54 protein-coding genes and 2 tRNA genes (1 of these 56 only partly in view) are annotated in these 55,947 nt (G+C 62.9%); 27 read left to right on the top strand and 29 right to left on the bottom strand.

Translation table 11 applies throughout. The features are described 5' to 3' along the window. Nucleotides 1–18: 18 nt before the first annotated feature. Nucleotides 19–1,212 carry an IS91 family transposase gene (locus FJ490_RS31500; RefSeq protein WP_140729633.1) on the top strand — a complete coding sequence of 398 codons (1,194 nt, stop codon included), beginning with the start codon at nucleotides 19–21 and terminating at the stop codon, nucleotides 1,210–1,212. Between the two features lie 593 nt (nucleotides 1,213–1,805). On the opposite strand, the gene FJ490_RS31510 is transcribed toward FJ490_RS31500, so the two are convergent. The 5 genes from FJ490_RS31510 to FJ490_RS31530 all read right to left on the bottom strand — a co-directional run bounded on the left by FJ490_RS31510 (nucleotide 1,806) and on the right by FJ490_RS31530 (nucleotide 4,963). After that, nucleotides 1,806–2,963 (bottom strand): IS110 family transposase, encoded by a 1,158-nt coding sequence (locus FJ490_RS31510; protein ID WP_140729629.1) that lies wholly within the window; start codon nucleotides 2,961–2,963, stop codon nucleotides 1,806–1,808. Between the two features lie 220 nt (nucleotides 2,964–3,183). Beyond that, nucleotides 3,184–3,690 (bottom strand): hypothetical protein, encoded by a 507-nt coding sequence (locus FJ490_RS31515; RefSeq protein ID WP_140729628.1) that lies wholly within the window; start codon nucleotides 3,688–3,690, stop codon nucleotides 3,184–3,186. Further along, a complete protein-coding gene (locus FJ490_RS31520; protein ID WP_140729627.1) occupies nucleotides 3,687–4,181 on the bottom strand; it encodes a TspO/MBR family protein in 495 nt (164 codons plus the stop codon). The genes FJ490_RS31515 and FJ490_RS31520 overlap by 4 nt, the downstream gene beginning before the upstream one ends. Before the next feature lie 50 nt (nucleotides 4,182–4,231). Next, entirely contained in the window at nucleotides 4,232–4,456 is a 225-nt protein-coding gene (locus tag FJ490_RS31525) for a DUF378 domain-containing protein (RefSeq protein WP_140729626.1), read from the bottom strand. A gap of 27 nt (nucleotides 4,457–4,483) precedes the next feature. Continuing rightward, nucleotides 4,484–4,963, bottom strand: coding sequence for a fasciclin domain-containing protein (locus FJ490_RS31530; protein WP_140729625.1), 480 nt, complete (start codon nucleotides 4,961–4,963; stop codon nucleotides 4,484–4,486). Nucleotides 4,964–5,130: 167 nt separating this feature from the next. Here FJ490_RS31530 and FJ490_RS31535 point away from each other — a divergent pair, with 167 nt between their 5' ends. Further along, nucleotides 5,131–5,757, top strand: a complete 627-nt coding sequence (locus FJ490_RS31535) for an XRE family transcriptional regulator (RefSeq protein WP_140729624.1) — start codon at nucleotides 5,131–5,133, stop codon at nucleotides 5,755–5,757. Here the strand turns inward: FJ490_RS31535 and FJ490_RS31540 are convergent. From FJ490_RS31540 to FJ490_RS31555, 4 genes are all read right to left on the bottom strand, one after another. After that, nucleotides 5,732–6,811, bottom strand: coding sequence for a histidine kinase dimerization/phosphoacceptor domain -containing protein (locus FJ490_RS31540; protein WP_140729623.1), 1,080 nt, complete (start codon nucleotides 6,809–6,811; stop codon nucleotides 5,732–5,734). The genes FJ490_RS31535 and FJ490_RS31540 overlap by 26 nt on opposite strands. Before the next feature lie 95 nt (nucleotides 6,812–6,906). Continuing rightward, complete coding sequence (locus FJ490_RS31545) at nucleotides 6,907–7,950, bottom strand: sensor histidine kinase (RefSeq protein WP_140729622.1); 1,044 nt, start codon at nucleotides 7,948–7,950, stop codon at nucleotides 6,907–6,909. Further along, nucleotides 7,947–9,434 (bottom strand): ATPase domain-containing protein, encoded by a 1,488-nt coding sequence (locus tag FJ490_RS31550; RefSeq protein ID WP_140729621.1) that lies wholly within the window; start codon nucleotides 9,432–9,434, stop codon nucleotides 7,947–7,949. Before FJ490_RS31550 ends, FJ490_RS31545 begins: the two co-directional genes overlap by 4 nt. Nucleotides 9,435–9,798: 364 nt before the next feature. Further along, nucleotides 9,799–10,020, bottom strand: coding sequence for a helix-turn-helix transcriptional regulator (locus FJ490_RS31555; RefSeq protein ID WP_140729632.1), 222 nt, complete (start codon nucleotides 10,018–10,020; stop codon nucleotides 9,799–9,801). A 111-nt stretch (nucleotides 10,021–10,131) separates the two neighbouring features. Here FJ490_RS31555 and FJ490_RS31560 point away from each other — a divergent pair, with 111 nt between their 5' ends. Then, a complete protein-coding gene (locus tag FJ490_RS31560) occupies nucleotides 10,132–10,671 on the top strand; it encodes a hypothetical protein (RefSeq protein ID WP_224680549.1) in 540 nt (179 codons plus the stop codon). 77 nt (nucleotides 10,672–10,748) lie between these two features. Here FJ490_RS31560 and FJ490_RS31565 read toward each other — a convergent pair whose 3' ends face one another. From FJ490_RS31565 to FJ490_RS31575, 3 genes are all read right to left on the bottom strand, one after another. Then, nucleotides 10,749–11,936, bottom strand: a complete 1,188-nt coding sequence (locus FJ490_RS31565; protein ID WP_140729620.1) for an integrase arm-type DNA-binding domain-containing protein — start codon at nucleotides 11,934–11,936, stop codon at nucleotides 10,749–10,751. 161 nt (nucleotides 11,937–12,097) lie between these two features. Then, nucleotides 12,098–12,173: transfer RNA gene (locus FJ490_RS31570), tRNA-Phe, on the bottom strand. Between the two features lie 172 nt (nucleotides 12,174–12,345). Then, the gene (locus tag FJ490_RS31575) at nucleotides 12,346–13,218 is read right to left on the bottom strand and encodes a helix-turn-helix domain-containing protein (RefSeq protein WP_140501013.1); all 873 of its coding nucleotides are present in this window, start codon (nucleotides 13,216–13,218) and stop codon (nucleotides 12,346–12,348) included. Between the two features lie 104 nt (nucleotides 13,219–13,322). Between FJ490_RS31575 and FJ490_RS31580 the strand changes: the two genes are divergently transcribed. From FJ490_RS31580 to FJ490_RS31600, 5 genes are all read left to right on the top strand, one after another. Continuing rightward, nucleotides 13,323–14,594, top strand: coding sequence for an extracellular solute-binding protein (locus FJ490_RS31580; RefSeq protein WP_140658424.1), 1,272 nt, complete (start codon nucleotides 13,323–13,325; stop codon nucleotides 14,592–14,594). Nucleotides 14,595–14,754: 160 nt separating this feature from the next. Continuing rightward, entirely contained in the window at nucleotides 14,755–15,615 is an 861-nt protein-coding gene (locus FJ490_RS31585; RefSeq protein ID WP_140525552.1) for a sugar ABC transporter permease, read from the top strand. Next, complete coding sequence (locus tag FJ490_RS31590) at nucleotides 15,612–16,448, top strand: carbohydrate ABC transporter permease (RefSeq protein WP_140513329.1); 837 nt, start codon at nucleotides 15,612–15,614, stop codon at nucleotides 16,446–16,448. The genes FJ490_RS31585 and FJ490_RS31590 overlap by 4 nt, the downstream gene beginning before the upstream one ends. Before the next feature lie 8 nt (nucleotides 16,449–16,456). Then, nucleotides 16,457–17,536 (top strand): sn-glycerol-3-phosphate ABC transporter ATP-binding protein UgpC, encoded by a 1,080-nt coding sequence (gene ugpC / locus FJ490_RS31595; RefSeq protein ID WP_140525553.1) that lies wholly within the window; start codon nucleotides 16,457–16,459, stop codon nucleotides 17,534–17,536. 36 nt (nucleotides 17,537–17,572) lie between these two features. After that, nucleotides 17,573–19,600: an aldo/keto reductase gene (locus FJ490_RS31600; RefSeq protein WP_140658426.1), complete on the top strand. Its 2,028-nt coding sequence runs from the start codon at nucleotides 17,573–17,575 to the stop codon at nucleotides 19,598–19,600. Between the two features lie 37 nt (nucleotides 19,601–19,637). Here the strand turns inward: FJ490_RS31600 and FJ490_RS31605 are convergent, their stop codons facing one another. Next, complete coding sequence (locus tag FJ490_RS31605; RefSeq protein ID WP_140525583.1) at nucleotides 19,638–20,513, bottom strand: AraC family transcriptional regulator; 876 nt, start codon at nucleotides 20,511–20,513, stop codon at nucleotides 19,638–19,640. 244 nt (nucleotides 20,514–20,757) lie between these two features. On the opposite strand from FJ490_RS31605, the gene FJ490_RS31610 reads away from it, so the two are divergent. From FJ490_RS31610 to FJ490_RS31635, 6 genes are all read left to right on the top strand, one after another. Then, nucleotides 20,758–22,224 (top strand): alpha-glucosidase/alpha-galactosidase, encoded by a 1,467-nt coding sequence (locus tag FJ490_RS31610; RefSeq protein ID WP_140728596.1) that lies wholly within the window; start codon nucleotides 20,758–20,760, stop codon nucleotides 22,222–22,224. A gap of 109 nt (nucleotides 22,225–22,333) precedes the next feature. Then, entirely contained in the window at nucleotides 22,334–24,415 is a 2,082-nt protein-coding gene (locus tag FJ490_RS31615) for an ABC transporter substrate-binding protein (protein WP_140728597.1), read from the top strand. A 111-nt stretch (nucleotides 24,416–24,526) separates the two neighbouring features. After that, nucleotides 24,527–25,534, top strand: coding sequence for an ABC transporter permease (locus FJ490_RS31620; protein WP_140513339.1), 1,008 nt, complete (start codon nucleotides 24,527–24,529; stop codon nucleotides 25,532–25,534). Then, nucleotides 25,535–26,671, top strand: a complete 1,137-nt coding sequence (locus FJ490_RS31625; RefSeq protein ID WP_140501031.1) for an ABC transporter permease — start codon at nucleotides 25,535–25,537, stop codon at nucleotides 26,669–26,671. Nucleotides 26,672–26,681: 10 nt separating this feature from the next. Continuing rightward, nucleotides 26,682–28,349, top strand: coding sequence for an ABC transporter ATP-binding protein (locus FJ490_RS31630; RefSeq protein WP_140728598.1), 1,668 nt, complete (start codon nucleotides 26,682–26,684; stop codon nucleotides 28,347–28,349). A 19-nt stretch (nucleotides 28,350–28,368) separates the two neighbouring features. Next, a complete protein-coding gene (locus tag FJ490_RS31635) occupies nucleotides 28,369–29,739 on the top strand; it encodes an alpha-glucosidase/alpha-galactosidase (protein WP_140728599.1) in 1,371 nt (456 codons plus the stop codon). Between the two features lie 18 nt (nucleotides 29,740–29,757). On the opposite strand, the gene yacG is transcribed toward FJ490_RS31635, so the two are convergent. From yacG to FJ490_RS31680, 9 genes are all read right to left on the bottom strand, one after another. Further along, entirely contained in the window at nucleotides 29,758–29,955 is a 198-nt protein-coding gene (gene yacG, locus FJ490_RS31640; protein WP_140562204.1) for a DNA gyrase inhibitor YacG, read from the bottom strand. Beyond that, nucleotides 29,952–30,578, bottom strand: coding sequence for a Maf-like protein (locus FJ490_RS31645; protein ID WP_140501039.1), 627 nt, complete (start codon nucleotides 30,576–30,578; stop codon nucleotides 29,952–29,954). Before FJ490_RS31645 ends, yacG begins: the two co-directional genes overlap by 4 nt. A gap of 22 nt (nucleotides 30,579–30,600) precedes the next feature. Next, nucleotides 30,601–30,819: a translation initiation factor IF-1 gene (gene infA / locus FJ490_RS31650; RefSeq protein WP_006200926.1), complete on the bottom strand. Its 219-nt coding sequence runs from the start codon at nucleotides 30,817–30,819 to the stop codon at nucleotides 30,601–30,603. Nucleotides 30,820–31,015: 196 nt separating this feature from the next. Beyond that, nucleotides 31,016–31,426 (bottom strand): low molecular weight phosphatase family protein, encoded by a 411-nt coding sequence (locus FJ490_RS31655; RefSeq protein ID WP_140728600.1) that lies wholly within the window; start codon nucleotides 31,424–31,426, stop codon nucleotides 31,016–31,018. 48 nt (nucleotides 31,427–31,474) lie between these two features. After that, nucleotides 31,475–31,960 (bottom strand): UPF0262 family protein, encoded by a 486-nt coding sequence (locus FJ490_RS31660; RefSeq protein WP_140501043.1) that lies wholly within the window; start codon nucleotides 31,958–31,960, stop codon nucleotides 31,475–31,477. Between the two features lie 5 nt (nucleotides 31,961–31,965). Continuing rightward, entirely contained in the window at nucleotides 31,966–33,258 is a 1,293-nt protein-coding gene (hisD, locus tag FJ490_RS31665; RefSeq protein ID WP_140525560.1) for a histidinol dehydrogenase, read from the bottom strand. Nucleotides 33,259–33,261: 3 nt separating this feature from the next. Further along, nucleotides 33,262–33,696, bottom strand: a complete 435-nt coding sequence (locus tag FJ490_RS31670) for a DUF2948 family protein (RefSeq protein WP_140633719.1) — start codon at nucleotides 33,694–33,696, stop codon at nucleotides 33,262–33,264. 149 nt (nucleotides 33,697–33,845) lie between these two features. Then, a complete protein-coding gene (gene murA / locus FJ490_RS31675; protein ID WP_140513353.1) occupies nucleotides 33,846–35,138 on the bottom strand; it encodes a UDP-N-acetylglucosamine 1-carboxyvinyltransferase in 1,293 nt (430 codons plus the stop codon). A gap of 127 nt (nucleotides 35,139–35,265) precedes the next feature. Further along, the gene (locus FJ490_RS31680) at nucleotides 35,266–35,466 is read right to left on the bottom strand and encodes a hypothetical protein (protein ID WP_140728601.1); all 201 of its coding nucleotides are present in this window, start codon (nucleotides 35,464–35,466) and stop codon (nucleotides 35,266–35,268) included. 161 nt (nucleotides 35,467–35,627) lie between these two features. Between FJ490_RS31680 and FJ490_RS31685 the strand changes: the two genes are divergently transcribed. Next, a tRNA-Thr gene (locus FJ490_RS31685) sits at nucleotides 35,628–35,702 on the top strand. Between the two features lie 459 nt (nucleotides 35,703–36,161). Next, on the top strand, nucleotides 36,162–37,550 hold the full coding sequence (locus FJ490_RS31690; protein WP_140633713.1) for a multicopper oxidase family protein: 1,389 nt from the start codon (nucleotides 36,162–36,164) through the stop codon (nucleotides 37,548–37,550). A 20-nt stretch (nucleotides 37,551–37,570) separates the two neighbouring features. On the opposite strand, the gene FJ490_RS31695 is transcribed toward FJ490_RS31690, so the two are convergent. The 3 genes from FJ490_RS31695 to FJ490_RS31705 all read right to left on the bottom strand — a co-directional run bounded on the left by FJ490_RS31695 (nucleotide 37,571) and on the right by FJ490_RS31705 (nucleotide 39,818). Further along, nucleotides 37,571–37,858 (bottom strand): PTS sugar transporter subunit IIB, encoded by a 288-nt coding sequence (locus FJ490_RS31695; protein WP_140501055.1) that lies wholly within the window; start codon nucleotides 37,856–37,858, stop codon nucleotides 37,571–37,573. 17 nt (nucleotides 37,859–37,875) lie between these two features. Next, nucleotides 37,876–38,337 carry a PTS sugar transporter subunit IIA gene (locus FJ490_RS31700; protein WP_140562200.1) on the bottom strand — a complete coding sequence of 154 codons (462 nt, stop codon included), beginning with the start codon at nucleotides 38,335–38,337 and terminating at the stop codon, nucleotides 37,876–37,878. 74 nt (nucleotides 38,338–38,411) lie between these two features. After that, nucleotides 38,412–39,818, bottom strand: coding sequence for a PTS transporter subunit IIC (locus tag FJ490_RS31705; protein WP_140562198.1), 1,407 nt, complete (start codon nucleotides 39,816–39,818; stop codon nucleotides 38,412–38,414). A 53-nt stretch (nucleotides 39,819–39,871) separates the two neighbouring features. Between FJ490_RS31705 and FJ490_RS31710 the strand changes: the two genes are divergently transcribed. The 4 genes from FJ490_RS31710 (at nucleotide 39,872) to FJ490_RS31725 (ending at nucleotide 42,419) form a co-directional block, all read left to right on the top strand. Then, nucleotides 39,872–40,084 (top strand): hypothetical protein, encoded by a 213-nt coding sequence (locus FJ490_RS31710; RefSeq protein WP_140728602.1) that lies wholly within the window; start codon nucleotides 39,872–39,874, stop codon nucleotides 40,082–40,084. A gap of 319 nt (nucleotides 40,085–40,403) precedes the next feature. Beyond that, the gene (locus FJ490_RS31715; RefSeq protein WP_140728603.1) at nucleotides 40,404–41,717 is read left to right on the top strand and encodes an NAD(P)H-dependent oxidoreductase; all 1,314 of its coding nucleotides are present in this window, start codon (nucleotides 40,404–40,406) and stop codon (nucleotides 41,715–41,717) included. 67 nt (nucleotides 41,718–41,784) lie between these two features. Further along, nucleotides 41,785–42,027, top strand: a complete 243-nt coding sequence (locus tag FJ490_RS31720; RefSeq protein WP_140501063.1) for a type II toxin-antitoxin system VapB family antitoxin — start codon at nucleotides 41,785–41,787, stop codon at nucleotides 42,025–42,027. Next, nucleotides 42,027–42,419, top strand: coding sequence for a type II toxin-antitoxin system VapC family toxin (locus FJ490_RS31725; RefSeq protein ID WP_140501065.1), 393 nt, complete (start codon nucleotides 42,027–42,029; stop codon nucleotides 42,417–42,419). Before FJ490_RS31720 ends, FJ490_RS31725 begins: the two co-directional genes overlap by 1 nt. Nucleotides 42,420–42,429: 10 nt before the next feature. Here the strand turns inward: FJ490_RS31725 and proC are convergent, their stop codons facing one another. From proC to FJ490_RS31740, 3 genes are read right to left on the bottom strand one after another with little or no spacing between them, the layout of a single operon-like run. Continuing rightward, entirely contained in the window at nucleotides 42,430–43,245 is an 816-nt protein-coding gene (gene proC, locus FJ490_RS31730) for a pyrroline-5-carboxylate reductase (RefSeq protein WP_140501067.1), read from the bottom strand. A 59-nt stretch (nucleotides 43,246–43,304) separates the two neighbouring features. Further along, a complete protein-coding gene (locus FJ490_RS31735; RefSeq protein ID WP_140625620.1) occupies nucleotides 43,305–44,651 on the bottom strand; it encodes an O-antigen ligase in 1,347 nt (448 codons plus the stop codon). Then, nucleotides 44,620–45,618, bottom strand: a complete 999-nt coding sequence (locus FJ490_RS31740; RefSeq protein ID WP_140625621.1) for a glycosyltransferase — start codon at nucleotides 45,616–45,618, stop codon at nucleotides 44,620–44,622. The genes FJ490_RS31735 and FJ490_RS31740 overlap by 32 nt, the downstream gene beginning before the upstream one ends. Before the next feature lie 171 nt (nucleotides 45,619–45,789). Here FJ490_RS31740 and FJ490_RS31745 point away from each other — a divergent pair, with 171 nt between their 5' ends. The 3 genes from FJ490_RS31745 to FJ490_RS31755 are packed head-to-tail and all read left to right on the top strand — an operon-like array spanning nucleotide 45,790 to nucleotide 48,679. After that, nucleotides 45,790–46,962, top strand: coding sequence for a glycosyltransferase family 4 protein (locus FJ490_RS31745; RefSeq protein WP_140728604.1), 1,173 nt, complete (start codon nucleotides 45,790–45,792; stop codon nucleotides 46,960–46,962). Further along, entirely contained in the window at nucleotides 46,959–47,753 is a 795-nt protein-coding gene (locus tag FJ490_RS31750) for a WecB/TagA/CpsF family glycosyltransferase (protein WP_140728605.1), read from the top strand. Before FJ490_RS31745 ends, FJ490_RS31750 begins: the two co-directional genes overlap by 4 nt. After that, complete coding sequence (locus FJ490_RS31755) at nucleotides 47,750–48,679, top strand: DUF6492 family protein (protein WP_140728606.1); 930 nt, start codon at nucleotides 47,750–47,752, stop codon at nucleotides 48,677–48,679. The genes FJ490_RS31750 and FJ490_RS31755 overlap by 4 nt, the downstream gene beginning before the upstream one ends. A 46-nt stretch (nucleotides 48,680–48,725) precedes the next feature. On the opposite strand, the gene FJ490_RS31760 is transcribed toward FJ490_RS31755, so the two are convergent. Next, on the bottom strand, nucleotides 48,726–50,021 hold the full coding sequence (locus FJ490_RS31760) for a lipopolysaccharide biosynthesis protein (RefSeq protein WP_140728607.1): 1,296 nt from the start codon (nucleotides 50,019–50,021) through the stop codon (nucleotides 48,726–48,728). 199 nt (nucleotides 50,022–50,220) lie between these two features. Here FJ490_RS31760 and FJ490_RS31765 point away from each other — a divergent pair, with 199 nt between their 5' ends. From FJ490_RS31765 to FJ490_RS31780, 4 genes are all read left to right on the top strand, one after another. Next, entirely contained in the window at nucleotides 50,221–52,815 is a 2,595-nt protein-coding gene (locus FJ490_RS31765; protein WP_140728608.1) for a GumC family protein, read from the top strand. 240 nt (nucleotides 52,816–53,055) lie between these two features. Beyond that, entirely contained in the window at nucleotides 53,056–53,955 is a 900-nt protein-coding gene (gene folD / locus FJ490_RS31770) for a bifunctional methylenetetrahydrofolate dehydrogenase/methenyltetrahydrofolate cyclohydrolase FolD (RefSeq protein ID WP_140728609.1), read from the top strand. Nucleotides 53,956–54,010: 55 nt separating this feature from the next. Then, entirely contained in the window at nucleotides 54,011–54,973 is a 963-nt protein-coding gene (locus FJ490_RS31775) for a GlxA family transcriptional regulator (protein ID WP_140501084.1), read from the top strand. Nucleotides 54,974–55,061: 88 nt separating this feature from the next. After that, nucleotides 55,062–55,947: the 5' portion of a VWA domain-containing protein gene (locus tag FJ490_RS31780; RefSeq protein WP_140728610.1), read on the top strand. Its footprint extends 794 nt past the window's final position; 886 of the gene's 1,680 nt are visible here — the first part of the coding sequence; the start codon lies at nucleotides 55,062–55,064; its stop codon lies beyond the right edge, outside the window.

Genomic DNA, 55,947 nt, shown 5'->3' on the forward strand with positions numbered 1-55,947 from the left:
CTCGCCCGACGGCTGAGCGTGCGCGCCTCGATTGAGGTTGCCGACATCTTCCGCACTGCCGGGCCCGCCTACCGGGCTGCCCATGCAGGTCACCTGAGCCTCGCCCAGCTCAAGGTCATGTCGGCGATCGAGTATTGCCGCACCGCGGCCCTTGGCGGTCACGTCGAGGCTTGCGAGGACTGCGGCCAATGGCGCGTCGCCTACAACTCCTGCCGCAACCGGCACTGTCCGAAGTGCCAGGGTGCCGCGGCGCGGACATGGTTGGCCGAGCGCGAGGCCGACCTGCTGCCGGTCGGCTACTTCCACGTTGTCTTCACCCTGCCCGCCGAGGTCGCCGACATCGCCTTCCAAAACAAGGCGGCGGTCTACGACCTGCTGTTCAAGGCGGCATCGGAGACGATGCTGACGATCGCGGCAGATCCGAAGCATCTCGGCGCGCGCATCGGCATCACCGCGGTGCTCCATACCTGGGGCTCGGCGATGACACACCATCCGCACGTGCACATGATCGTGCCGGGCGGTGGCATCTCGCCGGACGGAAGCCGGTGGATATCGTCGCGTCCGGCCTTCCTGCTGCCGGTGCGCGTGCTCGGCAAGCTGTTCCGCCGCCTGTTCCTCTCCCGGTTGGTCGCGCTGCACGACGCAGGACGGCTCGCCTTCTTCGGATCGATGGCGCACCTGTCCGTGCGGCAGGCATTCGTGCGGCACCTGTCGCCGGTCCGCAAGAAGCGCTGGGTCGTGTACGCCAAGGCGCCGTTCGCGGGACCGGAAGCGGTGCTCGCCTACCTGTCGCGCTACACGCACCGGGTCGCGATCTCGAACCGGCGCCTCATCCGTTTCGACGAGGACGGCGTCACCTTCCGCTACAAGGACTACCGCCGCGACGGCGCCGATCGGCAGCAGGTCATGACGCTCGCCACCGACGAGTTCATCCGCCGATTCCTGCTCCACATCCTGCCACGTGGCTTCCACCGCATCCGGCACTACGGCCTGCTCGCCGGCTCTGCTCGCAAAACCAGCCTCGCACGCGCCCGCGAACTGCTGAACGTCGCTGCGCCGTCGGAGGACGACAACTCAGTAGAACCGACTGACTTCCGTCCGCCATGCCGGTGCTGCGGCGGAAGCATGATCATCATCGAGACGTTCGAACGGTGGCGACAGCCGCGCGGACCGCCGGACACCACGGCGACGAACCGGGAGAACTCTCCATGACCAGGCATGGCATGCTCCAGCCTTCAGCCGCAGGCACTCAGCCTCCGGCAACGGACCCACGCGTGTCCATGGTGATCAACGACCCCGACAGGGCCGCACCCAACCGCGTGCCGGGTCGGCAATACCGCGCGGAAGCGCAACGAAGCGGGCCGTTCGCATCAAACCCGGCGCTTCCCCGCGGCGATTGCGCCATCGCCGACATCCGCCGCAAATCGAAATCTCCATAGCAGTCACCTGTGGCTCGCGGGTTCCTTCTTCGGAGACTTTCGTACGCCTGCCGGCGCCCGAAACTCTTATATGGGGATGGTCAACTACAAACGGCATCACGTCGACATTGTTGTACCTCCGGGGCAATCCGTAGATCCATTCGATGAGTCCGTTTGCGTGACGCGGTTCGCGAACGAACCCAGTCCACCTTATATTCGGTCAGGGCGCATGCACCTGTTCCATAATCCCGCTTGCGGCGGATTCGGACCCAAGAGACGAAACCATTCTTCAGCGGCGGCTGTTTGAGGCCATGAGTTTCGTCGGTTCGTCTACCGAGGATCTGCCAGGCCTGATCGGTCCTGGAGATTGTTATGGTCGATTGGCGTCTACGCTGATGGTTTCGTCAGGAGAGCTCCTTCTATGACGACGCCGGCGTTCACGTATTTCCACAGCGCAACAAGCAGTTTCCGAGCGAGGGCGATGATCGCCGTCTTCTTGTACCGGCCACCATTTTGGGTGACTCGCGCCCTGAACCACTGACTGAGCGCGGAATTGGGTTGATGGCGCACCCACAGCCACGCAACCTGGACAAGTGTCGACCGGAGCCTGGGATTGCCGGACTTCGAGACTCCCTGCTCGCAATTAATCTGCCCACTTTGCCAGGGCGTTGGCACCAAACCAGCGTAGGCGGCAACCTGTCGTCGATTGTCGAACTTGCGCGATAATCCCTCGGACCACAGGACGGCCGCGAACTCAGGACCAATTCCTTTGAGGCTGAGCAGCAAGGCCGGTGTTGGCACATCTGCCGCGACGAGCATGGCGTCGCGGGCCTCTTCAACATCCTTGATCTGCTGGATCAGCAACTCAATGCGATCAAGTTCGCGGCTGATCTGCGCCTTGAGTGCTGGCGGCAGTGGACGCCCATCTCCGGTAATGAGCGCGTCGAGGCGTTTGCGTCGATCTTCTTTCAGTGGTTCGTATCCGGATACACCTTGGCTGAACAAAAGGCCCTTTATCCTGTTGACGTGCCTGATCCGCTCGTTCGTCAGCGCCTTCCGCTCCCGCACCAACCGGCGACGGTCTTCCTCCTCCGGCGTTGGCACTCGCAACATCGCGCAAACCCGAGGCTCGCCGCGGTTGTAGGCCAACAACGCTCGAACCAGTGCTTCCCCGTCAATCCTGTCGGTCTTGGCCCGCCGGCGGCGACGCGATGTGGCAATGGATGCCGGGTCCACGACATAACTCTCGATGCCTTCGCGTTCGAGGACACGATGTATCCAGAATCCATCCAGACCAGCTTCCTGGATTGATATGACCCGGAAGCTCTGCCCAGTCCGCACTTCCGCCTTTCGTTGCAGCTCTGCGACGTGATCGAGCAAACCCGGAATGTCGCCCCCAGACACGAGGTGTCTCGACATTCTCTCGCCCCCACCTGGCGAAAGCGAAGTCACGAGCCATTTTGAACGAGACAGTTCTAACGAGACAAATATTGCGGCAAGATCGACGCGGATAGCGGCCGGGGCTTTGGTGGTGTTGGCTTGCATGCTGACCTCCAGGTGATGTTTGGCAACTTCACTCTGGCAGAGCGCGGGTCGCCTTCCATCCCGATAGGATCTTCACGTAAGCCGTCGGTCGGCTTCCGGTGCAGAGTATCAAGATAGCGGATGTGTATCTGACCTCTTCTCCGGCGGCGCACCAGCAGGTTTGGCGCTAAACACGGGCTCGCGTTGAGTTAACGCACACCATCGATGTCGCCACGACCTTTTACATCAGTCGACTGTCGTACGCCCAGTGCAACAAGGCCTGGCGCTGGCGCGGGCGGCACCAGACATCGCCGGGCTCGCACGCGCGGCGAAGCTGGGCGATGTGGCGGCGAAGGGCCTTCCAGCGGCCGATCTGCCGCTCGTCCTCGCCCGGCATCCGCCGGCCCGCATAGTAGCGGCAGTACCACTGGAACCAGCCGCGCGGATCGTCTGGATGTATCCAGCCCTTGGCCCGCCAGACGCTGAGCGGCTGGCTGGCGTCGACGCCGAAGTAGTTGAGCGACGGATCCTTGCGTTCCGACAGGCGGGCCTCGGCGAACCAGCTTGCGGGAAATTCACCGCAGCAGTCGGTCATGTATTTACCGCCAAAGACGCCGAGCGCCAGCATTTCGGGCGGCGTCAGGTCGGGCCTGAAATCGGGATGGAAGTCGCGCCCGGCCGGCGCGGCCATAGCGTAGCGGTAGCCCTGCTGCATGCGGTCGTTGACCTCGATCCAGCGGGGCTTCATCGAACCTCCTGCGCGGCGGAGGTCGCGCGGTTGCGCCGCCAGATGGAGAAGGTGAGAGCCGACGCGAAGCTCACCCAGGCAAGGTAGGGAACCAGCAGCCAGGCCGCGGCAGCGCTGACGGGATGAAACAGCACGATCGTGGCGACGATCGAGCCCCACAGCATCGCGATCTCCACCAGCGCCAGGTCCGGCCGCCGCAGTCCGAAGAAGAGCGGCGTCCAGGCCGCGTTGAGCAGGAGCTGCAATGCAAAAACGGCGAGCGGCAGGGCTGCGCCTTCGATGCCGGCCGCTCGCCAGACCAGCCAGCCCGACACGGCAATCGACGCGTAGAGCATCGTCCAGACCGGCGCGAACAGCCAGTCAGGCGGCCGCCATCGCGGCTTGTCGAGCTGTTTATACCAGACGCCCGGCCGAAAGATCGCGCCAGTCGCTGCCGCGCCGAAGCTCGCGGCGCCGAAGGCGATCATCATGAGCATGGAGGATGCGTCCATATGGAAAAGGTGGAGGGAGCCGCCTGCCTGTCAAGCGGCCCCTCCACAGGCTAGTGGTTCCGCTCCGCTGCGAGTTCACCCGAACCGATAACGGCAAACAGCGGCACGATCTGCCAGGCCGCCGAGAGCCCGGCCAGGATGTAGACGACCCTTGAGGGCATCGAGCCCGCGCCGAAGATCGCGGCCACGAGGTCGAAGTCGAACAGTCCGACCAGGCCCCAGTTCAGCCCGCCCACGATGACCAGGACGGGCGTCAGTATGTTGATGAACTTCATGGTCTTCCCCAGAGTTGGAGGTGAACCTCAGCCTGCAGGCGGCAGGAGCACCGTGTCGATGATATGGATGACACCGTTCGATGCCGCGACGTCGGCTGTGGTGACGGTGGCGCCGTTCACCTTGACTGATCCGCCGGCGGCTTCGACGTCGATCATCTTGCCGTTTACGGACTTGGCTTCATCGAGGCCCGCCACATCCGCGGCCATCACCTTTCCGGCGACCACGTGGTAGGTCAGGATGTCTTTGAGCTGCTGCTTGTTCTCCGGCTTCAGCAAATTCTCCACCGTGCCGGCGGGCAGCTTGGCGAAGGCTTCGTCGGTGGGAGCGAAGACGGTGAACGGACCGGCTCCCTTCAGCGTGTCGACGAGCCCTGCGGCTGTCAGCGCGGCCGCGAGCGTTTTGAACTGGCCAGCCTCAACGGCGGTGTCCACGATGTCCTTGCCCGAGGCGAGCGCGCTGACGCTGGTGGCCAGCGCGAACGCCGCGGCCAATATCGAAATCTTCATAATCATAACCTTGCTCCTGTTTTGTGACCGTGCCGATGCGAATGCACCTCTTTCTTTTGGGGAGAAATCATTTTCTCACCAGTAAAATCTTCGTTACAGTAGATTATATTATCTTGTGAAGAAAATCCGGCTGGAATAGTTTCGCAGGACGAAAAGGAGTTTGCGGATTGCTGTCCGATACCATCACCAACGAGCTCCAGCGATACGGCGTCGGCCCGCGCATCAGGGCGTTGCGGCTGCGGAAAAAACTCGGGCTGGTGCAGCTTGCCGCCCATACCGGGCTCTCCACAGCCATGCTGTCGAAGATCGAGCGCGGGCAGATGTTTCCGACGCTGCCGACGCTGGTCCGGATCGCCATGGTTTTCGGCGTCGGGCTCGATCACTTCTTCACCGCCGACAAGGAGAAGCCGCTGGTCGCTGTGGTGCGCAAGAAGGAGCGTCTCAGGCTTCCCAGCCCGCCCGACGAGGAGACGCCCGCCTATTTTTTCGAGAGCCTGGACTATCCTGTGGCCGACCGCCGCATGGAGGCGTTTTATGCCGAGTTTCCCGCCGGCGCGCCGCCCTCGCCGACGCACAGCCACGGCAACGCGGAGTTCATCTACCTGCTGTCCGGCCGCCTGGCGGTCGATGTCGACGGCGAGGTGACGTTGCTCGACGCCGGCGACGCCATGTATTTCGATTCGAGCGTTCCCCACAGCTACCGGCGCGAGGGCGAGGGCGCCTGCACCGGCCTGGTGGTGACAACACCCGGAGCACCAGAAAGCAGTGTCAGCTTGCGGCAGCCGACCTTTTAAAAGTTATGGTGACCTTCATTCCCTCTCTTGGACTTGAGCGGACGTCGAACTGCGCCTTTGCATTCTCAGTCAGAGAGCGTGCAATCAGTGCCCCGAGCTTGCCCGGCTTGGGCCACGTTTCCCCCTCCGGAAGGCCCACCCCATCATCGGCGATAACGACACGACATCCGTCGCCGTTGACGATGCTGTGCAGCGTTATGGTCCCACCGTCGCGTCCTACGAACGCATGTTTGAGCGAGTTGGTTAAAAGCTCATTCACGACGAGCCCAGTTGGCATGGCAACGTCAATGGAAACCGGATAGGTGTCGACCTTCATATTCAAGCGAATACCCTCGACAGCATGAGAGGCCATAACCGCGGAGGCGATCTGGCTTAGATACACGCCGAGATCGACTTCGTCCCTCTGCTCTTCAGCTGCAAGCGCCTGGTACAGGATTGCCAGCGCATCCACTCGGCCCGCTAGCCTTTCGAAACGTTTTTGATCCGAGACCGTCGCGTTGCGGGTCTCCATGCGGATCAAGGCGGTTATCATCTGAAGATTGTTTTTGACACGGTGCTGGAGTTCACGCAGCAGAGTATCCTTTTGGTGGACGCGCACTTCTGCCAATCCGTCGTCAGCTTCTCCGTGGGCTGTTACATCGACCAGCGCCACCAAGCGAAAGCAGATCTTGCCGTTGTCGTCCTCAATGAGGTTTGAGTAGACGTCTACAAGCGGTGGCTTCTCGGAGGCCCGCTCCAGCCGGAAAGTGCCGACAAAATCGGTTCCTTCAACAACTGCGTGCGCCAGCGATCGATCCTTCTGGTGGCGAAGGCCCGTCCCCACAAGTGCCCCCCAGTTCTCTCGCGTGAGAGAAGCCGCTTCGAGGCCTGACAGCTTCTCGAACTCCGGGTTGGCGTAGACGACGCGCTCGCTGACCGTCAGATCCGAGACGGCGATGGCAATCGGCACCTGGTCGAGAAACTTCTTGAACTGTTCGCTTTCCAAGGCAGTGGCGAGATCAGGTGTCTCAAGCAATTTTTCGACTGCTTCGGCATCTTCTGAATCTGAAGTCATGCGGGAGACCTTGCGCTGGTGGCAGGGTTCTCAATATCAGCGATGGGCCAAGCCCGCTACCACCAATGCCATCTGCCTACTTCCCTTACGTTTGGTCAGGAGTACGAAGGAACCAGCCTCGTGTCTCTCAACGGCAGAGCCATCGTGAAAACCAAGCCTGCGGGGCGATAGTCTAATTTGACTTTGGCATCACATTGAACAGTGAGAACCTTTTCGATCAACGTGGTGCCAAAACCTCGTCGCTTGGGCGGTTGGACTGTCGGCCCGTCGTGTTCATGCCAGCCAAGGTTGACGACGCGCGTGTCGGCCGATCTTGCAACCGACCAATGCACATCGAGGCGCCCGTTGGGTCGCGAGAGCGCACCAAATTTCGCGGAGTTGGAGGCAAGTTCATGAAAAGCCATGCCGACCGGAATGGCTATATCAGCCACTAGAAACACGTTAGGCCCTGCGACCATGATGCGAGGTTTGTTCTGGTTCTCGTAGTGTCGAAGTTCCCCTTCCAGCATCTGCTGCAGCGATGCCGTTTGCCAATAGTCGTCGGTGAGCAGGGAATGAGTGTCGGCCAACGACACAATTCTGGCCGAAAAGTCGCTGACGAACTCCTCGACTGTACCGCTCGACTTGGCTGTAGCTCCCATCATCGCGCGGACATTTGACAGAGTGTTTTTAACCCGGTGGTGTAGTTCCCGAATAAGCAGATTCTGCCGGGCTGCGACCTCCTCTTTCTCCTCGATATATTTCTTGACCTCCAGCTGGCGCGATCGGGCTCGCAGTGCCGAACGGACGGAATTGGCAAGGCTCGATGCCAGGAAGGGTCTCTCCAATACGATCAGATACCGGTCGAGAAAGGACAGCCTCTTGTCGAACTCCGTTCCGCGCATTGTCAACAAAACGACAGGAAAATCCGACCATCCAGGCTGATTTTCCAACCACGCGGCGAACTCGTTCCGATCAGAGTTGATAAGAGCCTCTTCGGCAACGACAAGGCAATGAGAGTGCTCGAGGAGCGGAAGTGCTTCGGCCAAGGTAGGACAAATGTGCGAATGGATTTGGTGCCGCGACAGGATGGAGACAGCGATTTGTGCGTCCCGTCCCACGGGCGCGAGAACAAGCACTTGATACGTAGAGGGCACTATGATGACTTGTCGTTAAGGAGGTCGCCTTGCTTGCCCTCAAAGACTGGCGCGCCCGTCAAAATACCTCTGAAATCTGCCAGCGGCTCTCCGACCGTTACGCCTGCCCCACCAATTCTGAACTCTCGAATGGTATCCTCGTGAGGTCCAACACGCTTCTTTACCACTGAGATGGCGCGCCTTAGGCGACCGCCGCTTTCGAAAAACCTCAGCAGCATGACCGAATCGCAGAGGTACGTCATATCGATAGGTGCGGACATTTGGCCAATCAGACCATGATTGGCCAGAAGCAAGATGGTGACCACCGCCTTCTGATTAAGATAGGTCAGGATCTCATGCATCTGCAGCACGAGGTGCTGCTCCTCAGACATGGCATTGAGGTAGCCAGTCAGACTGTCGATAACGACGATCCGGACATCTGACCGTTCCACGGCCGACCGAATCCGTGACGACAATTCACCGGGCGAAAGCTCCGCTGGGTCGACTTGCTCGAGCAAAAGCATCCCACCGTCTGCGAAGGCCTCGAAATCCATGCCGAGGCCGGCAGCCCTAGCCAGGAAGATATGCTTTGTCTCGTCAAACAGGAGTACCAGCACGCGTTCGCCGCGCGCCATGGCTGCATGACAATAGGTACAAGCGATTGTCGATTTGCCAACGCCAGACGGGCCCATCAGCAATGTGCTTGTGCCACGTTCCAAACCCCCGCCGACCAAAGTATCGAGCGAGCTTTCGCTGGTCACGGGCGTTCCCGTCTTGGCCACATCGTGCTCTGACGCCACCAGGCGAGGAAATACAAACACGCCGCCCGATCTGATAACAAAATCGTGGAATCCGCCCCTTATCTGAACGCCGCGCATTTTAATCACGCGAAGCCGGCGCCGCTCTCCACCATAAACAGGCGATAACTGCTCCATTCGGATCACAGCGTGGCTGATCGAATGCAGATTGAGGTCGTCATGCCCGGCAGTCAGGTCATCAAGAAGGAGCACGGTGACGTTGTTCAGCAAGAAGAAGCTTTTAAGCGCAAGAACCTGGCGTCGATAACGCAGCGACCCCTGTGACAGAAGGCGGATTTCTGAAAGGGAATCGAATATTACCCGGTCCGGTCGCATCCGGTCGATTTCGGCTAGGGCCAATTTGATTGTTTCCCCCAACTCTAGATCGGAGGAATGTACCAACGTCTGCAGCTGAGACGGATCCAGGCTGAGCTCAGGGGGGACCAATTCGAGCACTTCGATGCCATTCAGATCCCAACCATGCCGGCTGGCCACGGAGAACAATTCGCGCTTGCTTTCGGAGAGTGTAATATAAAGGCACTTTTCGCCGTTCCGGGCTCCCTCAATCAGGAACTGTAAACCGACCGTTGTTTTACCCGACCCAGGCCTTCCTTCCACAAGGTGAGAACGAAATCTGGCGTATCCTCCGCGAAGAACGTAATCGAGGCCTTCCACCCCAGAAGAGATCGGTGACGCATCATCTCTGTCCACAATGACCCCTGTCGTGGTTGCGCGGACAATGTAACGGTCGAGTTTTTTTATGGTTCCGTTGCTCAGTAGATCAGACGGCTTTGGCGCGCGTGAAACCCTCCTCCAGTTGGAGCAACCGGTCGTGCGGGCATCTGTAGAGGTGCGCACGCAATGTCCGCTTTCAAGCAGCGGCCAGCCGAATGTAAATGTCCGGCATTAAGGCGCGAAGCCGCTATTCGGCATGAGCGAACCAACGGCTGTTCTTGGATCGCACATCTCCATCTTCGACCAACCAACATGAGCCCCAAGCCGACGCGCACCGCCGCCCGCTCGCTACGGTGTTGCTTAAAGGTGCGCTCGCATGCGGCTATGCGCGCGCCTTACCTCAACGCTCCTTCTTTGATGTGCGGATTAGGGCTTCCGGTTCCATCCCGAGGGCGTCCGCAATGCGGCCGAGAACCGTGACACTGGCAGACACACTAGCGCGTTCAATCGCTCCAATGTAGCGCGCGCTCAGACCTGATCGCTCGGCCAGTTCCTCTTGCGTTAAACGTCGGCTGCTTCTGGCCCGCCGTAAATTGATCGCCAAGGTTTCCTTGAGGTCCATCCCAAGAGATAACTCGGGAATGGAACGATCATTCCAGGAACGATAGTTCCTATTCGTCATTCAGCATGCTATGGAGGGAAACCCCGTCGTCAACGCAAATGGTCATCCGAAATGAATGGTTTTCGCCGAATTGCAGTCTCTAACGGCAGCTCTCCCGATCCCGCTTTGAATTTGTGGACCGACTGGCATCGCGCCCGGCACGTGTCGCTGGTGCTGCGTCGGGTGCAGCAGCGGCTGGAGACGCAAATGATGGTCAATCCCGGAATTCCGGTATTGACCGCTGGAGAACCGAAAACGCATCGAACTTCGGTGGCCGCGTCAGAGGATGGATCGGAATATGCGGTGGTTCGCGAGGCCGAGGTGTTTGCGATGACCGAGGCGCTCCGATTTCAGGATGCGATCCCCAACGTCGCGGCTCAATCTCTCGCGGGTATCGTGGCAAAACTGGAAATGATTGTTGGCGCCGACCGGGACATTGGCGACCCGACGGATTTCCCATGGCCGCACATCGCGTCCGTTCTGCGCGACCTGAAGGCGATTGCAGGCGATCTGCCGGCCTACCGGTTAAACCGGGCTGCTACCCGTGCGGATGTGGCGCGGCATCGGAAAGAAGCAACCAAGCTCATCGCGGCCTTGGAGGCGCACGGTTGAACGGCTCAAGTACCTATATCGGCAGCGATCAACGCCAGCACGGAAAACAGCAATCCGATCATGGAATGTGTTTAAGACTAATGGTTCGCCTTTAGCGCGTCTAGCAGATCTCCCCACTCCTGCATCAGCGTCACCCGCTGCTTCCAATAGGTCGCGCGGTTGTAGGTCCGCCGGATGGCGTTCTTGTCTTGGTGCGCCAGGACCGCCTCAATTACGTCTGGATCGCAATTGCGGGCGTTGAGGATCGTGCTTGCAGTCACCCGGAAACCATGGGCCGTCACTTCGTCCTTTCCGTAGCCCATACGCCGCAGCGCGGCATTCATCGCGTTCTCGGAAAGCGGCCGCTTGGTGGAGCGGATCGAAGGAAAGACCAAGCCCCCGTCCTCCGAGAGCTGCCAGACCTCTTCCAAGACCAAAAGCGCCTGTTTGGACAGTGGCACGTCGTGCGGAGCACGCATCTTCATTCGCTCGGCGGGAATATGCCAGACGGCCTTCTTTCGGTCGAACTCGTCACGTGTGGCGCCCCGTATCTCACCGGGACGAACACAGGTGAGGGCGAGGAACTGGAGGGCAGCTTTGATGGTCGGCCAGCCGTCGTACTCATCAATCGTCAAGAGGAGCTGGGCAAATTTCTTTTCATCTACGATCGCAGCACGACCATTGACTTTCGGCGGCTGGAGAGCACCCCGGAGGTGTAGGGTCGGATCAGCCTCTGCCCGTAAGGTGACAATGGCCAGCCGGAAGACGCTGCCAATCACGCCGCGCAAACGCCGCGCCGTCTCCCGTCGACCACTCTTTTCGATCTTCTGGAGGAGCTGGAAAATTTCGGCCGCAGTGATCTCTTTGATGGGACGCTTGGCGAGCGGACTGGCCAGATCCTCAAGGAGCCATTTGGTTTTGGTAACGGTGGCCGCCGCAGCGTCTCGTTCCTTCATCCGCGTGACGTACTCCTCGGCGATCAGGCCGAAGGTCGTGCGCGCTTCGGTGATGGCTGCAGTTTTCTCCTCCTTGCGTTTAGCGGAGGGATTGATGCCGGCGATCAGCAGTCTCTTGGCATCGTCGCGTTTTCCTCTCGCGTCGAGAAGCGACACCAACGGGTATTTTCCAAAGGAGAGGATGTTTTCCTTCTCCAGGTAGCGATACCGCAATTGCCAAAGTTTGGAGCCGTTGTTCCGGACGAGGAGATAAAGCCCGTCGCCATCAGCAAGACGATACGGCTTGTCTTTGGGCTTAGCGTTCTTGCAGGCGAAGTCGGAGAGAGACATGGGTAACGGACCTCCCGGGTAGTGGGTAACGCCCAAATCGTTACCCACAAACCGATGCGTTGCAACGGTACGCGGTGGGTCACCATAAACCGCCAAAATAGGCTAAGTCATTGAATTATATTGGCTTGTGAGACGTCGTGAGAAGCGGTGGGAAAGTGAAATGGTGCCCAGAGGCGGATTCGAACCACCGACACGCGGATTTTCAGTCCGCTGCTCTACCAACTGAGCTATCTGGGCCTGTTCCGGCTAACGAAAACTCGCGCTCCGGATTTCATGGAAGCGCCGTGGGCGTCCCCTTGAAAGCGCGTGGGTTATAGCATGGGAATCCGGCCTGTCCAGCGCCCAGATGTGGATTTCCGGCAGGAAAAGAAATGCCGCCCGATGCGCTGGTTTCCGCGCCACGCCGCCGCTATCTGGCGCCCGCCAATCCCTTGCGAAAATCCGTAGGTGTCATGCCGGCGAGCTTCCGGAATGACTTGTTGAAGGCGCTGAGCGAACCGAAGCCCGAATCCATCGCGACCCTGAGCACATTGGCATCCTGGTGCATGAGCAGCGCCTGCGCATAGCTCAGCCGCAACAGGTTGACATATTCGTTGAGTGTCATGCCGGTCGATTTCTTGAAGATGCTCATGGCGTATTTGGGATGGAGGTCGGCGGCCGCCGCTATGTTCATGCAATCGATGTCGTAGAGGAAGTTCTCGGCGATGAAATCGCACATGCGCCCGACATTGCGCGACGACTGCTGGTCGAACGGACTGCCCGCTTCCTGTCCGGCCGCATTTTCCGGCACCAGCCTGTACGGCTCGAACCGCACCCGCTCGAGCCGCAGCAACAGTTCGTTGACGGCGTGCTCCGCCCTGGCCGGGTCGCCGGAGCGGGCGTAGCGGTTCCAGCGGTCGAAATTATCGTTGTCGGACTGATCGGTAGCGCTGGTCACCAGCGTGGCACCCGTCATCAGCCGGTGACGTATGTCAGCCGGCAGATGCAGCCGGAAGAAATGCACCAGCGGCAGATGCGCGCCGGCATAGATGGCGTCGTCGCTCAAATCGTCCATCTGGTGCGGCAGTCCGCCCCAGAACAGACACATCTCACCGGCCGAAAGCGAGATTTCGTGGTCGTTCATGCGGTAATGCACGCTGCCGCGCACGATGAAGTTCACCTCGACCTGCGCATGCCAATGCGGCTTGAGCATCACCAGGGGAGCGGTGTGGAACATCTGCAACAGCAGCGGCATTCCTTCCACGCTGCTGGCGCCAGGCTGGTAAAACGGCCGGTCCGGCATCTTACTTTCCGCCAATTTCGTATTCCCTTTGTCGGGGACAAGCCTTCCGCGCCGCATAGTCTAGCCCGGCTCGCAGAGAGAGCAAATGAAATGGGAGGATTTCAATGCGCATCACACTGTCCTGCGCCGCGCTCGCGCTTGCCTTGGGTTCAGCCCCGGCCTTCGCGCAATCGGGCGAAATCACCATCTGGAGCTGGAACATCGCCGCCTCGTCGCTGAAGGCGACGATTGCCGGCTTCAACAAGCGGCATCCTGACATCAAGGTCACCGTCCAGGATCTCGGCAACCAGCCGACCTATGACAAGTCGATCGCCGGATGTGCCGCCGGCGGCGTCGGCCTGCCTGACGTCGTCACCATCGAGAACGGCGAGGCCGAGAATTACTGGAGCCAGTTTCCCGATTGCTTTGTCGACCTGCACACGCTGGGCTACAGCGCCGAGGACCAGGCGAAATTCCCCGATTTCAAGCGCACCGAGCTCGAAGTCGGCGACAAGGCCTATGCAATGCCGTGGGATTCCGGCCCTGTCGCCGCCTTCTACCGCCGCGACTTCTACGAAAAGGCCGGCGTCGATCCGGCGTCGATCAAGACCTGGGACGATTTCATTGCCGCCGGCAAGAAGATCCAGGCCGCCAATCCCGGCGTCACCATGACCAACGCCGACTTCAACGGCGACACCGAATTCTTCCGCATGATCTCCAATGAACAGGGCTGCGGCTATTTCTCCGAGGATGGCCAGTCGATCACGGTGAACCAGCCGAAATGCATCGATACGCTGGCCAAGATCAAGGAGATGAAGGACGCCGGCGTCATCTCGTCGGCCGACTGGGGCACAAAGATCACCAACAACACCGCCGGCACCGTCGCCACCCAGGTCTATGGCGGTTGGTATGAAGGCACAATCCGCACCGAATCGGCCGGCGAAAACGGCAAATGGGGCGTCTACCTGATGCCGAGCCTTACCGCCGACGGGCCACGCGCCGCCAATCTCGGCGGGTCGTCGCTGGCCATCACTTCCGGGTCGAAGAACAAGGAAGCGGCTTACGAGTACCTGAAATACACGCTCGAAACCAATGAGGGCCAGATCACCATGCTGAAGGAGTTCGGCCTCGTTCCCTCGCTGGTGTCGGCGCTGAACGACCCCTACGTGTCTGAAGGCCTGCCCTATTGGGGCGGCCAGGCGGTGTGGAAGGACATCCTCGCCACTCTGCCCAAGATCGTCCCCAGCCGCGGCACGCAGTTCCAGAGCGATGCCGAAATCATCATGCGCGCGGTGCAGACCAAATATCTCGCCGGCGGCTATCCCGATGCCAAGGCGGCACTCGACGATGCCGCCGGCCAGATCGCGGCGGCGACCGGGCTGCCGGTCAAGTCATAACCTCCCAGACGGGGTCCGGGCAGGCATGCGCCGCCCGGACCCGACCGCGGCCCGCGGGGCTTCCTCGCGGGACGTGTGAAATGTCGCATGTCCCGACCAACCGGTTGCCGCTGCGCGCGGGACCACAGCTTGAAACGCCGACGAGAGAAGGAGGAGCACGATGCGCAACCGCAACGCCACGGCCTATCGTTTCCTCGCGCCCTATTTGCTGATCTTCTCCGTCTTCTGGGTATGGCCGATCATCTCTTCGTTCCTGATCTCGTTCCAGGCGACGCGCACCGTGCCATGGCGCTTTGCACCCGGCTTCAACTGGGGCCGGCTGATCGGCGATCCGGCCTTCTTCAATGCGCTGAAGAACACGCTGCTCATCCTCGTCATCCAGGTGCCCGTGATGATCGCGTTGGCGATGGTGATGGCCGTGCTTTTGAATTCGCCGCTCCTGAGGGCGAGGGGACTTTACCGCTTTGCCTTCTTCGCTCCCGTGGTGGTCGGCGAGGTCGCCTACTCCGCGGTGTTCCGGCTGATGTTCAACCTCGATTTCGGCATCATCAACAAGCTCCTGAACAGCGTCGGGCTGCCAAAGATCGACTGGTTCTCCAATGTCACCCCGGCCATGGCGCTGATCATGATCGCGGTCACCTGGCGCTGGGCCGGCTACAACGCCATCATCCTTCTGGCCGGCATGCAGTCCATCCCCGAGGACGTCTACGAGGCGGCGACGCTCGACCGGGTCAGCAAGCTCAAGCAGTTCTTCTTCATCACCTTGCCGCTGTTGAAGCCGGTCATCGTGTTCTGCACCGTGCTGTCGATCATCGGCACCATGCAGCTGTTCACCGAGCCGTTCCTGATCACCGAACGCGGCGGACCTGGCGGCGGCACCGAGACGCTCGGCCTGCTGCTCTATCGCCAGGGCTTCCGGTCGCTCAATTTCGGCTACGCCTCGGCCGTCGCCTACACCATGGCGGGGCTGGCGATCGCCATCACGCTGGTGCAACTGTGGCTGACGAGGGAACCGAAATGAGCTCGCTCGCCTCGGCCAGGCTGAAGCGCAGCCTTTTGCTGCATCTCTTTCTCACGCCACTGGCGCTGATCTGGCTGTTTCCGCTGTGGATGATGGTCGTGTTCTCGACCATGCCGGACAACGGCATCTTCAGCCCCGGCATCGAGTTGCTGCCGCATGGCAATTTCGTGGACAATTTCAACAACCTGCAGCGCGACACCGACTTTGTCGGCGCGATTTTCATCTCCGTCTCGGTGGCGGTCACCTACACTTTTCTGTCGGTGCTGCTGACGTCGATGGCCGGCTGGGCGCTGGCGCGTTACCGGTTCGTCGGCAAGGGCTTGGTCGTCGCCATCATCCTGGGCACCATCACGCTTCCCTATGCGGTGGTGCTGATCCCGCAATTCATCATGGTGGCGCGCGATTTCAAGCTCGCCAATACCTGGGTGGCGTTGATCGTGCCGCCGCTGTTCAATTCGCTGGGCGTGCTGTTCATGCGCCAGAGCTTTTCCATGATGCCCGATGACCTGTTCGATGCCGCCCGCGTCGAAGGCGTGAAGGAGTGGCGCATCTTCGTCTTCATCGCGCTGCCGCTGGCGCGGCCGATGCTGGCCGCCCTTTGCATCATCCTGTTCCTGGCGTCCTGGAACAATTATCTCTGGCCGCTTTTGATCAACAGCCAGCCCGGCGCGATGACCGCACCGGTGGCGCTCGGCACGCTGATCGGCCTCACCAAAGTGTCGTGGGGCGGCATCATGGCGGGCGCGGTAATGCTGACGGTGCCGATGCTGATCGTGTTCGTGCTGCTGCAACGCCATTTCATTGCCGGCATCGCCGCCGGCGCGGTCAAGTAAGGGTAGGCATGGCAACCGTCACGCTCACGAATGTCGTCAAGCGCTTCGGCGTTTTCGAGGTCGTCCATGGCGCCAACATCGACATCAGGGATGGCGAGTTCGTCGTGTTCGTCGGCCCGTCTGGCTGCGGCAAGTCCACGCTGCTCAGGATGATCGCCGGACTGGAGGATATCAGCGATGGCGAGATCGCCATTGGCGGCAAGGTGGTGAACGACGTCGAGCCGGCCGACCGCGGCATCGCCATGGTCTTCCAGTCCTACGCGCTCTATCCGCATATGAGCGTCGAACAGAACCTTTCCTTCGGCCTGCGTATGACCGGCAATCCGAAGGCCGACACCGACCGCAGGGTGAAACGGGCGGCCGAGATCCTGCGCATCAGCGAATTGATGGAGCGCCGTCCGAAGAAACTCTCCGGCGGCCAGCGCCAGCGCGTTGCCATCGGCCGCGCCATCGTGCGCGAGCCGCAGGTGTTCCTGTTCGACGAGCCGCTGTCCAACCTCGACGCCGAACTGCGCGTCCAGATGCGGGTCGAGATCTCGCGCCTGCACAAGGAGCTCGGCACCACCATGGTCTATGTCACGCACGACCAGACCGAGGCGATGACGCTCGCCGACCGGATCGTCGTGCTGCGCGGCGGCCATGTCGAGCAGATCGGCCGCCCGCTCGATCTTTATGACAATCCCGACAATCAGTTCGTGGCCGGTTTCGTCGGCTCGCCGAAGATGAATTTCATCAAGGGCCGCGTCGTCGGCTGCGATGCGCGCGGCGTCGTGGTGGAACTCGCTGGCCAGGAGAAGACCCGCATCACGCAGCCGTTGAAGGGCGCCGCGTCCGCAATCGGCAGCAAGGTCATCGTTGGCGTGCGACCCGAACATTTTGGCAGCGCCGGAGAAGGCGACGCCGATCTTGCCGTCACCATCGATGTGGTCGAGCACCTGGGCGGTACGAGCTTTCTCTACGCCAGAACGGCCAATGGCGAGGACGTGGTGATCCAGCGCGACGCGGCCAAGGTCCCCGAGACATCAGAGATCATCGTATCCATCCGCAAATCCTACCTGTTCGACGAAAAAGGGCTGCGGCTGCGCTGATCGGCTGCCCTTTCCCATCCCGCAAGGAGAATGACAATGACTGCAACCACGCCCATCCGCTGGGGCATTCTCGGCCCGGGCAGCATCGCCAAGGCCTTCGCCGGCGGCGTCGCCGGCTCCCGCAACGGAAAGCTGGTCGCCATCGGTGCGCGCGATCCGGGCAAGCCGAGTTTGGCGCAGAGCTTTCCCGGCGCGCGCATTCTCGAGGGCTACGAAGCATTGCTCACTGACGCGGAAATCGACGCGATCTACATTTCGGTCCCGCACCCGGGCCACGCGCAATGGGCGATCCGGGCGGCGGACGCGGGAAAGCATGTGCTGTGCGAAAAGCCGCTGGCGCTGACCGCCTTCGAGGCCGACGCCATGATGCATGCGGCGCGCAAGGCCGGCACCTTTCTCGGCGAGGCCTTCATGTACCGGCTGCACCCGCAGACGCTGAAGCTGGTGGAACTGATCAAATCCAGCGTCATCGGCGAGATCAGGATGATCAAGTCGAGCTTCGGTTTTGCCATGCCTGATTTCATGCCGCAGCACCGGCTTTATGCCAACGACCTCGCCGGCGGTGGCATCCTGGACGTCGGCGGCTATCCCGTCTCGATGGCGCGGCTGATTGCCGGCGCCGCGGCCGGCAAGCCGTTCCTCGAGCCGGACAAGGTGACCGGCGTTGCCCATCTTGGCCAGTCCGGCGTCGACGAATGGGCCTCCGCGCTGCTGCATTTCCCGGGCGGCATCGTCGCCGAGGTCTCCTGCAGCATCTCCCTCAACCAGGACAATGTGCTCAGGATTTTCGGCACCAGGGGCCGCATCGAAGTGCCGGATTTCTGGTTCGCCGGCGGCGACCGCGATGTCGGCCTCGGCCGGATCGATGTGATCGGCGCGGACGACGTGCGCGAAACCATCAGCGTGAACGAAAAGCGTCACGTCTATTCCTTCGAAGTCGACGCCGCCGGGGACGCCATCCTTGCCGGCCGGCAGGAGTTCGCCTGGCCGGGCATGGCCTGGGCCGACAGCCTCGGCACCTTGCGCGTGCTCGACAGATGGCGCGCGGCTGTGGGGCTGGAGTACGAGATCGAAAAGGCCTCGCGACGCACCAACACCATCGCCGACCGGCCCTTGCGATCCGGCGGCACGGCGATCGCCAAACGCGCCATTCCGGGCCTGTCGAAGCCGGCCTCGATCGTGGCGCTCGGTTTCGAGGATTTCCGCACCTTCTCCTCGGGTTCGATCCTGCTCGATGCCTTCTTCGAGGCTGGCGGCAATCTGTTCGACACCGGCTATGTCTATGGCGGCGGCTACACCGAGACGCTGCTTGGGCAATGGCTGAAGAACCGTGGCGTTCGCGAGCAGTCGGTGGTCATCGCCAAGGGGGCACATTCGCCGCTTTGCTATCCCGACGTGATCGGCAAGCAGCTCGTCCAGTCGCTCGACCGCCTGCAAACCGACCATGTCGATATCTATTTCATGCATCGCGACAATCCGGACGTGCCCGTCGGCGAGTTCGTCGATGCGATGGACCGCGAGGTCAAGGCAGGCCGCATCCGTGGCCCGTTCGGCGGCTCGAACTGGACGATGCAGCGCATGGACGAGGCGATCGCCTATGCCGAGCGCACCGGCAAGCAAAAGCCCGGCGCGCTCTCCAACAACTTCTCGCTGGCCGAAATGCTGGAGCCGATCTGGGCCGGTTGCGTGACCTCCTCCACCGATGACTGGAAAGCCTGGCTGACCGCCCGGCAGATGCCGAATTTCGCCTGGTCGAGCCAAGGGCGCGGCTTCTTCACCGAACGCGCCGGGCGCGACCGGCGCGACAATGAAGAGCTGGTGCGGGTCTGGTACTCGGAGCGCAATTTCGGCCGCCGCGACCGGGCGATCGAACTTGCCGCGCGGCTGGGCAAGAGCCCGATCCATATTGCGCTCGCCTATGTGCTCAACCAGCCTTTCCCATCGGTGCCGTTGATCGGCCCGCGCACGCTGGGCGAACTGGACGACAGCTTGCGCGCCCTCGACATCGCGCTTTCACCTGCCGATCTCCAATGGCTGGACGGCGGCAGCCGGCAAGCGGCGTAGTGCATGTCGTCCAAGGCTGCGCTGGACGGCGACGGGGTCAGGTCTCGTCGTCGGACACCCTGATGTCGCGCCTGGCCGGAACCCTCATGCTGGCATACATGCCGGTGGTGCGGAACTGGCCCGGGCTAATGCCGTAACAGCGGCGGAAGACCTTCGAGAAATAGTTCGCGTCCTCGAAGCCGCACAGGATGGCGACTTCCTTCACGGGCAGGAAATCAGCCTTGGTCAAAAGCTTGGCGGCGCGTTGCAGCCGCTGCTGCAGCACGAACTCCGCGGGCGGGATGCCTTCGCTCTCGGCGAAGCAGCGCGAGAAGTGCGCCCGACTGAGGCCGCTGATCGCCACGAGGTCCGCTACCGGCAGCGGCCTGTCGAGATTGGCGTTGATGTGGTCGATGACCGGCTGCATGGCGCTCTGCTTCTCGGCAAAGGCATGTGAGCCGAAGACATCGTCGTAGAGCGCCATCGCCGCCTCGTAGGCGATCGCCGAAGCCGCCCCCGGCGCAGCGGCCCCGTTGATGAGACGCAGGCTGCAATCGGCGAGGTGATCGATCGTCTCCGGCTGCAGCCGGAACACGGGACCCGAGACGTCGAGGATCGATTTGTGGATGCGCAGCGCCTCCTCGCCATTCATCGAGATCCAGAAATATTCCCAGCGCTCGTCCTTGGCCAGCCAGTAACGATGGTTGTGCGGCACCAGCACCAGCAGCGTGTCGTTCTGCTGCAGGCGATAGTCGCGGTTCTCATAGCGAAGCCGGCCGCTTCCGTTGATCGTGTGCTGGAGCACGGTGAATGGCGTCTGGCCGCGCTTGCGCCCGTCCCAATCATAGATTTCGCCTTCGCGCACTTCGTAGCCGGTGCTCGTCGGCATGGCATGCAGGCGCTGGCGACCGCGCGGCAGCGAGATCGTGCGCATCGACTGTCCGTTGGCGATCAGATCCCGCAGCACAAAATTACCCTTGAAAGCATAATCCTTCTCTGGCCGCGCTCGCGAATAAGCGCATAATCCATCCCCGAAGAACGTGAAGAACCCGCGGTCGAGGAGCGGGCGGGAGGAGAAAAGCCGGAATTCGGCTCGATTGGCACGTGCGCCTTGGCGTGTGGCCATATCCTCCCTTGCTGCTCCTTGCCTAGCATCCGATCGGATCGAGGTGAAGGTGATGAGTTTCAAAATCGCTATTATCGGCGCCGGCAGCGTCGGCTTCACCAAGAAACTGTTCACCGACATACTGTGCGTGCCGGAATTCAAGGGTATCGAATTCGCGCTGACCGATGTCAGCGAGCACAATCTCCAGATGATCAAGGCGATCCTCGACCGGATCGTCGAGGCCAACAAATTGCCGACCAAGGTGACGGCGACGACAGACCGCCGCAAGGCGCTCGAGGGCGCTCGTTATGTCATCAGCTGTGTGCGGGTCGGTGGCCTCGAAGCCTATGCCGACGATATCAGGATCCCCTTGAAATACGGCATCGACCAATGCGTCGGCGACACGATCTGCGCCGGCGGCATCCTCTATGGCCAGCGCAACATCCCGGTGATCCTCGATTTCTGCAAGGATATACGCGAGGTCGCCGAGACCGATGCGAAATTCCTCAACTATGCCAACCCGATGGCGATGAACACCTGGGCGGCGATCGAGTACGGCAAGGTCGACACGGTCGGGCTGTGCCACGGCGTCCAGCACGGCGCCGAGCAGATCGCCGAGGTGCTGGGCGCGAAGTCGCCTCGGGAGCTCGACTATGTCTGTTCCGGCATAAACCACCAGACCTGGTTCATCGAGTTGCGCCTGAACGGTCGCGAAATCGGCAAGGACGAGCTGGTCGCCGCCTTCGAGGCGCATCCGGTCTATTCCAGGCAGGAGAAACTGCGCATAGACGTGTTGAAGCGCTTCGGCGTTTATTCGACCGAAAGCAACGGCCACCTGTCCGAATACCTTCCCTGGTATCGCAAGCGCCCGGACGAGATCACCCGCTGGATCGACATGTCCGACTGGATCCATGGCGAGACGGGCGGATATCTCCGTTATTCCACCGAGACCCGCAACTGGTTCGAGACGGAATATCCGCAATTCCTCGAAGCGGCGGCGAAGCCGATCGATCCGTCAAAGCGCTCCAACGAGCATGCCAGCCACATCTTGGAAGCGCTGGAGACCAACCGCGTCTATCGCGGCCATTTCAACGTCAAGAATGACGGTGTCATCACCAATTTGCCGCAGGACGCCATCGTCGAATCGCCCGGCTTCGTCGACCGCTTCGGCATCAACATGGCGGCCGGCATCACTTTGCCGGAAGCATGTGCCGCGACCTGCATATCCTCGATCAATGTCCAGCGCATGTCGGTGCATGCTGCCATATCCGGCGACATCGACCTGCTCAAGCTTGCCGTGCTGCATGACCCGCTGGTTGGCGCGGTGTCGACGCCGGAGGAGGTCTGGCAGATGGTCGACGAAATGGTCGTCGCCCAAGCGGCCTGGCTGCCGCAATTTGCGCATGCGGTTCCGGCGGCAAAAGAGCGGCTGTCCAGATCCAGGGTCAAGACCCGCGAATGGGCGGGCGCCGCGCGGCGCAGCGTCCGCTCGATCGAGGAATTGCGCGCCGAGAAGGCCGCGCTGAAGCAGGCTGGCTGAAAACAGGGTGCGACGGCGGATCCACGGGAGGTAGGTCCACCGCAGTCAGCCACCCAGGCACAAGACGAGCAGCAGCAAAATAAAACGTCCGAACACGAGGGAGGAGACAATGAGGAACCTACGCAGCATTGGCATGGTCGCGGGACTGGCGCTGAGCGTCTCCGTCCCGGCGCTCAACGCTTTCGCCTCCGAGCCGACGGTCCCGCCGGTACCGGCGGCGTTTCCGGCCGAAGGCAAGATCACCTATGTGCCGCGCGACTCCATTCTGGAGTTCAAGGCGCTGCCGGACTATCACGAGCCGGACTGGGTGACCGAGAAATACGTCAAGGCCGGCAAGCTGCCACCGGTGAAAGACAGGCTGCCGAAGGAGCCCTTGGTTTTCAAGACGGGCAACATGCCTGATGGCATCGGCGTCTACGGCGATACGATGCGCCACGTTATCGGCGGGCGGCCGGAAGGCTGGAACTACGGCGCCGGTCAGACGCAGGGATGGGGCGGTATCGATATCGGCCTGTCCGAATGCCTGACGCGCACCGCGCCGCTGTTCCAGGTCGAGGCCAAGGACACCGAACCGCTGCCCAACCTCGCCAAAAGCTGGGACTGGTCGGCGGATGGCCACAAGCTCACCATGCACCTCGTCGAGGGTGCCAAATGGTCCGACGGCGCGCCCTTCAACTCAGACGACGTCATGTTCTACTGGGACGACGAGGTTGTCGACCCGAACGTCTCGCCGCTCAACGGCGCCACCCAGGAAACCTTCGGCGTCGGCACCACGCTGAAGAAGATCGACGACTACACCGTCGAGTGGACCTTCAAGGAGGCCTTCCCGAAACAGTATCTCTACGCGATGGCCTACGGCACCTTCTGCCCCGGCCCCGCGCACATATTGAAGCCGCAACATCCGAAATACTCGAAGAACACCTACGACCAGTTCAAGAACGCCTTCCCGCCGGAATATATGAACATGCCGGTCATGGGCGCCTGGGTGCCGGTTGAATACCGGCCGGACGACATCATCGTCATGCGCCGCAATCCCTATTATTGGAAGGTCGACGAGAAGGGCAATCAACTGCCCTACCTCAACGAGTTGCATTACAAGCTGTCCACCTGGGCTGACCGTGATGTTCAGGCGGTGGCCGGCTCGGGCGACTTCTCCAATCTGGAGCAGCCGGAGAACTTCGTCGCCTCGCTGAAGCGGGCCGCGGAGGCGAATGCGCCTGCACGCCTGGCATTCGGCCCACGGCTGATCGGCTACAATCTGCGCCTCAACTTTTCCGCCAATGGCTGGGGCAACCCGGACGAGCGCGGCCAGGCGATCCGCGAGCTGAACCGCAATGAGGATTTCCGCAAGGCGGTTACCATGGCGCTCGACCGCAAGGCGCTGGGCAACTCCCTGGTCAAGGGGCCGTTCACCGCCATCTACCCCGGCGGCTTGTCCTCCGGCACCAGCTTCTATGACCGCAAGTCGACGGTCTACTATCCCTTCGACCTCGAGGGCGCCAAGGCCGAACTCGCCAAGGCCGGACTCAAGGATACCGATGGCGACGGTTTCGTGAACTTCCCGGCCGGCACGGCCGGCGGCAAGAATGTCGAGATCGTCATGCTGGTCAACAATGACTACGGCACCGACAAGAGCCTCGCCGAAGGCGTTGTCGCCCAGATGGAGAAACTCGGGCTGCGGATCGTGCTCAACGGTCTCAACGGCACGCAGCGCGATGCCTCGCAATATTCCGGGCGCTTCGACTGGCTGATCCGGCGCAACGACCAGGAGTTGACCTCCGTCGTGCAGAACACCGTGCAGCTCGCTCCCGTCGGCCCCAAGACCAGCTGGGATCACCGCGCACCTGAAAGCGGCGAGGTCGACCTGATGCCTTTCGAGAAGGACCTCGTCGACATCGTCAACAAATTTGTCACGTCTGAGGACAATGACCAGCGCGCCGCCCTGATGAGAGACTTCCAGAAGATTTCGACGGAGCACGTCTACAATGTCGGCCTGACGGAATATCCCGGTGCGCTGATCGTCAATAAGCGCTTCTCCAACGTTCCAAAGGGCACGCCGATCTACATGTTCAACTGGGCAGAGGATTCGATCATTCGAGAACGGGTCTTCGTGGCGGCCGACAAGCAGGCGAAATACGAATTGTTCCCGGAAGAGCTGCCCGGCAAGCCTGGAGACAAGGGCCCGATGTAAGTTTACCTCCCCTGACTGAGACCTCCGGCCGCGCCGCTGGCGCGGCCGGACAAAGGCAACCTCCGAACGCACCAAAAAGACGCGATCGGCAAGACGAGGAAGCGACCGTCCATGCTGCGATTTCTGCTCATGCGCATAGCGTCGGCAATCCCGGTCCTTGCCATACTGAGCCTCGTCACCTTCGCCATCATCCAGGCACCGCCCGGCGATTATGCCGACTACATCCGCTCGCAGCTGATCAACCAGGGAGGCGCCTCCTTCGCCGAAGCCGACGCGCAGGCCAACGCCTACCGGATCGAACATGGCCTCGATAAGCCGCTGCCCGTCCAGTATCTCAACTGGATCGGCGGCATCGTCACCCGCGGCGATTTCGGCTACAGCCTCTACTACAACAAGCCGGTGGCCGACGTTGTGGGCGAGCGCCTGCCGCGCACCCTCATCCTGGCGCTTGTGTGCCATCTGCTCGCCTCGGTGCTCGGCATCACCTTCGGCATATGGGCGGCGACCCGGCAATACACCTGGATCGACTCGACACTTTCGGCCATCTCCTTCCTCGGCATGACGGTGCCGCGCTTCCTGATGGCGCTGATCATCGTCTATCTCCTGGTCTTCCAGTTCAACGTCTCGGAGATAGGCAGCTTCTTCTCGCCGCAATATGGCGGCGCGCCATGGTCGTGGGCCAAGTTCCTCGATCTGGTCAAGCATGTCTGGCCGGTGGTCGCGATCGCCACCTTCGGCGGGCTCGCCTACAACATGCGCGTCATGCGCGGTAATCTGCTCGACACGCTGAACGCCCAATATGTCGAGACGGCCAAGGCCAAGGGGTTGACCGGCAGCGCCGTCGTCATGCGACACGCCGTGCCCAATGCGCTGCATCCGCTGGTCATGTATCAGGGCGTGGTGCTGCCTTACATGCTGACCGGCGAAATCGAGACGGCGATCATCTTCGCGCTGCCGACCGTCGGCCCGGCGATCGTCGGCTCGATGGCGGTCGGCGACGTCTATGTCACCGCCACTTTCATGATGGTGCTGTCGGCGACGCTGATCGTCGGCAACATCATCGCCGACATGTTGCTGGTCCTGCTCGATCCGCGCGTGCGCCAGTTCGGGGAGAGCTAGATGTTGGCCCGCGATACATCGCCACCGCCGCTGCCGGCCGAAGGACCCGTCGAGAGACCCGCGCACGGCAACGAGAGCTACACCGCGCTCGTCTGGCGCCGGCTGAAGCGCTCCTGGACCGGCATGGCGGGGTTCTGGCTCGTCGTGCTGCTGATCCTCATGGCGGTATTCGCCGAGTTCCTGGCGCCGATGGACCCGAAGGTGACCGATGTCGCCTTCGCGCCGCCGCAACTGCCTGCTTTCCACGACAGGGACGGCGATTTCGTCGCCCGGCCCAGGGTCTATGCGCTGGCGGATTCGGCGGATCTCGATCCGGTCACCTTTCAGCCCATCGTCGGTCCCGACTATGATCATCCAAGATTGCTCGGCCTTTTCGTCGAGGGCGCGCCCTACAGGCTCTTCGGGCTCATTGCGGCGAACCGGCATTTCTTCGGTTCGATGGACGGCCAGCCGGTGCATTTCCTCGGCACCGACAAGTTCGGACGCGACGTGCTCTCGCGCGCCATCCATGGCTCGCGCGTCTCGCTGATGATCGCGCTGACGGTGGTCTTCATCATCACCGTCATCGGCACTACGGTCGGCATGGCTTCCGGCTATTTCGGCGGTCGGTTCGATGTCTGGATGCAGCGCTTCGTCGAACTCGTGCTGGCCTTCCCGCAGCTGCCGCTCTATCTGGCGCTGACGACGCTGATCCCGGTCACCGCGCCCACCAACGTCTTCCTCGCCTTCGTCATCATCGTCATGTCGGCGCTGGGCTGGGCGCAGATGTCGCGCGAGGTGCGCGGCAAGACGCTGGCGCTTGCGCGCATTGAATACGTACGCGCCGCCATGGCGGTGGGCGCCACCGACCGGCGCATCATCATGCAGCACATTTTCCCCAATGTGATGAGCCATGTGATCGTCGCGGTGACGTTGGCGATCCCGACCGTTGTGCTGCTCGAATCCTTCCTCGGTTTTCTCGGCTTTGCGGTGAAGCCGCCGCTGATCTCCTGGGGGCTGATGCTGCAGGACACCGCGACCTACTCCGTCATAGGCACCTATCCGTGGATCCTGTCGCCGGTCGGCTTCGTGCTGGTCACCGTCTTTGCCTTCAACGCGCTGGGCGACGGCCTGCGCGACGCCGTCGATCCTTATTGAGGTGGCTGGGATGACGCTCGCGCTCGCCGAACCCTTCGCACCTTCCGTCCGGCACGACCATGACGGACGCCAGGGAGAACCCGTGATCGATGCCCGCAACATCGAGGTCGCCTTCAAGGTCGAGCACGGCACCGTCGAGGCGGTCAAGGACGTCTCGTTCCAGCTCTATCGCGGCGAGACGATCGCCATCGTCGGCGAATCCGGTTCCGGCAAATCGGTGACGGCGCGCACCGTCATGGGATTGCTGTCCCGGCGCGCCACCGTGTCACCGAGATCGACCGTCTGTTATGATGGGCAGAACATCCTGAAGTTCCCCGAAAGCGCCCGGCGCAAGCTGCGCGGCAACCGCATCTCGATGATCTTCCAGGAGCCGATGAGCTCGCTCAATCCGATCTATACGATCGGCAGCCAGATCGTCGAGGCGATCAGGGTTCATCGCAAGGTCGGCCGGCGGCAAGCCTGGGCACGGGCGCTCGAACTCCTGCAGCATGTCCAGATCCCGGATCCCGTCGCGCGGCTCAAGCAATATCCGCATCAGCTCTCGGGCGGCCAGCGCCAGCGCGTGATGATCGCCATGGCGCTGGCCAACGATCCCGACGTGCTGATCGCCGACGAACCGACGACGGCGCTCGACGTCACCGTCCAGGCACAGATCCTGAACCTGATCCGCAATCTGCAGAAAGAGCTGCGCATGGCGGTGATCCTGATCACCCATGACCTCACGGTCGTGCGCAAATTCTCCGACTACGTCTATGTCATGCAGCATGGCGAGATGCGGGAGCATAACGTCACCGAACGTCTGTTCTCCGATCCCCAGCATCCCTATACGCAACGACTGCTCGCCTCCGAACCGCGCGGGCGGCCACAACCGCTGCCGGAGGGCTCCGGCACCATCCTCGAAGCGAACGGGGTGCGCGTCTGCTTCATGCTGCGTCACGGCACCTTCCTCAAACCCGACTGGCGCGAGCTGGTCGCCGTCGACGATCTCGATCTCAAGCTTTGCCGCCACGAAACACTGGGACTGGTCGGCGAATCCGGCTCCGGCAAGACCACATTCGGCCAGTGCCTGCTCAGGTTGATCGATGCCAAGCGCGGCGAGATCCGTTTCGACGGCCAGCCGATCCATGGGCTGTCACGGGCCGAGATGCGGCCGCTGCGATCGAGCATGCAGGTCGTCTTCCAGGATCCGTTCTCCTCGCTCAACCCGCGCATGACGATCGGGCAGATCATCGAGGAAGGGCTGATCGTCAACGGCATCGGAGCGACGCGGCGCGAGCGGGTCGAGCGGGTGCGCGAGGCGCTGGTCAGCGCCGGCATGCCGGGCGACATCCTTTCGCGATTTCCGCACGAGTTCTCCGGCGGACAGCGGCAGCGCATCGCGATTGCCCGAGCCATCGCGTTGGAACCGGAATTCATCCTGCTCGACGAACCGACATCAGCGCTCGACCTCTCCGTCCAGGCGCAGATCATCGATCTCTTGCGCAAGCTGCAGGACGAGCGCGGCCTGAGTTATCTCTTCATCTCGCACGATCTCAAGGTGGTTCGCGCTCTGTGCCACCGCGTCATCGTCATGCAGCACGGCAAGATCGTCGAACAGGGACCTGTCGACGAGGTCCTCACCAATCCCAAGACCGCCTACACCGAACGGCTCGTCCGGGCCGCTTTCGACGTGGCCTGAACACATGCCGGAGGTTAGCGTGGCAAGACATCCCAGGATCACTTTCATCGGCGCCGGCTCGACCGTGTTCATGAAGAACATCGTCGGCGACGTGCTGCAGCGGCCGGCGCTTTCGGGCGCGACGATCGCGCTAATGGACATCGATCCGCAGCGGCTGGAAGAGAGTGCCGTCGTCGTCAACAAGCTGATCGCGACGCTCGGCGTCAAGGCAAAGGCGGAGACCTATTCCGACCAGCGCAAGGCGCTGGCCGGTGCCGATTTCGTCGTCGTCGCCTTCCAGATCGGCGGCTACGAGCCCTGCACCGTCACCGACTTTGAAGTGCCGAAGAAATATGGCCTGCGCCAGACCATAGCCGACACGCTCGGCGTCGGCGGCATCATGCGAGGCTTGAGGACCGTGCCGCATCTGTGGAAGATCTGCGAGGACATGCTCGCCGTCTGCCCCGATGCGATCATGCTGCAATACGTCAATCCGATGGCGATCAACACCTGGGCGATCTCGGAGAGATATCCTGACATCAGGCAGGTCGGCCTCTGCCACTCGGTGCAGGGCACCGCGATGGAACTGGCGCACGATCTCGATCTTCCCTACGAGGACATCCGCTATCGCTCCGCCGGCATCAACCACATGGCCTTCTACCTGAAGTTCGAGCACCGCCAGGCCGACGGCTCTTATCGAGATCTATATCCCGATCTCCTGCGCGCCTATCGCGAAGGGCGTGCGCCCAAGCCCGGCTGGAATCCGCGCTGCCCCAACAAGGTGCGTTACGAGATGCTGACCCGGCTCGGCTATTTCGTCACCGAAAGCTCCGAACATTTCGCCGAATACACGCCCTATTTCATCAAGAACGGCCGTCCCGACCTGATCGAGAAATACGGCATCCCGCTGGATGAATATCCCAAGCGCTGCATCGAGCAGATCGAGCGTTGGCAGGGGCAGGCGGAAGCCTACCGCTCGGCCGAGCGCATCGAGGTCGAGCAGTCGAAGGAATATGCCTCCTCGATCATGAATTCGGTCTGGACCGGCGAGCCGTCGGTGATCTACGGCAACGTTCGCAACAATGGCTGCATCACCTCGCTGCCCCGCGAGTGCGCCGCCGAGGTGCCGTGCCTGGTCGACGCCTCCGGCATCCAGCCGACTTACATTGGCGACCTGCCGCCGCAATTGACGGCGCTGATCCGCACCAACATCAACGTGCAGGAACTGACGGTGCGGGCGCTGACGAGCGAGAACCGGGAACACATCTACCATGCGGCGATGATGGATCCGCACACGGCAGCCGAGCTCGATCTCGACCAGATATGGTCACTGGTGGACGAGCTTCTTGCCGCCCACGGCGACTGGCTGCCGGCCTGGGCACGCGTGAGCCGCAAGACTGAAGCCGCCTGACCAAGCGTCGCTCTTAGCTTATTTCGGCTCGTCGGCGTCGGGTTCTTCCTCGTCGTCGCGGGCTTTGATGACATAGGCGCCCTTCAGCCAGCGGTTGAGGTCGATGTCCTTGCAGCGCTTGGAGCAGAACGGGTAGGTCTCGCGCGCCGAAGGCTTGCCGCATTCGGGGCAGGGGCGCTTTGGCCGCAGCGGCGTCACCTTGTCGTCCGCGCTCATGGCCGCGCCGAGGACCAGTTTTGATGGACCTTGAAGCCTTCGCCCGAAAGCAACGCTACGGTCTCGTAAAGCGGCAAGCCGACGACATTGGTGTAGGAGCCGACCAGCTTGACGACGAAAGCGCCCGCAAGCCCCTGTACGGCATAGCCGCCGGCCTTGCCGCGCCATTCTCCCGACGCGACATAGGCGTCGATCTCCTCGCGCGGCAGCCGCTTGAACCGCACCCGCGTCTCGACCAGCCGCTGGCGCAGTTTGCCGCCGGGCGTGATCAGGCAGATGCCGGAATAGACCCGGTGCGAACGCCCCGACAGCAGTCCGAGGCAGTTGGCGGCATCATCGAGCGTCTCGGCCTTGGGCAGGATGCGCCGCCCGACAGCGACCACCGTGTCGGCGGCCAGCACCAAGGCCGGCGCGTAGTCGGTTTCCGACTTCAGCGAGGCAAATGCCTTTTCGGCCTTTTCCTTCGACAGCCTTTTGGCCAGCGAGCGCGGATGCTCGGCACGCAGCGGCGTCTCGTCGATGTCGGCGGGCAGTATGCGGTCCGGTTCGATGCCGGCCTGCTGCAGGAGTTCGATGCGGCGCGGCGAACCCGAGGCAAGCACCAGCTTCAGCAAAATGCTCATCGCGGACCAGTTGGCCTTGATCTTACTTGAAACGATAGGTGATGCGGCCCTTGGTCAGGTCGTAGGGCGTCATCTCGACCAGGACCTTGTCGCCGGTCAGCACGCGGATGCGGTTCTTGCGCATGCGGCCGGCCGTATGGGCTATGATTTCGTGTTCGTTTTCGAGTTTCACCCGGAACATGGCGTTGGGCAGCAGTTCCGTGACGACACCCGGAAACTCGAGGACTTCTTCCTTCGGCATTCGATACCTTTGCTTGGATGGTTTCCCGGCGTTTAGAGCATGATGCCGAAAAGTATGAAGCGGTTTTCGGACGACATCATGCTCTACTTCTTTGATCTAGAGTCGGAAGCTGTCAGGTCGAAGAGACCCAACCGCATCCGACTCTAGCCGGAAATTCGGCGGAACCTATATGATAATCGTCGGCTTGTGAACACGCTTAATCCATCGCGTTTTTTGCTTCCGGAAGCAAAAAACGTCGGCCTATGCGCAACTTCAGCCGTTCGCGCACATCGCGATAGGCCGCGATGATCTGCTCGCGCGTGCCGCTGGCGCCGGTAGGATCCGGCGTCGGCCAGTATTCGACCTCGACGGCGAGCGAGCGGGTGAGCTCCAGCGCGGCATGGTGCGCCTCCGGCGCGAGCGTGACGATGAGATCGAAATAGTCGTCTTCCAGCTCGTCCATCGTCCTTGGGTGGCGCTCGCCCAGCGACAGGCCTTCCTCGGCAAGCACGGCATCGACGAACGGGTCACGCTCGCCGCTGCGCACGCCCGCGGAGGCGACGAAGGTGCTGGCCGGCAGCATGCGCCGCGCCAACAGCTCGGCCATCGGCGAGCGCACGGCATTCATGCCGCACAGGAACAGGATCGAACGGGGCGGTGCGCCGGCGGTCAGGGGTTAACCCCGCCAATGGAGCACGCAGACCAGCGTGAACAGCCGGCGCGCCGTGTCGAAATCGATGTCGATCTTGCCGGCGAGCCGGTCCATCAACGTCTGCGAACCCTCGTTGTGCAGGCCGCGGCGACCCATGTCGATCGCCTCGATATGGCTCGGCGTCGAGGAGCGAATGGCGTCGTAATAGCTTTCGCAGATCATGTAGTAGTCCTTGACGATGCGCCTGAGCGGCGTCAGCGACAGGATATGGGTCACCACGGCGGAACCGTCGTCGCGCGTCACGGCGAAAACCAGGCGGGACTCGGCCAGCGACAGCTTCAGCCGGTAGGGGCCCGCGCCGCTGTCGTTGACCGGTTGAAAACTGTTCTCCTCGATCAGGTCGAAGATCGCCACCGCGCGTTCGTGCTCGACGTCGGGCGTCGAACGGCCGATCGATTCATCGAGTTCGACATCGATCAGCCTCGCACGGGTTTGATCGGAGCCCGACATGGCGCCTACATGTTCAGCCGGATAGCGACGGAGCGTCCATGCGCGTCGAGCCCTTCCGCCTTGGCCAGCGCGATCGCGGCAGGCGCCAGCGCGCGCAATTGCTCGGGCCCGAGCTTCAGGATCGAGGTGCGCTTGACGAAATCGAGTACCGAAAGGCCTGACGAGAAACGCGCCGAGCGCGCCGTCGGCAGCACGTGGTTGGAACCGCCGACATAGTCGCCGATGGCTTCCGGCGTATGGCGGCCGAGAAACACGGCACCGGCATTGTGCATCCGCGACAGGAAGCCCTCGGCATCGTCGATTGCCAGTTCGACATGCTCGGCCGCGATACGGTCGACCAGCGGCAGCGCTGCCTCGATTGCCGCAACCTCGATCACCGCGCCGAAATCGCGCCAACTCGCCGCCGCCGTCTCCGCCCGTGGCAGGTTTGGCAGCTGCCGTTCGACCGCCTCCTCCACCGCCTTGCCAAAGGCCGGATCGTCGGTGATCAGGATCGACTGCGCGGACGCGTCATGTTCGGCCTGGGCCAGGAGATCGGCGGCGATCCAGTCGGGATCATTGTCGCCGTCGGCCACGACGAGCACTTCCGAGGGGCCGGCGATCATGTCGATGCCGACGGTGCCGAACACCTGGCGCTTGGCCGCCGCGACATAGGCGTTGCCAGGGCCGACGATCTTGGCGACCGGCTTGATCGTCTCGGTGCCATAGGCCAGGGCAGCGATCGCCTGGGCGCCGCCGACGCGATAGATTTCCGGCACGCCGGCAAGGTCGGCCGCCACCAGCACAAGCGGATTGATGACGCCGCCGGGTGCCGGCACCACCATAACGATGCGCTCCACGCCGGCGACCTTGGCCGGTATGGCGTTCATCAGCACCGAACTGGGATAGCTCGCAGTACCGCCCGGCACGTAAAGCCCGACCGCCTCGACCGCAGTCCAGCGCCAGCCGAGCTCGACGCCCGCGGCATCGGTAAAGCGGTCGTCCTTCGGCCGCTGCCGCTCGTGGTAGGCGCGGATGCGGTCGCGCGCGAATTCGAGTGCCTCGATCGTCTGGTGGTCGCAAGCGGCATAGGCGCGGGCGATCTCGTCCTTCGACACGGCAATGCCGAGTTCCCTGAGGTCGGCCCGGTCGAAGCGTCTGGTAAAGTCGACGAGGGCGGCGTCGCCGTCGGCGCGCACGCGCGCGATGATCTGGCGCACGGCCGCGTCGACATCGGCCGACACTTCTCTCTTGGTGGTGAGGAAAGCGGCGAAACGCTGTTCGAAATCGGCGTCGGACTGACGAAGCGTGATGGCCATCGCTCAGGTCCTGTGCACGGGGCGCGACGTGGCTTCCCACGTGCCGCCGACATCGGCAAGGCGGGCCTCGATGCATTCGACATCGAGCATGATTGCGCCGCCTCCCGAAAAGATCAGCTCGACTATGCCGGCCGGCTTGCTGATCTCGATGAAGCTGATCGCCAGCAGCGACAGCACTTCGGCCGGCTTGTCGCGGGCAATGCCGCTGGTCTTGGCGCCCAGAACCCGATCGAAATGCAGCACGGCCTGGCGCCGTTCGTTGTGCTGGCGAAAGAAGCCCGATTTGGCCTCCCAGACGAAACGGTTCATGGTCAGCACGAAACGCTTGGCCGCGGGAAGATATTCAAGGTCAGAGACTTTCATCACGGCGTCCTGGACATGGGCGGAGACGATGCTCAGGTCCTGGTCGTCGAGGGCGATAAGCTTGAGGCCGGTCATGCGGATTTCGCACCTGAAAATTGACTGTTCAGCCTTCTGTTAGAGCATGATCCCGAAAAGTGGAAACCGCTTTTCGGAAAAGATCATGCTCAAGCAGGAATCCGGAGATCGTTCCGGTCCGCGCAGCCGTGAGGCGGGCGGGGATTGGCCTAAGCCGAGATCCGTTCGATCACCGCGCCGCAGTTGGACAGCTTTTCCTCCAGCCGCTCGAAGCCGCGGTCGAGATGATAAACGCGGTTGACCGTGGTTTCGCCTTCGGCCGCCAGGCCGGCGATGACCAGCGAAACGGAAGCGCGAAGGTCGGTCGCCATGACAGGCGCGCCCTTCAGTTTCGGCACGCCGTCGACGATCGCCGTCTGGCCCGAAAGCGTGATGTGGGCGCCCAGGCGCGCCAGTTCCTGCACATGCATGAAGCGGTTTTCGAAGATCGTCTCGGTGATGCGCGACTTGCCCTTGGCCATGGTCATCAGGCCCATGAACTGCGCCTGCAGATCGGTCGGGAAAGCCGGAAAGGGCGCCGTCGTCACGTCGACCGGTGAAATGCCGGCGCCGTTGCGCTTGACGCGAATGCCGGAATTGGTCGGCGTGATCTCGGCGCCCGTCTGCGAGATCACGTCCAGCGCGGTCTGCAGCAAATCGGGACGCGCGCCCTCGAGCACGACGTCGCCGCCGGTCATGGCGACGGCCATGGCATAGGTTCCGGTCTCGATCCGGTCCGGGATGACGCGCACTCGCGCACCCGACAGCGCCTCGACGCCGTCGATGGTGATGGTTGGCGTGCCGGCGCCGGAAATCTTGGCACCCATGGCATTGAGGCATTCGGCGAGGTTGACGATCTCGGGCTCGCAGGCGGCGTTCTCAAGCACCGTCTCGCCCTTGGCGAGCGACGCCGCCATCATCAGCACATGGGTGGCGCCGACCGACACTTTCGGAAAGACATAACGGTTGCCGACGAGGCGGCCATTCCTGGTCTTGGCGATGACATAGCCGGTGTCGACGTCGATGTCGGCGCCCAGCGCCTGCAGGCCTTCCAGGAACAGGTCGACCGGCCGCGTGCCGATGGCGCAACCGCCCGGCAACGACACCTTGGCCTCGCCCATGCGGGCCAGCAGCGGGCCGATGACCCAGAACGAAGCGCGCATCTTCGACACCAGCTCGTAAGGGGCCGTCGTGTCGACGATGTTGCGGGCGGAAAAATTGATGGTGCGCGAATAGCCTTCATTCTGCTTTTCGCGGCGTCCGTTGACCGAATAATCGACGCCGTGATTGCCCAGGATGCGGATCAGTTGCTCGACATCGGCCAGATGCGGCACGTTTTCGAGCGTCAGCGTGTCGTCTGTCAGAAGCGACGCGATCATCAACGGCAGGGCGGCGTTTTTCGCGCCCGAGATCGGAATGCTTCCGGCGAGCTTGTTGCCGCCGACAATTCTGATGCGATCCATGAAGACTATCCCCTCGGCCCCGAAAGCCGGTTTCAATCGTTTGAGTATCGGCCCGTCTAGACCATCGGCCAACCTGGTTCAAGAAATAGGATTTCCTGGCACCCGACCCAAGAGTGGCTGATTTGAGTTAATCTTTTTGTATTTCCTTCGCCGCGCCGACCCCGTCCGGCCGCTTGTCGGCGTCCCCGGCGCGCCGCTTGTCGGCGTCGCCGGCGCGCCGCGAGCGCGACTGTGCCTTGCGCTTCAACAGATTCGCGCGCAGCTGTTCGGCCAGGCGGTCCTTGCGGCCGGTGCCGCTCTTTTTCGGTGGAATTGTCTTGTCGTTCATCGTCCCGTCCTAGCCGGCGGCCGGCCAGCCCGCTATTCAGGCATAACCAACATTGTGGCGCGGCCATGTCATCAAAACGTATCCGGCAAAGGCTTTCACAGATGCTTTGCACTTGGCCTTGCGCTTGCCGGTTCGATATGGCAGAAGCCCCGCCATCAGCGGCTGCGGTAGCTCAGTGGTAGAGCACTCCCTTGGTAAGGGAGAGGTCGAGAGTTCAATCCTCTCTCGCAGCACCAGACTGCCCGACATTTTCAGCGCCATCCGTCCCATTCTTAAGCCCTTGCGGCACGAACGGGCAAAAAAAGGCGCATCCGGCACCTGAATCCGAGATTTCGCGCAGGTTGGTTCTCGTCGCGCTTTCATGGCGGGAGCAAATCGGCCTGCTTGCTTTCCTCCGCGACGAGCGCCTGCCCATAGGGGGCGACCGCTTGACGCCCTTCCGCTACCCACCCGCCCGATCGGACGGTTGAAAACATCGGCATTGGCGACCCGGGCGAGTCCGCTCCGGTCAGTGCCTTGAAGCATGACCTGGCGCGGCCGTCGTCCCGATCAGAGTCGCAGGGCGAAGCGCCGTCCGCGCAGACGGTGCTGGCCGCGGCTTCATCGAGACACAAATGCCGATATCGGCATTTGCGCTGGCCGTCCGATCGTGATTCAAGTCGGCGATTCCGAGGGTTTTCCCGCTGGAGCGCAGCATGAGCTTGATCACACGCCGTCGACTTCTGAAATCGGCCGCGGTTGCCGGTGCGGGCGGGCTCGCGGCGATGGGGAGGCTTGGCGGCTGGGCCGTCGCCACGCCCGAGCCGGTGGTGCTGCGGACGGCCAGGATCCAGGCCACGCTGATGGAGGTCGGCCCGACCCGGGACGTGCTGACATATGGCAGCGCCGGAATGCCGCCGGTGCTGAGGATGAAAAAGGGCGAGCCCTTCGCCGCCCGGCTCGTCAACGCGATCGACGACCCGACGACGATCCACTGGCACGGCGTTCGGGTCCCCAACAAGATGGACGGCGTTCCGTTCCTGGTCCAGCCCTACGTCTATACCGGCGATCATTTCGACTACGCCTTCACGCCGCCCGATGCCGGCACCTTCTGGTACCACCCGCATTGCAATACGCTGGAGCAAATGGGGCACGGCCTGACCGGCGTCATCGTGGTCGAAAATCCCGGTGATCCGAAATTCGATGCCGAAATCGTCCTCAATCTGCGCGACTGGCGCCTCGGCGACGATGGCCAGTTCATCGATCAGTTCCGGCCGCGGGATGCCGCGAGAACCGGCACCTATGGCACGGTGCGCACGGCCAACTGGCTCGACCAGCCGCACTATGACGCGCCAGCCGGCGGGCTGGTGCGGCTGCGCGTCGCCATCACCGACGTGACGCGCATCCATGCCTTTCGCGTCAACGGCGCGGAGGCGACGGTGATCGCGCTGGACGGCAATCCGGTGCCGCAGCGTTTTTCGCCCGATGCCTTGCTGCTTGGCCCGGGACAGCGCATGGAACTCGCCATCCGCATGCCTGACGCGGAGGGCGCGGTCGTGAGCCTGCGGGACGTCAGGGGCACCAAGCCCAAGGTGCTGGCTACCTTGCGTGCGGCTGGCAGCTCGCTGAAGCGCGACATTCGTGATGTCGCGCCGCTGGAGGCCAATCCGGTGGCGGAGGTCGATCTCTCCGCTGCCCAGCATATTTCGCTGGCGCTCAGCGCTACGGCCGAGAACATTCCGAGCGACGGCATATGCGGTTCGCTCGGCTACAGTTTCTGGGCCATCAACAAGGTGCCGTGGCCTGGCGATACGCCGGATCCGACCGCTCCGCTGGCCGAATTGAAGCTTGGCAGGAGCTATGTCATCGACATGGAGAACCTGACGCCGCAATCGCATCCGATGCATTTGCACGGCATGAGCTTCAAAGTGCTGTCATCCTCGACTCGGCCCGTGCAGCCGCTGGTTTCCGACACCTATCTCATCCAGCCCAACGAGAAGGTGAGCCTCGGCTTCGTCGCCGACAACCCCGGCGACTGGCTGCTGCACTGCCATATCATCGAGCATCAGAAATCGGGCATGACGAGCTACGTCAGGGTGACCTGAAACCGAGCGCGTGCCGCGGCCTACTTGCGCAGTTGCACCTCGATCTCGTCGAGCACCTTGTCCTTGCCGATGCCGGTGAGGAAGGCGAGGCCCTTGATGACCGGCTTGGTCACCGAAGCCGAGATCGGCGTCGTGGCGACGATGAAGTCGACGCTGTCGGCCAGCCCCGGCACTTCGGTCGCCTTGGCCTGCTGGGCGTTGAAGGTCAGGCCGCGCTGCTTCATCGCCTCGGTGACGGCGACGTTGACCGCGGTTGAGGTGGCTATGCCCGTGCCGCAGGCAAAGAGAATTGTTTTCTGTCTGGACATCTCTTGCTTCTCCTTGTTCAGCCGAGCACGGCCCGAACGTCGTCTAGCGTCGTGGCCGACCTCAGGCCGTCCAATGCATCTGGATTCTGGATGGTGGCCATAACGGCCTGCAGCGCTTCAATCTGCTTGTCCTTGTCATTGATGGCAAGCAGGAAGACGAAGCCGACCGGCAGCTTCTCGTCGGGGTCTTCCATGTTGGCGAAGACGACGGGGTGCTTCAATGTGCCCAAAGCGATCCCGGGCTTCAGGACATGTTCGGGATCGGTGTGCGGCACCGCGACATTGTCGGCGCGCTCCAGCGGCAGTCCTGTCGGGATGGTCAACTCGCGGCGCACGACCGCGTCGGCGTAGGAACTTCTGACATAGCCGAGCGTCTCGAGCCGGCCGGCCAGGATGCGGATGATCTGCTCATTGGTCGAGGCATCGGATCCGAGCACGATCGCTTCGGGGTCCAGAAGCTGCATGAGTCCGTCAGACATGTTTTTGCTCCGTCGATAAAATCATGCGCCCGGGGAGGGCGCACGATCATTTCAAACGTCAGGCGTGATGAGGCTCAGGCCGTGCCTTCGGCCGGCTCGTCCTCGGCGCCCGCTGCCCGTTCCCAGCCGAGCGTGTTGCGGCGATAGAGGACGAACAATGCCGCGATGACCACGGCGATCACGACGATGCCGGCAAGGCCAAGTCCCTGGATCGCCTCGATGATCACATAGGGCACCCACAGGAAGCCGTCGACGACCGAGGTGATCTGCAGCGCGTCTGCCGGCAGCTTGAAGCCCGACGCGACGGCCGCACTTGTGAACAGCGGCGCCAGCGCGTTGGCGACGTAGAAACCGATCGCCAGCGTCACCGTGCCGATCACCACCATGCGGAACACATTGCCTTTGACCAGAGGGGCGGTCATGGCGACGATGAAGGGAATGACCGCCAGGTCGGCGAACAGGATGACGCGGTTGCCCGGCAGGATCACCGACAGGATGATCGCGATAGGCACCAGGATCAGCGACGACGAGATCGCGGCGGGATGCCCGATCAGGATGGCGGAGTCCAGGCCGACCAGAAGCTCGCGGTCGCCGGTGCGCTTGCGCACGAATTCCTGCGCCGCGTCGGAGACCGGGATCAGGCCCTCCATCAGGATCTTCACCATGCGCGGCAAAAGCAGCATGACGGCTGCCAGGGTCATGCCGGTGCCAAGCACCTTGGCGAGCACCGTGCCGAGATCGCCCGCATTGTAGAAGGCGATGGCACCGAGCACGAGACCGATGATCAAGCCGAGCACGACAGGTTCGCCGAACACGCCGAACCGGCGCTCGATGGTCTCGGTGTTGATGTTGATGCGGTTGATGCCGGGAATGCGGTCCATGATCCAGTTCAGGATGATGGCGATCGGCAGGATCTGCGCGGAAGCCAGGTGCGGCACCGAAATGCCGGGCACGCCGTAGAACTGCTGCACTGCGCGCGCCGACCAGTCGGCGAACAGCAGCGACAGTGCCGCGACCAATGCCGCGATGGCGATGCCGTAGGCCAGATTGTCGGTCGCCGCCACGACCAGCGAGCCGACAAAGGCGAAGTGCCAGAAGTTCCAGACGTCGACATTGAGCGTGCGCGTCATGCGCGTCAGCAACAGCACGATGTTGACCAGGATGCCGACGGGGATGACCCACAGGCCGACCGACGAGCCGAAGGCGATGGCGGCCGCCGACGGCCAGCCGACATCGATGATGTCGCGATGAATGCCGGTGTTGGTGACGATGGCCTTGGCGACGTCGCCGATCGACGTGAACATCAGGCCAAGCACGAGGTTGATGCCGATGAAGGCGACGCCGATGGTGACCGCGGCGCGAAAAGCCTTGCTGACCTTTGCGCCCAGAACGACGGCTATGATGAAAATGACGATCGGCAGCAGCACTGTTGCGCCGAGCGTGTCGATGGCCCCTTTGAGGCCCGCAAGAATAGTATCCATTTGTCCTCCCCTGGAGCACCGAGCCCGACCCCCGGGTTCGAAATGATGCTCCGTTGACCTCCAACGCCTTTGCCGCCAACCTCGGCGCAAAGGCACTCCCCGTTCTGCCCGCGAGCCGGAATGCGTCCCGCTCGGTGATGCGGGATGAACATTTGCCTTCGCTGGCGAACGAATGTTTTATTGAGGCAGTTCAAGGCAATGTCAATTGGCAAGTCTTTGAACCCAAGGCATCCGGGCTGACGGAGCCTTCGCCTGTGCGCTCTTGACGGAGCATTGAACGGAAAAACCCGCCTGTGCGGCGGGCCCTGGCGCAACTCAGCACCATGGGCAAATATGTAGCATAGTTGCCCTCACCCAGTCAAGAAAAAATTCCTATCATGAGAAGCTGCCGGCACAGCGGACTGGCAGTCGTCAGGTCTTTGTCGCCGAGTTCGGAGCCCAGTCTTTGGGCCAACCGAACCGTGGCGAGCGCCTCTGTCCTGCGCGATTTCATGGGAAATTGACGGGCCGAGGCCAGTTTCGTTGGCAAGGAGGAGCTATTCCCTGCTAATCCGACGCGAACCAGGAAGCTGTGGACATCCCCGCATGACCAATGTCGCCTTGACCGGGCTCGCCCGCGATCTCGCCAGCCGTGCCGCCGAGGGCCGCCCGGTACGCATCGGCGTCATCGGTTCGGGCGAAATGGGCACCGATCTGGTCACGCAAGGCATGCTGATGCCCGGCATTTCGGTCTGCGCGGTCTCGACAAGACGTCCGCATACGGCGCGCGAAGCGGTCCGCATCGCCTATGGTGACGAAGCGATGGCCGTCGAAGCCGATACCGCTTCGAAAGTCACCGCGGCGATCGAGTCGAGAAAGATCGCCATCACCTCCAACGAGATGCTGGTCACCAATCCGCTGATCGACGTCGTCATCGACGCCACCGGCAAGCCCGGCGTCGCCGCCGACTTCGACCTGATGGCGATGCAGCATGGCAAGCATCTGGTGATGATGAATGTAGAGGCCGACGTCACTATCGGCTGCTATCTCAAGCAGCAGGCAGATCGCCTCGGCGTCGTCTATTCGGTCGGCGCCGGAGACGAGCCCTCGAGCTGCATGGAGCTGATCGAGTTCGCCTCCGCACTGGACTTGACCATCGTCTCGGCCGGCAAGGGCAAGAACAACCCGCTTAACCACGATGCCGTGCCCGACGACTATCGCGAGGAAGCGATCCGCCGCAACATGAACCCGCGCATGCTGGTCGAGTTCGTCGACGGTTCGAAAACCATGGTCGAGATGTGCGCCATCGCCAACGCCACCGGGCTGGTGCCCGACGTGCCCGGCATGCACGGCCCGAAGGCCGACCGCGACGACCTCGTCAAGGTGCTCATTCCGCGCGAGCATGGCGGGCTGCTCACGAAAAAGGGCGTTGTCGACTACACCATCGGCAAGGGTGTCGCACCCGGTGTCTTCGTCATCGTCGAGGCGACCCACCCGCGCATCGTCGAGCGCATGGACGACCTGCATATCGGCCACGGTCCCTATTACAGCCTGTTCCGACCCTACCATTTGACCTCGCTGGAAGTGCCGCTGACGGCGGCCCGCATCGTGCTCTTCGGCAAGCCCGACATGGTGCCGCTGCCAAGGCCGGTCGCCGAGGTATGCGCCGTCGCCAAGCGGGATCTGGCCGCCGGCGAAACCTTCGATGCGATCGGCGAGACCTGCTATCGCTCCTGGACGATGACCGTCGAAGACGCTCGCGCCCGGCGTGCCGTGCCGGTCGGCCTACTCGAGGGCGGCAAGGTGCTGAAACCGGTGAGGAAAGGCGAGCTGTTGACGGCCGACAACGCCGCACCCGACCGGGCGACGAGACTGTTCGCTCTGCGCCGGCTGCAGGATGAGATGCTGTACGAAAAATAAGCCCGTTGTGGCGCTGTCATGACAGATGCACTATATTGTAATGGCAGATGACGCTGAGGATCGACCAATGAACCTCCAGATCAGGGACCCGCGTGCACGTGAGCTGGCACAGCGGCTCGCCGCCAAACGCAAGATTTCGATGACCGAGGCGGTGATCGAAGCTCTTGAGTCCGAACTGAAACGGGAAAGTGGACGCGCTCCGTTGGCGCAGCGGCTGGCTGCCATCGCTGATGAACTCAAAGCCAGAGCTGGTCATGGCGGCCGGCCCGTAGACAAGGATGAGATCGATGAGATGTGGGGCCACTCTTGATGTTTGTCGACACCTCGGTGGTCGTCGCAATTCTTTCGGGAGAGGGAGATGCTGGCGAGTGGAGCAACCGCATCGCGGTAGCACCTCGCAAAATTACTTCCGCGTTGGTGGTGCTCGAAGCGGCTATGCGGCTTTCAACTATGCTGGCCGTTGAGCCGCTTGTCGCTGAAGTGGCGATAGAGGCTTTTCTGCGCGAGTCCGAAATCGAAATCGTTCCGATCGACGCCGGCGACGCCAAGCTCGCGGTCCAAGCTTTTTCAGACTATGGAAAAGGACGCGGGCATCCCGCCCAACTCAACCTGGCCGATTGCCTGTCCTATGCATGCGCAAAGAGTCGTGGCTCTGCTCTGCTCTACAAAGGCAACGACTTCTCGCATACCGATCTGGCCTAGGGAGTCTGCTCTATTTCCCCAGTTCGATCGACCGCAGCCGCGCCGCTTCCACCGCTTGCGTGAGGAGATTGGTCAACCGGTCCTCGCCCATCAGCACACCAAGCGCCGCCGCCGTCGTGCCGTTCGGGCTGGTCACCTGCTGGCGCAGCAGGCCCGGCTCCTCGCCGCTTTCGGCGGCGAGGGAGGCGGCACCATAGACGGTCTGCATGGCGAGCAGCCTGGCGGTCGCCGCCGGCAGGCCCGCCTTCTCGGCGGCGACGGTCAGCGCTTCGATGAAATGGAAGATATAGGCCGGCCCCGATCCCGACACGGCGGTCACCGCATCCATCAGTCCCTCCTCGTCGATGGTGGCCACTTCGCCGCTGGCCGACAAGAGGTCGGCGACGAAACGCTTGGTGTCGTCGGAAACCAGCGGATTGGAAAACACCACCATCATGCCCTTGCCAATGGAAGCAGGCGTGTTGGGCATGCAGCGCACAACAGGCGCGCGGTCGCCCAGGATTTCCTCGAAGGTGGCGACCGGCGTGCCCGCGGCAATGCTGACGAAGGTGGTGCGCCCTTCGCCGAAACGTTTGTAAGCGGCGGTGACGTCGCGGATCACCTGGGGCTTCACGGCGATGACGATGAGATCAGGCACGGCACCGGCCGGGATATCGGTGGCGTCGGCAGCCGTTCCGCATCCGAGTGCGGCCGCGCGCTGGCGCAGGTCGGCATTGGGCTCGACCACGAAAACGGACGACGGTGCAAGCTTGCCGGATTTCAGCCAGCCCGAGAGCATGGCGTAACCCATATTGCCGCAGCCGGCGAGAACAAGCCTGATCGTCATCGAAAGCCCTCCGAGGAAAGGCTTCACATAAACGCTCGCGGATCAACGGGGAAGCCCTGTCAGGTGGAGTGGCCCAATCGCGCGCCACGACCGGCGTTGCGCAGCGCGACCGGGCGCAGCGAAACTTGTCTGAGCCCAAGCACACCGAGCACGAAGAACAGCCACACCGGATCGCCGCGATGAAAGAAGAAGCTTTCGAGGAAGGCGTTGAGCGCGGCGAACAGCACCACCATCATGAAGAAGTCGCCGAGATAGATGTTTTCCTTGCGCAAGGGAATGCGCATGTAGTCGCGCAAAGGGGCGATCAGGAAAGTGTAGACCGCCACGCAAAGGGCCGGAATGCCCATCAGCACCGCGATATCGAGATAACCGTCATGGCCATGCACGATAGTCCTGATATCCCACGGCCGGTCGAAGGGCTGATCCTGGTTGAGCAGCAGCGGCGTTCCCCAGAAGCTCTCATAGCCGTAGCCGGTCCACGGTTTCTTCGCCAGCATCTCGCCGGCGAACTCCCAGAGCGTGGTGCGCCCGGTATAGGTCAGGCCGGGGAAATAGATCGCCGCCAGCTGTTTCACCGGCGGCAGGAAAACGATGCCCAGCGTGCCGACCGCGGTAGCGACGATCGCCAGCGCGAACAGGATCGGCGTGCCGAGCCGCATGCCGACGATGCTTGGAAACATGACGATCAGGATCGAGAACGGCACCAGGCCGGCCGTGGTCTTGGATCCGGTGTGCAGCATGAACACCATCGCCGCGAAGAAAATTCCGGCGCCCCAGAACCGCTGCCCGCGCCGGAAGAGATAGAGGCCGGCGAAACTGAAGCAGGCCATGACCGGGCCGGCGATGTTCTTGTGGGTGAAGACGCCGCGCCACAGGCCGGCATGTTCGGGTTCCTGCGAATCGGCCGTGTGCATTGCCTCGTGCGGAAAGACGATGAGGCCGAGATAGGACAGGCCCATGACGGCCACCGCGGTGAAGATGATGACCTTCGAGAAGGAATCCGCGTCGCGCGGCAGCACAAGGATGGTCGCCATGGTCAGGATGCCGATCATGGTGAAGGAGGCGGCGCGCATCGCCGAGGGCGGGTCTGTCGCCAGCACCACCGACAGGAAGAAGAAACCCAGCATCAGCATCCAGGAAGGGCTGAGCAGCGAACGCACGATGCGCGGCTCGGCGAACGCCATCAGCGAAAAGATGGAAACGGCGCCGAGCGAGCCGAAGCCGAGCTGGTTGACGATGTCGCCGCCTTCGCCGGTGAGTTCCGCGCCCGCGGGCTGGAACGGGCGGAAGGATATCAGGATGACGGTGAACAGCAGCGCCGCGATCGCGGTTGCCACGCCGTCGCGTGTGAACGCGGCGCTGAGCGGCGCGCGCTCAGTTCTTTTCAGGCTGGCGGTATTGCTCATTGGCATATCCGAATTCGGCCAGCACGCGGCCCAGCGCCACATGGACAGGGTAGATGGCGGCCGCCGGCGATCCTGTCCGCGCCAGCCTGGCGGCGCCGCGAAATGGCGAGGCGGCAAGCAGGGCCAGGCTCCTCAGCAACACCCTGACGCCGGCCAGCGGGGTGCCGGCGCGTTTCTTCTTTTCGACCAGCGTCGAGATCACGCCGTTGCGCAGGCTGCGGGCGCGGATCCAGTCGGCCTCGACCCGACGGGCCGGGACGGTCTCGGTCACCCTGGCCTCGGCGCACCAGCCAAGCACGAAGCCGCGCTGCGCCGCCCGGCTCAGGAAGTCGGAATCGCCGCCGCCCATGAAATTGAATCTCAGGTCGAGGAACGGCGGCCCCATGGCGGTAAGCACGTTGCGCCCGACCAGGAGATTGCCGGACGAATAGAGCGCCGGCACGAGGCCCGTCTTGCGGTAGGGCGGCGCGAAGACCGGATGCTTGGCCCAGCGCGCATGGGCGGGATCGGCGAAGTCGGGCACTTGCGGACCGCCGACAACATCGGCGCCAAGGCTCTCGGCCGCCGCGCACATCCGTTCCAGCCAGTGCGGATCGGCTATCTCGTCATCGTCGATGACCAGCAGGTGCCTGAAATTCGGGAAATGCAGGATCGCCGTCTGCCAGCCGGCATTGTAGGCGCTGCAATTGCCGCGCTGATGCGCGATGATCACCATGCCCGGTATGTCGCCGCGCTCGAACAGCGGCAGCGACGCCTGGGCGCCGGCACGCGCCTCGGCCTCGTTCTCCATGACGATGACGGCAAAGCGCCTGCCGGTCTGCTGCGCCCGCAGCGACGCCAGCGTTTGCAGGACCTGGTCCGGCCGCTTGAAGGTCGGCAAGGTGACGACGGCTTCGACGGCCTCCGTATCAAGCCGGGGGGATCGTCCCGCGATCGATACCGAACCGTCCGATTGCAAAGGGATCATCCGTGTCAGCCGCATGGTGGGTCGAGTTCTGTTAGCACCACGACGATAACGTTTCGTTAATCACCTTTCACGGAGTGGCCCTTCAGGCGGGGGTTTTGGGCCGTCGATGCGCGCGCGTTTAATCAAGGGTTCACCGCGCTTTGCTACCGGCTGCACCACAGGATAGGTGAGATGCATCTGCTGTTCGCCACATCGATCGTGCCCGATGGCGCTCTCGCATCGGGCTACGAGATCGCCAATGCTGCAATCATCGCTGCCTTGCGGCGCGCCGGCGCGCGCGTCACCGTCATCGGCTTCATCTGGCCGGGGAAAGCCGCGGCCGATCCTGAAAACACCATCGTGCTGGGTGCCGTCGACGTGCGCACCGAAAATGCTTCAGCGCTACAAAAGCTTGCCTGGGTGGGCAAGGCGGTGCTTTCGGGCCTCACCTTCGCGTCGGCCAAGTTGCGTGCGGTCTCCGATGCCGAAGTCCTCGCCGCCATCGAGCGCGCCGGCCCCTTCGACGGCTATGTGCTTAATTCCGTGCAGTTCGCCGGCGCCTTCGAAAAGCTCTTCGACGAGCGGCCTTCGATCTTCGTCGCCCACAATGTCGAGCATCTTTCGGCGCGGGAAAATGCCGCTGCCGCCCCGGGCATCTTCCAGCGCCTGTTGTTCCGCCGCGAGGCAAGGCTGCTCGAGAGCGTGGAAGAGCGTCTGTGCCGCCGCGCGCGTTTCGTCTTCACGCTGGCCGAGGAAGACCGTTCGGCACTTGGCGTGGCCTCCGACGACCGCTCGGCGGTGCTGCCGCTGGTGACGGGCGCCACGCCACCGGCGCGTAACGGCCGGCGCAAGATTGAGTGCGACGCCGCGCTGATCGGCACCTGGACCTGGCAGCCGAACCGCATCGGGCTCGGCTGGTTCCTGGACAAGGTGGTACCGCATCTGCGCCCGGACTTCCGCATCAGGATCGCCGGCAGCATGCCGTCTGACATCGCCTCGACGCATCCCGGCGTCGCTTTCGTCGGACGCGTGCCGGACGCCCAGGCTTTCATACGCGGCGGCGCCGTCATCCCGCTCATCAGCACCGCCGGCAGCGGCGTGCAATTGAAGACGATCGAAACGTTCGAGCTCGGCCTGCCCGCCGTTGCCACCAGCCACGCGCTGCGCGGCATTGACCATCGCCCGGTCAATTGCGCGGTCACCGACGATCCGGTCGCCTTTGCCAAGGCGCTGGAGACCGCGGCGGCCGACATAAGCGACGTTGACGGCAGCGCGTTCCACCGCCGGCAGCTCAAGGCGCTGGACGCCGCCATTCGGTTTGGCCTGGAGAAGCTCGGTCCGGTCATGCAGGAGGCGTTTGCATGAACATGCACGCCGCCCGCGCCTCGTTCGGGCCCGACACATTGAAGACGATCTTCGGCATCTCCGTGCTCGCCATTCGCTGGGACGACGCGATCGCCCTGCTGACGCGGCTGATCGCGGAACGACGCTTCACCAAGGTCAGCTTCCTCAACGCCCATAACGCCAATCTCGCCTACACCGATCCGGTGTTCGCCCAGGCGCTCGACGATTTTCTCATCCTGCCGGACGGCATCGGCGTCGATCTCGCAGCGCAGCTTCTCTATGGCGCGCCGTTCCCGGACAATCTCAACGGCACCGACTTCGTGCCGGCCTTTCTGCGGTCGGTGACCCGGCCGCTGACCGTGGGGCTGCTCGGCGCGACGCGCGTCAATGCCGAGGCCGCGTCGAAGAAGCTCGCGGCGATTGCCGTCCAGCACAGCTTCGTGGTCATCCATGACGGCTACTTCTCCGCTGCGCAGGAGCCGGAAATCATCGAACGCATCGCGGCGCTGCGGCCTGATATGCTGCTGGTCGCCATGGGCGTGCCGCGCCAGGAATTGTGGATCGAACGGCACATCGACGAGCGCCACTGCACGCTGCCGGTCGCGGTCGGCGCGCTGCTGGATTTTCTCAGCGGCGCCGTGCCGCGCGCGCCCTTGTGGATACGGCGCCTCAGGCTGGAGTGGCTGTTTCGGCTGGCGGTCGAGCCGGGACGGCTCTGGCGCCGCTATGTGGTCGGCAACCCCTTGTTCCTGTGGCGGGTCCTCAAACAGAAATTGTTGAACCGGCCCCAAGCCGCCGGAGACGTCCGTTGAACGAGAGGTTCGTTCCGGGCGCGATCGCCGAACCCGGACTGCTTCGGGCAACGCCGACGGCAGCCATGGTGACGGCAAGCTATGCGCCGGATTTCGAGCGTTGCCGCTTGCTCTGCGAAACCCTCGACCGGCACGTCACGGGCGTCGCGCATCACTACATTCTGGTCGAAGGCCGCGACGTCAAATTGTTTCGACGGTTGGAGAGCGCCAACCGTTCCGTCGTCGACGAACGTGAGCTGCTGCCGCGCTGGCTGCATGTCTTCGACGATCCGCTCAGCCTGTTCCGGCGGCGCGTCTGGCTCAGCTTGAAGACGCAGCCGCTCCGCGGCTGGCACGTGCAGCAACTGCGCCGCATCGCCGTTGCGGCGCACGCATGCCAGGACGTCCTGGTCTTCTGCGATTCCGACGTCGCCTTCCTGAAGCCTTTCGATTGCGGCGCGTTCTGGCGCGACGGCAAGGCGCGGCTGTTCCGCCGTGACGGCGTGCTTGCGCAGGACGGTCATGACGAGCATCGCATATGGTCGCGCAATGCCGGCTCCGCGCTCGGCATCGATCCGTCGAGGAATTCGGTTCACGATTACATTTCGACGCTGATCGCCTGGCGCCGCGACACCGTGCTGGCCATGTGCAGTCGGATCGAGGAGGTGCATGGCCGAAACTGGGTCGAGGTCGTCGGCTCGGCGCGCAGATTCTCCGAATGCATGATCTATGGCCGCTATGTCGACGATCTGCTGGACGGCGCTGGCCACTTCCATGGCTCGGAAGAATTCTGCCGCGTCCACTGGACCGGTGAGGCGCTGTCGGATGATGAATTCCGTCGCTTCGTTGGCGCCATGGCGCCCGAACAGGTGGCGATCGGCATGCAGTCCTTCATCGGCACCGATACCGGCCGCATCCGCCGGCTGATCGGGCTCGACCGATCCTGATCCTGAAAAGCGAACCGGTTCTCGGAAAGACTGCCCGGATGAAGGATCAGATCGCCTTCGCCGGCTTGCGCAGCGCCGAATAGGTCAGCAGCATCGACGCGAGATAGAGCAGCAGGAAGACGACGTTGAGCGACAGCACCAGCTTCGATGTGTCGGCAATGGTTGTCAGCACATAGGTCAGCAGCAGCGCCTTGAGAGCGGCGAGCAGGCCGAGATTGAGCGCCCGCACCAGCGTCTGGCCGCGCGCGAACAGAAGTTCCGCCTGGTATTCGACCAGATTGCGCAGTCCCGGAACGCCGATCGCAAGCGCCACCAGGGGAGCGGCCTCCGAGACGTTCTTGCCGAGCGCCCCGGGGAAGAAATGCAGCACCACGGCAAGCGCCAGCAGCGCCAGCGTCGAGACCGCGAATACGCCGCCTTCGATGCCGCTCTTGACCGCCAGCCGTGACAAGAGCTCCGGGGCGCGCATCATGCGCTGCACCAGCATCATGGAGAAGGTGCGGATCGGGATCGCCGTCAGGTCGACCAGCCGCATGATGATGGCATAGATGCCGGCCAGGTGCGGCCCGCCGATCGCCAGCACCAGAAGCTTGTCGAACTCCATCTGCAGGTAGAACAACACCTCGGCGCCGGCGACGTAGATCGAATCGGCGAGCCGCCTGAGATAGAGCTCGCCGCGCAGCCGCAGCCGCTGGCGCGGATAGAAGAGGCCGAACGCGACCAGCAGCGAGGCCGCGTTCGCGCCGATATAGAACCAGGACCACACCCAGACGCTGTGTTGCGCCCAGAACATGAACAGCACCGCGCCGGCTGCCCGCAACGCCGTCGCCAGGATCGCCAGCACGGCGGCACGGCCGAATTTGCCGAGACCGTTGTTGACGATCAGCGCCACCTCCACCGGCCGCCACAGAAGCGCCTCGGCAAAGACGATTGCCGCGAACACCGGCAGCGGCACGGTGCTGGCAAAGAAGATCAGGTAGACGATGTAGGAGGCCGCGGCGAGCAGCGGCAACGAGACGATGCCCAGCAGCAGGAAGCCTGCGGTGAAGGTGCCAATCAGGTTGGGGCGGATGGTGGCGGTGCGGTAGAGTGCCGAGATGAAGCCGAAGGCCAGAAGCCGCGACAGCATCACTCCGGCGGCCGAGGCGGTGGCGAACATGCCGAACTCGGCGATGGAAAGCGTATTGGCCAAGGCGATGAAGTAGGCGAGTGAAAACACCAGCCGCCCGCCGGCGCCGCTGATCGCTGAAAAATAGTCGCGAACAATCCCCCGTCTTTCGGCCACGAAGGTGCCGATCCGGGCGAGGGGCCGCCTCTGCGGTATGTCGCTAGCCTCAGTCATAGGTCAGGGAAAGGCATAGGCGGCAAAGTTTAACGTGCCCTTCTGAAATCTTCCTGCATCTGCTGAAATTCCAAGCAGCCGGCATCAAGCAATGCTTTCGGCCGCCTAAAATTAACCTTTTGTTTTCTATGCTTGTTTAGCGTGGCTTAACAAATGGCCGACTGCCGCTGTCTGGCGGCTGAAAGTAAGCTCCGCGACAATGGGCGACAGGGAAAATCGTGAGGACTGGAGGCGCGAGCGATCCTTGCTGGCGCTTGGCCAAGCCGTGCGCGGTGAGGACGAGGCATCGCTGGTCTCGCTAGGGGATCGGGCAAATCCGTCATGGCGCGAGGATGCCGCCACACGTCATCGCCTGGCGCGTTCGCAGCGCGAGGCGAAGATGAATCCGGCGCCTTCCGCATCCACCGCAACGCAACGCTTGCAGCCGGGCGGCGAGCCGGCTCCGGCGTCCGCCGGCATTTCGCGTTCGCACGATGGGGCCGGTATCGGCGGTTCGGACTCGGCGATGCCGTATGAAGAGACGGTTCCTGAGATCGCCTCGAGCGTTGATTCCCCGCGCAGCACATCCGAACCGCTGAGCGCGAGCGAAGCGGGAGCATCTCCTGGCGAGGATGCCGACAGCCAGCAATGGAAGCCCCTGATCGATCCGATGCAGGTGGTTCGCGGCGTCGCCAGGTCCAAAGCGCTGATCATCACCACGACGGTACTGGGCGCGGCGCTCGGCGTTGCGATTGCCCTGTCGACGCCGAAGAAATACGAGTCCACCACCGAACTGATCGTCGACCCGCGCGACCTGAAGCTTACGGATCGCGATCTCACCCAGGCGGTGGTCATGCCCGACGCGGCGCTCGTCAACGTCGAGAACCAGATCAAGTTGCTGACCTCCGGCACCGTGTTGAACAAGGTTGTCCAGGAGCTCAACCTTGTCGACGACCCCGAGTTCAACGGCCAAGGCAATGGCGGCCTGAGCGTCATATCGCTGATCCGCTCGATCCTGTTGCGCCAGGACGGACCGGGCGGTGTCGACCAATCCCGCCGCCTTTCCCTTGCCATCGTCAGCCTGGCCGAGAGCGTTTCGGTCGAGCGCGGCGGCAAGACCTCCGTGATCACCATCGGCGTCACCACGCAGGACGCCCAGAAATCGGCGCTCATCGCCGAAACGATGACGAAGGTCTTCCTGCAGACTTCGGGTGAAATCCAGTCCGACACTGCCGGCCGGGCCAACAACGAACTGACGGCGAAACTCGACGAGATGCGCAAGGGCGTCGAGGCGGCCGAGCGCAAGGTCGAGGATTTCAGGGCCACCCATGATCTTGTCGACGCGCAGGGCCATCTGATCAGCGACGACCAGATGCTCAAGCTCAACGAGCAGCTTTCCGTCGCTCGCGCCCGCACGCTGGAGCTGAACGCCCGCGCGGCCTCGGCACGTCAGGTCAACGTGAATTCGGTGCTCAGCGGCACCTTGCCGGAAGAGATCAACTCCAACTCCATGAGCGATCTGCGCTCGCAATACGCAACGCTCAAACAGGAGGCTGATCGGGCAGCGGTCCGGCTCGGACCGCGCCATCCCGAGCGCCAGGCGCTCGAGGCCCAGCTCACCGGCGCGCGCGAACGCATCGTCGCCGAACTCAGCCGCATCGCGTCGTCGCTGCAGGTTGACCTCAAACGCTCGGTCCAGCTCGAACAGGACCTTGCTTCCCGCCTGGCGCAGATGAAGGTGCGCAGCGGCGACGTCAACAGCGACCTTGTCTCGATGCGCGAACTGGAACGCGAGGCCTCGGCCAAGCGCTCGGTCTATGAGCAATATCTCCTGCGCGCCAAGGAGACCGGCGAGCAGAAGAATATCAACACCGCCAATATGAGCGTCATCTCGCCCGCCTCCATTCCGCTGGAGCCGAACGGGCCGTCGCGCGCCGTGGTGGCGCTTGCCGGCCTGCTGCTGGGCTTTGCCTCCGGCGTTGGTCTCGGCGCCATGCGCGGCGCCTATGAAAGCCTGCGTGAGACCGCCGGGTCACGATCCCGCCGTGACCGCAAGATAGAGGAGCGCCGGGCGCCGCTCGATGACCAGGCATTCCGGGCGCCGCCTCCGCCGGCGCCGCCGATACCGCAAGCATCGCCGCCGCAATCACCGCCGCCGCCACCAGCATCAGTGCCGCCGCTTGCCGCGCAGCCCGGAGCCGCTGCCACCGAGGGTCCAAGCCGGATCGGCTTGCTGATGTCGAGGCTGCGCAAAGCCGTGTCCCGCAAGCCCGGCACCGAGGCGCAGGACGATGCGTTTCCCGGTGCATCTGCATCGGCCGCTGTCGCCGAAGAGGGCCGGCCGGCGAGCACTCCGGCATTTCCCGGCTATCCGGCTCCGGATTCCGCCTTTGGACATCGCCCGCCAGCTCCAGACTATCCGCGGCCATCTTTTCAGCCAGACGCGGACGCCGGATATACGCGGCCCATGGGACCGCCATTGCGGTCGCCCCTGGTGCCGCAGCAGGCGATGTATCCGGCCTCGTCCCATCCCTATGCGCAGCCCTTGGTCTATCCGCACATGCAGCCTTGGCAGACGCGGTCGGCGGCAGGCCATCCCCAGGCCACGGCGCCCTATGGCGCGCCCATGCCCTACCCGGCCGCACCCGCTCCGGCTCAGCCGTCGGCCTATCCCGCCGCGCCGCTGGAGCAGCCCGCCGCCGCCGAGAAGGGCGCCGAGCAGGCGTCGATCGAGGAAATTCGCGCCAGCCTGCGCGAATTTCGCGAGGCTGTTCGCGAGCTTACCGAGAGCCGCGCGGGCCGCCGCTATTTCTGAGCCACAAGATAGTCTCCTGTGTCGAACAAAAGCGCGCCGGTTTCGCGTAAACGGCATCGGACGGCGCTTTGACGGGATTGCGTGTTCGAATTTTCGTCAAAATGCCGCGCGGTGTCTTGCCGGAGACGCAGCCCGGCTGGCCGGGCCATGCAGGCTTCGGCACGCGCTTGAGAAAAGGATCCAAAGCGCCGCATTTTCAGACGCGGCCGGTTTGGCGGAACGTATCGAGGGGTGATTCATATGGCCGGAGTGATTGACGGCAAAAGCGTTGCCGAAGACGTGGTGCGGACGGTGAAGACCCTGACCGCCGAGCTTGTCGCCAAGGGCAAGATCCAGCCCGGCCTCGCCGTGGTTATCGTCGGCGAGGATCCGGCGAGCCAGGTCTACGTCGCCTCCAAATCCCGCACCGCCAAGGAATGCGGCTTTCATTCGGTCCAGCACACGCTGCCGGCGGACACCTCCCAGGAGGCGCTGCTCAAGATCATCGCCGACCTCAACGCCGATCCCGCCATCAACGGCATCCTGGTGCAGCTTCCGCTTCCCGCCCACATCGACGCCGGCAAGGTCATCCAGGCGATCGCGCCGCAGAAGGATGTCGACGGCTTCCATTTCATCAATGTCGGCAAGCTCGGCACCGGCGAACTCGACACCGCTTTCGTTCCCTGCACGCCCGCCGGCTCGATGCTCCTGATCGAGCGCGTGCGCGGCAAGGATCTGTCGGGCCTCAATGCCGTCGTCGTCGGCCGTTCCAACATCGTCGGCAAGCCGATGGCCAATCTCCTGCTCGCCGCCAATTGCACCGTCACCATCGCGCACAGCCGCACGAAGGATCTGCCGGGGCTGGCCCGCACCGCCGACATTCTCGTCGCCGCCGTTGGCCGGCCGGAGATGATCAGGGGCGATTGGGTGAAGTCCGGCGCAACCGTCATCGACGTCGGCATCAATCGCATCCCGGCCCCGGAGAAGGGGGAGGGCAAATCCCGCCTCGTCGGCGACGTCGCCTATGCCGAAGCGGCGAAGGCCGCCGGCGCCATCACGCCCGTGCCCGGCGGCGTCGGGCCGATGACCATTGCCATGCTGATGGCCAATACGTTAGCCTCCGCCTACCTTGCGGTCGGGTTGAAACGGCCCTCCTTCTGACCACCAGAAAGCAGCAGCTTTGCCGAACCCAACTATTCCCTTGGAACGGCCGGTCATGAATGATCCCGTTCAAGGCGGCCGGCAATTCGCATTCCTGCTGGTCGACAAGTTCTCCATGTTCTCGCTGGCCGCCGCGATCGACACGTTCCGTTCGGCGAACCGGCTGCTCGGCCGCGATTTCTACGGCTGGACGACGGTATCGGCCGATGGCGATCCGGTGATGGCGTCCAACGGCTTGCCGCTCAAGATCGACTATGCGGTTGCCGACCTTCCGCCGGTCGACATCCTCTTCGTCTCGGTCGGGCTGACCACGGAGTTTCCCGGCAAGAGCAAGGTTCTGGCGGCGCTGCGCAGCTGGGGCCGGCGCGGCAATGCGCTCGGCGCGCTGTCGGTCGGATCCTATTTGCTGGCCGAGGCCGGCCAGCTCGACGGCTATCGCTGCACCATCCATTGGGAGAACCGCGCCGGCTTCGTCGAGCGCTTTCCCGACATCAACTGCACTGGCAACGTCTTCGAGATCGACCGCAAGCGGTACACCTGCGCCGGCGGCACCACCTCGATCGACCTGATGCTGGAGATCGTGCGCGGCGACTTCGGCTCGAACCTCGCCAATGGCGTCGCCAACCAGTTCCAGCACGAGCGCATCCGCTCGGCCGGCGACCGCCAGCGCGTCGGGCCGGAGCGCGATCTCACCGGCAAGTCGGAGAAGCTCAGGCGCATCGTCGAGCTGATGGCCGACCATCTCGACGAGCCGCTCTCGGCGGTGCAGCTCGCCAAATCGGCCGGCCTTTCGGTGCGTCAGGTGGAGCGTTTGTTCCTGCGCCACCTCAACGTCACGCCCGGCCGCTACTACATGCGGCTGCGGTTGGAGCGGGCGCGCGAATTGTTGCGCCAGACCAACATGCCGATCCTCGATGTGGCGATCGCCACCGGCTTCACCTCGCATTCCTATTTTGCCCAGAGCTACCGGCTGCAGTTTGGCCGTCCGCCTTCCGAAGAGCGCCGCACCACCTACTAAGCCTCGGACAAGCCGCGTCCGGGCTTGTGTCCCAGGGTGGGCTCAAATAGCTTCAGCCGGCGGACGGGCGGCTACTCAGGAGATTTTGATGGCGGGACTTGCACGGAGCGTCGCTGCGGCGTTTCTCCTTTTGTCGATGACGACATTCGGCTTTGCCGCGAACAAGGTCATCATCATCCTCGACGCTTCAGGGTCGATGTGGGCGCAGATCGACGGCAGGCCCAAGCTCGAAATCGCCCGTGAGTCGCTGAGAAGCGTGCTGCAATCGGTTCCCGCCGACGATGAACTCGGTTTCATGGCCTATGGCCATCGCAAGAAAGGCAGTTGCGAGGATATCCAGCTGATCGTACCGCCGCAGGCCGGCTCGGCGAGCGCGATTTCGGCCGCGGCCGACAGCATGAAATTCCTCGGCAAGACGCCGCTGACATCAGCCGTCAAGCAGGCGGCCGAAGCGCTGAAATACACCGAGGACAAGGCGACCGTCGTTCTCATCACCGACGGGCTCGAGACCTGTGGCGGCGATCCTTGCGCGCTTGGCAAGGAACTCGAATCGTCCGGCGTCGATTTCACAGCCGACGTTGTCGGCTTTGGCCTTACGGCCGACGAAGGCAAGCAGATCGCTTGCCTCGCCGACAACACCGGCGGCAAGTACATCCAGGCGTCCGACGAGAAGGCGCTGCGGCAAGCTTTGGTCGAAACCGTCGCCGCACCGGCGCCGTCACCGCCCCCCGCGCCGGCGCCGGCAACCGAACCGGCGCCAGCGCCAGCGCCTGCGCCGGAGCCTGCAAGGCCTGCTTTCAATTTCCAGCCGACCGTGGTGATGGCCGAAGGCGGCGAGCCGATCACCGACGGCAATGCCTGGGAGATTTACAAAGCCAACCCCGACGGCTCGCGCGGCGAGTCCGTCACCACCGAATATGGCAGCTATAGCGGCAAACTCGATCCCGGCGACTATATCGTCGTCGCGCGCGACG

This window comes from Mesorhizobium sp. B2-5-11, from assembly GCF_006440835.1.
Lineage (GTDB): Bacteria > Pseudomonadota > Alphaproteobacteria > Rhizobiales > Rhizobiaceae > Mesorhizobium.

What these genes read in the sequence shown, in the direction of transcription:
- FJ490_RS31510 (WP_140729629.1), bottom strand. Translation starts at nt 2,963, where the DNA reads ATGCAAGCCAACACCACCAAAGCCCCGGCCGCTATCCGCGTCGATCTT.
- FJ490_RS31515 (WP_140729628.1), bottom strand. Translation starts at nt 3,690, where the DNA reads ATGAAGCCCCGCTGGATCGAGGTCAACGACCGCATGCAGCAGGGCTAC.
- FJ490_RS31520 (WP_140729627.1), bottom strand. Translation starts at nt 4,181, where the DNA reads ATGGACGCATCCTCCATGCTCATGATGATCGCCTTCGGCGCCGCGAGC.
- FJ490_RS31525 (WP_140729626.1), bottom strand. Translation starts at nt 4,456, where the DNA reads ATGAAGTTCATCAACATACTGACGCCCGTCCTGGTCATCGTGGGCGGG.
- FJ490_RS31530 (WP_140729625.1), bottom strand. Translation starts at nt 4,963, where the DNA reads ATGAAGATTTCGATATTGGCCGCGGCGTTCGCGCTGGCCACCAGCGTC.
- FJ490_RS31540 (WP_140729623.1), bottom strand. Translation starts at nt 6,811, where the DNA reads ATGACTTCAGATTCAGAAGATGCCGAAGCAGTCGAAAAATTGCTTGAG.
- FJ490_RS31555 (WP_140729632.1), bottom strand. Translation starts at nt 10,020, where the DNA reads ATGGACCTCAAGGAAACCTTGGCGATCAATTTACGGCGGGCCAGAAGC.
- FJ490_RS31560 (WP_224680549.1), top strand. Translation starts at nt 10,132, where the DNA reads ATGAATGGTTTTCGCCGAATTGCAGTCTCTAACGGCAGCTCTCCCGAT.
- FJ490_RS31565 (WP_140729620.1), bottom strand. Translation starts at nt 11,936, where the DNA reads ATGTCTCTCTCCGACTTCGCCTGCAAGAACGCTAAGCCCAAAGACAAG.
- FJ490_RS31575 (WP_140501013.1), bottom strand. Translation starts at nt 13,218, where the DNA reads ATGCCGGACCGGCCGTTTTACCAGCCTGGCGCCAGCAGCGTGGAAGGA.
- FJ490_RS31580 (WP_140658424.1), top strand. Translation starts at nt 13,323, where the DNA reads ATGCGCATCACACTGTCCTGCGCCGCGCTCGCGCTTGCCTTGGGTTCA.
- FJ490_RS31585 (WP_140525552.1), top strand. Translation starts at nt 14,755, where the DNA reads ATGCGCAACCGCAACGCCACGGCCTATCGTTTCCTCGCGCCCTATTTG.
- FJ490_RS31590 (WP_140513329.1), top strand. Translation starts at nt 15,612, where the DNA reads ATGAGCTCGCTCGCCTCGGCCAGGCTGAAGCGCAGCCTTTTGCTGCAT.
- ugpC (WP_140525553.1), top strand. Translation starts at nt 16,457, where the DNA reads ATGGCAACCGTCACGCTCACGAATGTCGTCAAGCGCTTCGGCGTTTTC.
- FJ490_RS31600 (WP_140658426.1), top strand. Translation starts at nt 17,573, where the DNA reads ATGACTGCAACCACGCCCATCCGCTGGGGCATTCTCGGCCCGGGCAGC.
- FJ490_RS31605 (WP_140525583.1), bottom strand. Translation starts at nt 20,513, where the DNA reads ATGCGCACGATCTCGCTGCCGCGCGGTCGCCAGCGCCTGCATGCCATG.
- FJ490_RS31610 (WP_140728596.1), top strand. Translation starts at nt 20,758, where the DNA reads ATGAGTTTCAAAATCGCTATTATCGGCGCCGGCAGCGTCGGCTTCACC.
- FJ490_RS31615 (WP_140728597.1), top strand. Translation starts at nt 22,334, where the DNA reads ATGAGGAACCTACGCAGCATTGGCATGGTCGCGGGACTGGCGCTGAGC.
- FJ490_RS31620 (WP_140513339.1), top strand. Translation starts at nt 24,527, where the DNA reads ATGCTGCGATTTCTGCTCATGCGCATAGCGTCGGCAATCCCGGTCCTT.
- FJ490_RS31625 (WP_140501031.1), top strand. Translation starts at nt 25,535, where the DNA reads ATGTTGGCCCGCGATACATCGCCACCGCCGCTGCCGGCCGAAGGACCC.
- FJ490_RS31630 (WP_140728598.1), top strand. Translation starts at nt 26,682, where the DNA reads ATGACGCTCGCGCTCGCCGAACCCTTCGCACCTTCCGTCCGGCACGAC.
- yacG (WP_140562204.1), bottom strand. Translation starts at nt 29,955, where the DNA reads ATGAGCGCGGACGACAAGGTGACGCCGCTGCGGCCAAAGCGCCCCTGC.
- FJ490_RS31645 (WP_140501039.1), bottom strand. Translation starts at nt 30,578, where the DNA reads ATGAGCATTTTGCTGAAGCTGGTGCTTGCCTCGGGTTCGCCGCGCCGC.
- infA (WP_006200926.1), bottom strand. Translation starts at nt 30,819, where the DNA reads ATGCCGAAGGAAGAAGTCCTCGAGTTTCCGGGTGTCGTCACGGAACTG.
- FJ490_RS31655 (WP_140728600.1), bottom strand. Translation starts at nt 31,426, where the DNA reads ATGAATGCCGTGCGCTCGCCGATGGCCGAGCTGTTGGCGCGGCGCATG.
- FJ490_RS31660 (WP_140501043.1), bottom strand. Translation starts at nt 31,960, where the DNA reads ATGTCGGGCTCCGATCAAACCCGTGCGAGGCTGATCGATGTCGAACTC.
- hisD (WP_140525560.1), bottom strand. Translation starts at nt 33,258, where the DNA reads ATGGCCATCACGCTTCGTCAGTCCGACGCCGATTTCGAACAGCGTTTC.
- FJ490_RS31670 (WP_140633719.1), bottom strand. Translation starts at nt 33,696, where the DNA reads ATGACCGGCCTCAAGCTTATCGCCCTCGACGACCAGGACCTGAGCATC.
- murA (WP_140513353.1), bottom strand. Translation starts at nt 35,138, where the DNA reads ATGGATCGCATCAGAATTGTCGGCGGCAACAAGCTCGCCGGAAGCATT.
- FJ490_RS31680 (WP_140728601.1), bottom strand. Translation starts at nt 35,466, where the DNA reads ATGAACGACAAGACAATTCCACCGAAAAAGAGCGGCACCGGCCGCAAG.
- FJ490_RS31690 (WP_140633713.1), top strand. Translation starts at nt 36,162, where the DNA reads ATGAGCTTGATCACACGCCGTCGACTTCTGAAATCGGCCGCGGTTGCC.
- FJ490_RS31695 (WP_140501055.1), bottom strand. Translation starts at nt 37,858, where the DNA reads ATGTCCAGACAGAAAACAATTCTCTTTGCCTGCGGCACGGGCATAGCC.
- FJ490_RS31700 (WP_140562200.1), bottom strand. Translation starts at nt 38,337, where the DNA reads ATGTCTGACGGACTCATGCAGCTTCTGGACCCCGAAGCGATCGTGCTC.
- FJ490_RS31705 (WP_140562198.1), bottom strand. Translation starts at nt 39,818, where the DNA reads ATGGATACTATTCTTGCGGGCCTCAAAGGGGCCATCGACACGCTCGGC.
- FJ490_RS31715 (WP_140728603.1), top strand. Translation starts at nt 40,404, where the DNA reads ATGACCAATGTCGCCTTGACCGGGCTCGCCCGCGATCTCGCCAGCCGT.
- FJ490_RS31720 (WP_140501063.1), top strand. Translation starts at nt 41,785, where the DNA reads ATGAACCTCCAGATCAGGGACCCGCGTGCACGTGAGCTGGCACAGCGG.
- FJ490_RS31725 (WP_140501065.1), top strand. Translation starts at nt 42,027, where the DNA reads ATGTTTGTCGACACCTCGGTGGTCGTCGCAATTCTTTCGGGAGAGGGA.
- proC (WP_140501067.1), bottom strand. Translation starts at nt 43,245, where the DNA reads ATGACGATCAGGCTTGTTCTCGCCGGCTGCGGCAATATGGGTTACGCC.
- FJ490_RS31735 (WP_140625620.1), bottom strand. Translation starts at nt 44,651, where the DNA reads ATGAGCAATACCGCCAGCCTGAAAAGAACTGAGCGCGCGCCGCTCAGC.
- FJ490_RS31740 (WP_140625621.1), bottom strand. Translation starts at nt 45,618, where the DNA reads ATGATCCCTTTGCAATCGGACGGTTCGGTATCGATCGCGGGACGATCC.
- FJ490_RS31745 (WP_140728604.1), top strand. Translation starts at nt 45,790, where the DNA reads ATGCATCTGCTGTTCGCCACATCGATCGTGCCCGATGGCGCTCTCGCA.
- FJ490_RS31750 (WP_140728605.1), top strand. Translation starts at nt 46,959, where the DNA reads ATGAACATGCACGCCGCCCGCGCCTCGTTCGGGCCCGACACATTGAAG.
- FJ490_RS31760 (WP_140728607.1), bottom strand. Translation starts at nt 50,021, where the DNA reads ATGACTGAGGCTAGCGACATACCGCAGAGGCGGCCCCTCGCCCGGATC.
- FJ490_RS31765 (WP_140728608.1), top strand. Translation starts at nt 50,221, where the DNA reads ATGGGCGACAGGGAAAATCGTGAGGACTGGAGGCGCGAGCGATCCTTG.
- folD (WP_140728609.1), top strand. Translation starts at nt 53,056, where the DNA reads ATGGCCGGAGTGATTGACGGCAAAAGCGTTGCCGAAGACGTGGTGCGG.
- FJ490_RS31775 (WP_140501084.1), top strand. Translation starts at nt 54,011, where the DNA reads ATGAATGATCCCGTTCAAGGCGGCCGGCAATTCGCATTCCTGCTGGTC.